The organism is Geothrix alkalitolerans (genome assembly GCF_022808885.1).
GTDB classification, from domain to species: Bacteria; Acidobacteriota; Holophagae; order Holophagales; family Holophagaceae; genus Geothrix; species Geothrix alkalitolerans.
The window spans coordinates 492,099-546,274 of the sequence record NZ_JAKZLE010000002.1 but is presented as its reverse complement, the minus strand read 5'-3'; the positions used below and the strand labels follow the sequence as shown (position 1 = coordinate 546,274).

Here is a 54,176-nt window from a genome sequence, read left to right as displayed (position 1 = left end):
CACCTTGCCGATCCGATATGCGACGTAGATCACGAACAGGAGGACCAGGCCTCCGACCACGATGATGGTGGGGCTCACAGGCGCCTCCCGTCTGGGTCCCAGATGTAGAAACCCTTCCCCGCTTTCCGTCCGGTCTCTCCTCGGGCCACCAGCTGCCGAAGCAGGGCTGGTGGTTCGAAACGGGCATCTCCAGAACCCTGGAAGAGTCCCGCCGAGATCCGCAGGCGCAGATCCAAGCCCACGCGGTCCGACAGCTCCAGGGGCCCCGTGGGGTGGCCATAGCCCAGGGTCATGAGCGCATCCAGGTCCTCCGCGGAGGCCACGCCGGCCTCCAGCAGCCGCATGGCCTCCAACCCCTGGGCCAGGGCCATGCGGGCTGCAGCGAATCCGGGTTGGTCCCTCACGACCACCACCCGCTTGCGTAGAACCAGGCCGAGGGTCTGGGCGCGGGCCAGCAGATCCGGCGTGGTCCCGGGAGGCACCGCGACTTCCACCACCGCCATGCGGGGCACGGGCACGAAGAGGTGGAAGCCCAGGAGACGCCCGGGGATTTGTGCGGCCTCTGCCAGGCCCGCGATGGGCAGAGCCGAGGTGCCACACAGCATCAGCAGGTTTGCGTCGCCCCAGCGGGCGGCCTCGGCCAGGGCCGGAGCTTTCACGGCGGGATCTTCGGGTAGGGCCTCCAGGAAGATGCTCACATCCTCCATGGCCTTCGGCCCAAAAGAGGCCATCTGGATCCTGCTCCGGACCTGCCCATGGACCTCGGGCGACAGGGTGCCACTCTCCAGGGCCAGCTTCCAGCGTCGTTCCACCTCTTGCAGCCCGCGGCGGGCATGCGCCAGATTCCGGCCCAGAAGCCGCACGTCCAGCCCGCACTCGGCCGCCCACTGGGCCGCGGACAGGCCGAGGGCCCCTGGGCCGAGGATGGCGAGGCAGCCGGTCAAAGCCCGGCCTCGGATCCCGGAATCCGGCATTCCAGGTGCCCCTGGCAGAGCCCCTCCCAGACCACGGCCCGGCCGGTATTGAAGGCTTTCACGATGGAGCCTTTCCCGCCCGCCACCAGATCGCCAGCCAGGAAGAGTCCGTGGACGGTGGAGTGGTACCGGTGGTCCACCTGGGGGTGCCTGCCGTCCAGTTCCACCCCGGCCTGGCGCAGGAATCCCTCCGGCGTGGCGCCGCCGAGGGCGTAGACCACCCGGTCGAACCGGGCCGTCCGGCCGTCCTTGAAGAAAACCTCGACCCGCGGGGTTTCGCCGGTGTCCCGGAGCGAGGCGATGTCCGCCTTGCGCCAGACCGCAGCCTGGTGCGAGGCGTCCAGTTCCTGGAGAATTCGGCGGTTCACCTCGTTGGCCTTGGTGAACTCCGCCCCGCGGTAGGCCAGGGTCACGGAACGCCCCGCATAGAGGTATTCCACGTATTCCAGCGCGGTGTTGCCGCCTCCCACCACCAGCACGCGCTCCCCCTCGGGAACCGCCTCCGTGAGGTCGAAGCGGACATGGCCCTTGAGGCTGGCCGGAATGGAATAGTCCGGCTTGTTGGGCCGGCCGAACACGCCGATGGCGATGACCACGGTCTTTGCCCGGTAGAGGGCCCCTTGCGCATCCGCGGCTTCGAACCCGCCCCCCTCCAGCGGGGTGATGCGGCTGACTTCCGTGTGGCTGCGGATCTCCAGGCCGTACTGGCGCACGAAGTCGTCCAGGGTCGCCAGCACGGTCTCCCGGGTGCCGTCGACGATGCAGATCGCGCCCTCGCAATCCACGTCCTGGCCCAGGTAGACCTTGTCCACCCGTTTCCCGGGGGTATAGAGCTTCTCGATGGAAAAGCTGTGGCTGGGCCCCTTTTCCAGCAGCAGCAGGCGCTGGATGCCTGCCCGGCGCGCCTCCACGGCGGTGGCGATGCCCGCGGGGCCGGCCCCGACGATCAACAAGTCCAGAAGATCCGTTTCCGCGGGGCCTTCAGCCATTAGATTCGCTCCTCCACCCGCTATGATGAACGGAAAGGGCCCTCCGTACCTCCCCGAACCCGCCGCTCGCCAGGGTTGTCATTCTTCATGCTCATCGATTTCGCCGCGATCACCCATCCGGGCAAAGTCCGGAGGAACAACGAAGATGCCTACCTGCTAAGCGCGCTGGATGGCGAAGAGCCCATCATCAATGCGCCCGCCAGCTCGCTGAAGGTGGGCGAGCCGGGCCTGCTGGTGGCTGTGGCGGACGGCATGGGCGGAGCCGCCGCCGGCGAGGTCGCCAGCCGGGAGGGGTTGGCGGCGATCTCCCTCTACTTGTTCGGGCATTGGGGGCGGCTTGCGCCGGGCCAGGGCCGCGAGGCTGACCTGGTCAAGGCGCTGGAAGCCGCGGTTCGGGAGGCCAGTGATGCCGTCCTGCGCTACTCCGATGACGACCGCTCGGCCCGGGGCATGGGCTCCACGCTCACGGCCGCGGTCATCTGGGGCGGTTGTGCCTACGTGGCCCAGATCGGAGATTCCAGGGCCTATCTTCTGCGCCAGGGCGCGCTTCACCAGATTACGGAGGACCAGACCCTCGTGAACGACATGGTCGCCCAGGGCACCCTCACCCGGGAGCAGGCACGCACCCATCCCCAGCGCAACATGATCACCCAGGCCCTGGGCTCGCCCCAGCCGCTGAAGGTGGCCCTCTCCCGGCTCACCCTGCGCCGGGGGGACCGCCTCCTCTGCTGCTCCGACGGGCTCCACGGCGAGGTGGGCGACGGCCACATCCGGGAGGTGCTGGATCAGAGCCTCAGCCCCCGACGCAGCCTGGAGCTGCTGGTGGAAGAGGCCATCGCACGGGGTGGGCGTGACAACGTCACCGGCGTGGTCCTGGTCCTCAACGATCCCTCCCTTCCCCTGCCCGCGAGCGGGGAGCCCCTGGACCTGCTGCGCCCGGACGCCCGGGATCATGCCAGCGGGTTCTGGGGCCGCCTGCGGGGTCTTTTCGGAGGCGGCGCCTCATGAGCATGCTTCAAGGGACCGTGTCCCTCAAACGCTTCCTGGTACTGGGCCCGGTGCCCGATCCCAAGGACCTCCAGGCGGGACTGGAGCAGGACCAGTTCCGCCCCTTCCAGGATGGCTCGGAAGAGGAGCGCATCGGCTGGTGCGACTGGCGCAACCCGCTCATCACCCCGCCCGACGAGAACTGGGTCAGCCAAGAGCGCTTCGCCGTCTTCGGCCTCCGCATCGATACGCGCCGTGTGCCGTCCACGCTGCTGAAGGCTCATGTGGAGCTCCGCCTGCAGACCATCCAGAAGGAGAAGGACCTGGCCTTCATCGGCAAGGAAGCCCGCATCTCCCTGCAGGACGAGGTGAAGGCCGAGCTGCTGCGCAAGGTCCTTCCCACGCCCAAGGTGGTGGAGGTGGCCTGGGACCTGAAGGGCGGGATCCTCTGGACCACGGCCTCCTCCAGCAAGGCCCAGGGCGCGCTCACGAGCCTCTTCATCAAGTCCTTCGGGTGCGAGGTCCATCCCCTGGCGCCCCTGGTGCTGGCCGGTCGGCTGTGCCCCGAACTGCCCGTGGAGGGCCTGATGGCCCTGGATCCGCTGGATCTCGAAGTCGAGGAGGCCTAGGTGAAGCCGCTTGAACTGATGGAGCAGGGCCGCTTTCTCGGCGAAGAGTTCCTGCTCTGGTTGTGGATGAAGAGCATGACCGAAGGCGGCGCCAGCGGAGAAGATGGCGACGGCTCCGGCTGCTTCGTGGACGATGCCATCCAGCTGGCCTCCGAGCGCGGCGAGGTGAAGGAGATCAGCCTTCGCAAGGGCAACCCCTCCGAGAGCCGCGAGGCCTTCGAAGCCCTGGGTCGGGGCATGCGCCCCGCGAAGATGAAGCTGCGCATCCTCTCCGGCGACCTGGAGTGGGTGTTCACCCTCAACGCCGCCACCCTGGACATGGGCACGCTCAAGCTGCCGCCCAGCACCGGTAAGGCCCCCCACGAGCGGCTCCACGACCGCCTCTTCCTGCTGGAGGAGGGCGCCGGCCACCTGGAGCGCCGCCTGGCGATCTTCCTCCGCGCCCGGTCCGAGGATCCCGAGGGCCTCCAGGAATCCTTCCGCGCCTGGGTGCGGGCCGGACGCTCCGGCGAGGCGCTGCCCACGGGCGAGGCCCCGTGGGAGGCCTGAGCCTCCGCATGCCGGCAGGCCTGAGGCGCGCGACGGTCCTGCTCCTGCCCGCCATGATCGCCGTGGCGCAGGAACCCGCGCCGGTGCTAGCGCAGGCCCGCACGCCCGAAGGCCGGACCATCCTCCTGCGCCTCCAGTTCCGCAAGAGCCTCAGCGTCGAAGGGAAGGCCCTGCCGAAGGCCTTCCTGGCAAAGGGCGTGGATCCCAGTGGCTGGGTGGCCTTCGAGGGGCTCAGCCCCCAGGGCAAGCGCTGGGCCCTGTCGGCGCTGTTCCCGGACGACCAGTGGCGGCAGGAGGAGGTGCGGCACACCGTCCGCCACCCCGAGGTGGAATCCGTCTGGACCATGGCGGCGCTCTTCACGGGGCACGGCCAGAACTACGATCGGCTCATGGCTGAAAATCCCGACCTGCCGGAAAAACTGCGGGAAGGCGACACCTGGCGCATCCCCCGCAACCTGCTATCGGCAGACCTCGGCGGCGCGGGCCGCGGGCCCGACCGGTCCCAGCCCGAGGACGAGCTGGACGACGAGGCCCGCGTGGCGGCCTATCGGGCCCTGCTCTCCTTCGGCGAGGACGCCCGAGGCAAGTACGCCGCCTATCGCATGCGCAAGGGCGAGGCGCTGTATTCGAGCGTGGTCATCCGCTACACGGACCGGGTGGATCCCAAGGGCGTGAACGAGCTGGCGGACCTCATCGCCCGCCGCAGCGGCATCGCCGACGTGCGCGGCATCCAGCCCGGCCAGCTCGTCAAGATCCCCGTGGCCTACTTGGCGGACCCCTTCCAGTCCGAGGGCAGTTCGGGCTTGGCGGAAGAGCGCGAGGTCCGCGCCGAGGTCCGCCGCACGGCGCGCGTGGAAGCCGGTCCCAAGCTCAAGGGCGTGCGGATCATCCTGGACGCCGGCCACGGCGGCGTGGACCCAGGCGCCCGGGCCAACGGCCTGTGGGAATCGGACTTCGTCTACGACATCACCATGCGGGTGCGCCGGCTCCTGGAGCAGGAAACCGAGGCCCAGGTGAGCAGCACCATTCGCTACCCAGGTCTGGGATTCAAGAGCCGCGAATCGATCCGCACGCCCAGTCGCGCCGCGGAGATCCTCACCAGCCCGCCCTTCGCCGTGGACGGTGAGAGCCCTTCGGCGGTGAGCGTCCACCTGCGCTGGGTGCTGGCCAACGACCTCTTCGCGGCCTTCCGGAAGACTCGGGGCGATGCCCAGAAGACGCTGTTCCTCAGCTTCCACGCCGACAGCCTGCACCCTTCGGCGCGGGGCTCGATGATCTACGTACCCGGGGCCGCCTTGGTGCCGTCGACCTTCGCGTTGGGCGGCGCCAAGACCGGCCGCGTGGTCGAGGCGCGGCGTTCGAGCCGCGTGGCCTTCACGGGCCGGGAGAAGCTTCAGGGCGAGGCCCGGTCCCGCCAGTTCTCGGAAGCGTTGCTGACGGCCCTCCAGAAGGACAGCATCCCCGTCCACGCCAACCGCCCCATCCGCAACGTCATCCACCGCGGCGGCGGCAAGTGGATCCCCGCCGTCATCCGCTACAGCACCGGTGCCACCAAGGCCCTCATCGAAGTGGCCAACCTCACCAACGAGGAGGACGCCGCCAACCTGCGCGATCCCGGCTTCCGCGAGCGCTACGCCGTGGCCGTGGTGAACGCGATCCGGGCGTACTTCCGGAAGTAGTCTAGGTAGGACCGCGCAAAGGTGCCCTTTGCGCCGGTGGGAAAAGACTCAAAATGGGGACCGGGAGAGTCGGATGCGCGTTCTCGTGGTGATGCTGCTCCTCCTGGCCGGCCTCGGTTGCCGGAAGCCAGAGGTTGTGGCGGCGCCGCGGGCGCGGCTCATCGTGCGGTTCCTGGACCGCGACGCGGTGCTGGACCTTGCCGCGGTGCCGGCCGAAGGCTCCTGGCGCGTGATGAACGCGGGGCAGTGGGAGCCCCTGGACGTGCGCTGGAAAGCCGGCGCCCAGGGCGCCGCCCCGCGCATCGGCGCCGCCGTGGTGGGCCGCACGGCCCCCGACTGGGTGCTGCTGGAGGATCCCGCTCAGGACACGCACCGCGTCGTCATGCGCGGCCCCGGTCCCGAAGAGCTTCGCGAGCGGAACCAGCGCATGGACTCCGAGGACCAGGAAGCCCTGGCCTTCCTGGGCGTCCTCTGGGCGCTGGGGTGGTCGAGGTGGTAGGACACGGTCTCAGGCTCCGCTAGAATGGCCCTTCCCAAGGCGGCCCTTCTGGCCCCTGGTGATTGAGAGGCGACCATGACGACGACTCCCCTGGCGGGCATCCTGATGGGCTCCAAGAACGACTGGGAGACCATGCAGCACACGGCGCTGACGCTCAAGGCGCTGGGGATCCCCTTCGAGGCCCATGTGGCCAGCGCGCACCGCACGCCGGAGAAGGTGGTCGAGTTCTGCAAGGGCGCCGAGGGCCGGGGCATGAAGGTGATCATCGCGGCGGCTGGCGGGGCGGCGCACCTGGCGGGCGTCTGCGCCAGCAAGACCCACCTGCCGGTGCTTGGCGTGCCCATGAAGGGCTGGGCCACGGAGGGCATGGATGCGCTGCTCTCCACAGTGCAGATGCCCTCGGGCATTCCCGTCGGCACCCTCGCCATCGGCAAGGCCGGGGCCATCAACGCCGCGCTGCTGGCCGCCTCCATCCTCTCCCTCACGGATGCCGGCATCCGCGACCGCTACCTGGCCTACCGGAAGGCGCAGACCGAAAAGGCCCTGGCCGACGACGATCTCGTGATGCCCTGACATGGACCGCGTCCACCTCATCACCCTGTCGGACCGCGCCTCGCGCGGGGAGTACCAGGACCAGTCGACGCCTCTGCTGACGTCCTGGCTCCAGGGGCAGGGGGTGAAGGCGGTGACCTCCTCGCTGATGCCGGACGATCCCGCGGCCCTGGAGACGGATCTCCGGGCCGCGGTCGCCGCCGGCACGCCTCTGGTGCTGACCTGCGGTGGGACGGGCTTCGGGCCCCGGGACACCACACCCGAGGCCACGCGTCGTGTGATGGAGCGCGAGGCACCGGGCATCTGCGAACTGATCCGCGCCAAGGGCGGGCATCCCCTGGCCTTCGCCAGCCGCGCCGTCTGCGGCATCGCGGGACGGACGGTGATCCTCAACCTCTCCGGCCGCCCCGCGGCGGCCCTGGAGCAGATCCAGCTGGCCTGGCCCCTCCTTCTGCATGCCGTCTCCGTGCTGCGGAAGGAAGGATCCGCCGGAGGGCCCTGCACGTGAAGGTCTGGGCCCGGATCAACCACGTGGGCTGGGTGCACCTCTGGCGCACCCGCGAGGCCTTCGAGGAGGCCGAGCCCTCGGCCCACTTCCTCCACGGCAGGACGGACCCACGCTGGGCGGAAGCCCCTCTCACCTCCGCGCAGCGGCGGGCCCTGGAGGCTGGCGACCTGGTCGAGATCGAGGATCCGGGCTTCTTCGACGACGAGGAATGATCAGGCCGCAGGCGTGGCCACCGCGGCTTCCAGCCGGTGGTAGAGCGCCAGCAGGGAGCAGCTGAGCCAGAGGTTCATGGCGCCGCCCAGCAGGTTGAAGATCCAGAAGGCCGGATGTTTCAGGCGAAGCAGCGCACCGGGGCCCAGGTCGGGGTCCGTGGGCGGCAGCAGGCGATCGAGGGCCCAGCCCGCGACGATCTGGTAGAGCAGGGCCACCAGGAGCAGGGCGAGCACCGCCTGAACGACCCGAGGCCAATTCCGCGCCATGGCGGCCTGGCTCCAGCGCAGGGCGGCCGCCACTGAATCCCCGCGGAGCAGCATCCGCAGGGGCGCCCAGCCGAAGAGGGTGAGGATGAGGATGCCGGGCATCAGGAAGCACAGCAGACCCAGACCGATGGCCACGCTCAAGCCGAGACGAAGCAGAAAGGTGCGCAGCCAGCGGCCTTCGAAGGCGTCGTGCCAGGCTGCGACGGGGTTGGCCGGGTGGTTGCGGAGCTCCGCATCCAGTTGCGCTGTCAGCCTGGGGATGAAGTACATCTCCAACGGCAGCAGGCCCGCCAGACCAAAGAGGGCCTGGACCGGCAGGCTGGGACCGGCTCCGGCCGCCAGTTCCAGGGCCGGCCCCAGCTGGGAGAGGCCCATGGCCAGCACCGCCAGCCCCAGGCAAAGCAGGGGATGGCGGCGCAGCAGGGAGAGGCCTTCCCCCAGGGCGCCGAGGTGGGATGGTGCAGGCATGCGCATCCCTCCAGGCTATCCGGGCGCGCCCCGTGGGCTATCATTCTCGGCATCATGACGCCTGAAGCCCCCTGCCTCCTGGTGGCCAGCCCTTCCCTCCTGGACCCCAACTTCCTGCACACGGTGGTGCTGGTGGTGGAACACGACGAGGAGGGCGCGCTGGGGATCATCCTCAACCGGCCCCTGCCCCTCGCGCTGGCCCAGGTCGGCGAGGAGGGCGGCCTGGAGTATGAAGGTTCCGAAGACGCCACTGCCTGGCGTGGCGGCCCGGTGGACCCCCAGCGGGGCATCCTTCTGGTGCAGGGCGGCCTGCCGGCGGATGAGGACACAGTGGTGGACCTCACCCATTTCGTGAGCCACCGCAAGGATCTGCTGGAATCCCTGCTGGCGGATTCATCGGCCCGCTACCGCCTCTTCCTGGGCTACGCCGGGTGGAGCCCGGGGCAGCTCGATCACGAACTGGAAGTGGGCGCGTGGACGCGACGTCCCGTGGTCTCCGAATGGCTCATGCATCCAGATCCCACGGGGCTCTGGCAGGTCGCCCTGGGCAGTGGCACCAACGGCTGAACGGGGCCGAGCGGGGGCGCTTCCGGCCGCGGCTCCCGGAGCCGGGTTATACCTGTATCAATTATTTTAATGATTGGCCATCAATCCATTAAATGGATTGATTCAAAGGTAGACTTTCCATCTTCAATTTCACCGGCAGGCCCACCCCGCTTCCCCGGAGGAACCGATGACCTGGATGCGATCCCTTCGTTTCGTCGCCATCCTGGGCCTGGGTCTGGGACTGGGCGCGGGGCTCCCCCTGGCCGCCGCCGGGGCCGCCCCGGTGAATGACACCGGAACCACGGCGTGGATGCTGACCTCCACCACCCTGGTGCTGCTGATGGTGCCGGGGCTGGCCATGTTCTACGGCGGGCTGGTCCGCACCAAGAACGTGCTGGGGACGATGATGCATTCGTTCTCGGCCATGGCCGTGGTGGGCGTGCTCTGGACGGTGGTGGGCTACGCGCTGAGCTTCGGCCCCAACGCCCTCGGCGGCCTGGTGGGCTGGAGCCGGGACCTGGTGCTCCTGCGAGGCATCGACCACACCATCCTGCCGGCCGGCGTCCCCGAGTACGCCTTCGCCATGTTCCAGGGCAAGTTCGCCATCATCACGCCGGCCCTGATCGCCGGGGCTGTGGCCGAGCGCATCTCCTTCAGGGGCTGGGTGGCCTTCATCACGCTCTGGGTGCTCCTTGTTTACTGCCCGCTCTGCCACTGGGTGTGGGCCTCCGACGGCTACTTCTTCAACCTAGGGGCCAAGGGGGCCATCGACTTCGCCGGCGGTACCGTGGTGCACATCTCCTCGGGCGTGGCGGGCCTGGCCCTGGCGCTGTTCCTGGGGGCCCGCCACGGCTATCCGAAGACCGCCATGGCGCCGAACAACTTGACCTTCACCCTCATCGGCGCGGGTTTGCTGTGGGTGGGCTGGTTCGGCTTCAACGCGGGCTCGTCCATCGCCTCGAACCTGGAGACCGCCCGGGCCCTCACGGTCACCCAGGTGGCCGCGGCCGCGGGCGCCCTCACCTGGGTACTCATCGAGATCATCCGTGAGGACAAGCTCACCAGCCTGGGCATGGCCTCGGGCATCCTGGCGGGCCTGGTGGTCATCACCCCGGCCGCGGGCGTGGTCCAGGTGGGCGGTGCCATCGCGCTCGGCGCCATCGCATCCTGCACCTGCTACGGCATGATCATGCTGAAGAACCGGCTGGGCTACGACGACTCCCTGGACGCCTTCGGCATCCACGGCACCGGCGGCATCGTCGGTGCCCTGGGCCTCACCTTCTTCATCCGGGGCTCCTGGTGGGCCGAGGCCGCGGCCAAGCACCCCGGCTGGGGCCTGCTCTCCCAGCTGAAGGTCCAGGCCTTCGCGGTGGCAACCACCATCGTGTTCTCGGTGGTGATGACGCTGCTCATCGCCTGGCTGGTGGAGAAGGTGGTCGGGTTCCGCGTGGCCGAGGGCGTGGAGAAGACTGGCCTCGACCACGAGATCCATGGCGAGCGCGCCTATGGCCTGAACAACCTCAACTAGGCTGAACCAGGAGGCTTTGATGAAGCTCATCACCGCCATCATCCCCGAGGAGAAGCTCGACGAGGTCCGCGAGGCCCTCATCGAGGCCGAGATCGAGCGCATCACCGTCTCCCGGGTCAGCGGCCATGGCCGGCAGCAGGAGATCATGGTCCAGCGCGGCAAGAAGATCGTGCCCAACCTGATCCCCAAGGTCCAGATCACCATCGCCTGCAACGACGAGTTCGAGGACATCACCGTGGACACCATCATCCGCACGGCCCGGCACGGGGCCGGCGCGGTGGGCGACGGCAAGATCTTCGTCCAGGACCTGAAGGAGTGCATCCGCATCCGCACCGGGGAGCGGGGCGGCCAGGCCATCTGATTTTCGCGTTCCGGGCTAGGCTTTCTGCATGCGCAGCATCGTCTGGTTCCGGGGCAAGGACCTCCGCGTGGCGGACCACGGGCCTCTCGTGGAGGCCGCCGCCGCGGGCGAGGTGATCCCGCTCTTCGTGCTGGATCCCTTCTTCTTCGCATCGGAGCGGGTCCGGGGCCTGCCTCACCGCATGCAGTTCCTGCTGGCGTCGCTGGTGTCCCTGGAGGCCAACCTGGCCCACCTTGGATCGCGCCTGCTGGTGGTACCGGGTCGCAGCGTGGAGGTGGTGCCCCGCCTGGCTGAGGCCTGGAAAGCCGACCGGGTGCTGGCCCACCGCTGGGTGGAGCCTTTTGCGCGGGAGCGCGACAGCCGGGTGGGCGAAGCCCTGGCCCGCGCGGACATCGCCTTCCGCCTGTTCGAGGGCGAAACGCTGCTGCCGCCGGGCTCGGTGCGGAACGGGCAGGGCGGCATGTTCCGGGTGTTCACGCCCTTCGCCCGGGCCTGCGGGGCGAAGCTGGATCTGGAGCCGGCGCTGGCCGCCCCGCGGTCGCTTCCGCCGGTTCCCGCGGACATCCGGGCCGACACGGTGCCGATTCCTTCGCCGCAGGCGCTGGGGCTTGTTCCCAATCCCCGCCTCCAGGCCGGCGGGGAGCGGGCGGCCCACCAGCGACTGAAGACCTTCGTGGAGGCGCACCTCGCCGCCTATGGGATGTCCCGGGATCGCATGGACCTGGAAGGCACGTCGCGCCTCAGCGCGGACCTGAAGTTCGGCACGTTGTCGGTGCGGTCCCTCTGGCAGGCCGTGGCGGCAGCCGAGGCGAGCGAGTCCGGGCTCTGCTACCTCAACGAGCTGCTGTGGCGTGAGTTCAGCCACCACTTGCTGTGGGAGTGGCCGGAGGTGCTGGAGCGCCCGTTCCGTCGCGGGTTCGAGGGCTTCCCCTGGCGCGAGGACCCAGCCGCCTGGGAGGCCTGGACGGAGGGCCGCACGGGCTATCCGGTGGTGGACGCCGCAGCCCGGCAGCTGATGGCCGAAGGCTTCGTCCACAACCGCGCCCGCATGGTGGCCGCCAGCTTCCTGACCAAGCACCTGCTGCTCGACTACCGGCGCGGCGAGGCCCACTACCTTCGCTGGCTCACGGATGGTGACTGGGCCGCGAACAACGCGGGCTGGCAGTGGTGCGCCGGCTGCGGCTGCGACGCCCAGCCCTGGTTCCGGATCTTCAATCCCACCTCCCAGGGGTTGAAGTTCGATCCGGAGGGCGGCTACGTCAGGCGCTGGGTGCCGGAGCTGGCCGACTGCCCCACCGCCTTCATCCACGAGCCCTGGAAGGCCCCGCAGGCGATTCGTCAGCGGCTCGCCTACCCCGAGCCCATCGTGGACCACGCCTTCGCGCGGGAGCGGTTCCTGGCCACTGCGAAAGGCCATCTGGGCCCAGGGGCGCCCTGATAAAGTGGAGGCAGCGGTTCGCCGCTATCCCTTCTGCTTTATTGACTTATGGGTATTGCATGCACACCATCCGATTCGACGGCAAGAAACCCGGCAGCGCCGAGTGCGAGCAGGAGACCGCGCTTCTCGCGGCCAGCACCCGGGCCGGCGTGCCCCTGAACCACCGCTGCGGCGGCCACGCCCGCTGCGGCACCTGCGTCGTCACTGTGGTCGAGGGCGCGGAGCACCTGAGCGAGAAGGGGAACGCCGAGACCCGCGTGCTCGAGGTGCTCAAGGCCGGCCCCGATCAGCGCCTCGCCTGCCAGACCTGGGCCCGGGGCGATGTCTCTGTGAAGTACTGACCCGGATCGTTTTCGAAAAGCAGAACGCGAAGCGCGCCAAGACGCCCTCTGGGCGCGAAGAGCGCGAATGGGGCCTCGACCCATCCCGGACATCCCTTCGAGGGTGGCGGATGTGGGCGGTTTCGAGGGCCGCCTCGATCCGCCACCCTCGAAGCAGGTCGCGCTGCACGCGACCTGAGGCCGAAGGCCTGGGTGCCCTCCGCCGAGGCGATCGGCTATCTTCGCGCCCTTTGCCAGGAGCGAAGCTCCTCTTGGCGCTCTTCGCGTTCTTCCTTCGAAGGTTCCTCCTGTCCGTCAGGAAGGGAAGGCTACCCGATGGGCCGGCGACCCTCCATGGCGCGGTCCAACGTGAGCTCGTCGGCGTATTCGAGATCGCTGCCGATGGGGAGGCCGAGGCCGATGCGGGTGGTGCGGACGCCGATGGGCTCGAGGATGCGAGCCAGCCAGCTGGCGGTGGCCTCGCCGTCCACCGTGGGGTTGGTGGCCAGGATGATCTCCTGGATGGCGCCATCCTCCAGGCGCTTGAGCAGCTCGCGCACGCGCAGCTGGTCGGGGCCCACGCCGCGCAGGGGCGAGATGAGGCCGCCCAGCACGTGGTAGCGGCCCCGGAAGTGGCCGCTGCGCTCGAAGCTGAGCACGTTGGAGGCCTCGGCCACGATGACGAGACTGGCGGGATCGCGCCGCGGGTCCAGGCAGATGGGGCAGGTGGGCTGGTCCGTGAAGGCGCCGCAGACCTGGCAGAAGCCCACCTTGTCGGCGGCCTGCTGGAGCTGGTGCGCCAGGTGGGCCATGGCCTCGGGTCCTTCCTTGAGGAGGTGCAGAGCCATGCGTTGGGCGGACTTCGCCCCCACGCCCGGCAGCTTCTGGAGGCTCTCCACCACGGCCTCGAGGGGCGGCGGCAGCTTCATAAGGAGCCTCCCCGCTTCCCGACGCCAGCCGCGGACTGACAGCTGACAGCTGAGAGCTGGCAGCCGATGGCCATCAGAGCCCCAGCCCGGGAATGCCCAGGCCCGCGCCCATGCCGCCCATCTGCTTCTTCATGGCCTCGTCCACCTTGGCGGTGGCGTCGCGGAAGGCGGCCATGAGCAGGTCCTCCAGCATGGAGGGATCCTCGGGGTCCATGGCGTCCTTGGCGATGGAGAGGCCCACCAGCTCCTTGGAGCCGTTCAGCGTGACCTTCACCAGCTCGCCGCCGGCGGTGCCCTCGATGCGCAGGTTGGCCTGGGCCTCGGCAAGCTTCGCCTGCATCTGCTGGGCCTGTTTCATCAGGAAGCGCATGTCCATGTCAGTCTCCGGAAAGAGGGGTCGGTACCGGTTTCGGGCCGCGCAGGCGGTGCGCCAGCCGCAGCATCAGAAAATATCCCACGGGGATGGCCAGCGCGCTCAACACGAAACCGCCCAGCAGATAGGGCAGAATGATGGGCTTGAGCATGGCGGCTGCCGCCTCGAAGCCCTCGCGGGTGGTGAAGCTCTGCCAGCCGAAGCTCTTCCAGTCCACGCCGCTGAGGTCGAGGTGCAGGCCGCGCCCCAGCAGCACGTTGCCGAACAGGGCCGAGCCCGTGGCCATGGGCACCATGGTCCAGGGGTTGTTGGTGAAGGCGCCCAGGAAGGCGAGGGGCCGGTGGAGTTTCTTCACCAGGGCGCAGAAGAGGACGACCAGCCCCGTGTGCGTGCCCAGCAGCGGATTCCAGGCGATGGCGAGGCCCAGAGCGAAGCTCCAGGCCAGGTGGTGCGGCTCCAGCTCGGGATCTGCCAGGAACCGCTTGGTTCGGGCCCAGATGTGCGTCTTGTCGTGGTGCGTCATGAAGGTCCGAAGTGGTCGAAGCTGAGGTCGGGCAGGGGGCAGAGTGACCCTCCATCATAGGCCAGGAGGGGCGATTTCCCCCGCGGGAGGACTTCCCCCACGGGAATCAGTGGCAGTCCGAGGCGCTTCTCCAATTCCCGCTGAGGCAGGGCGGCACCGAAGCAGCGGGCGTAGTCCTCGCCGCCGCGCAGCGCATCCTCGTCCAGGCCGGACTCCACGGCGATGCTGACTCCCGAGGCTTCCGCCAGGTTGCGGAGGTCCCGGCTGAGGCCGTCGGACAGGTCCAGGCAGGCATGGACCTGGGGAATCTCCGCCAGGAGCGGGCCCAGACCCAGATGTGGGCGGGGCGCCAGGTGGGCCTCGAGGTCCGCGTCGGGCTTCGCCGGGTTCCAGCGCTGGCCCGTGTGGAGCTTGCGGAGGCCCCGCAGGCTGGCGCCGGGGCGCTGGTCCACGAAGATCCGGTCGCCAGGCCGCAGGCCGTCCCGGCGCAACCAGCGGGTGGCGAAGCCGAAGGCTGTGAGACCCAGGCCCAGCCCCGCGGGCCGACCCACGGTGTCGCCGCCCAGCACCTGGACTTCCGCTTCGCGGGAGGCCTCGGCCAGGCCCGCCAGGAAGGTCTCCAACCAGTCCTCGTCGATCTCCTGGCCCAGGGCCAGCGTGAGGGTGTAGCCAAAGGGCCGGGCGCCAGAGGCATCCAGGTCGGAGAGATTGACCATCAACAGCTTGCGGGCCAGAAGATCCGGGGGGTGCCAGTCCAGGCGGAAGTGCTGGCCGGACTCCATGAGGTCGGTGGTGACCAGCAGGGTCTGGCCCGGCGGGGTCGGGGGCAGGGCGCCGCAGTCGTCCATGAGCGTGCCGCCGCCGGGCAGCAGCTCCCGGATACGGGCAAGAATTCCCGTTTCCTTCAGGCGCATGGGCGGACCTCCGTCACAACTCCAGTCTCCCACGCCCCTGGAGGCCAGGCGATGCTTGGTCCGAGGCCCGCGCGATGCTAGGTTGATTGGGTTCGCCCCTGCCAGGGCCCCCATTGAATCTCGAGGAGACGACCATGGCCATCACCAAAGTCTGGATCGACGAAGGCTGCATCGTGTGCAATGCCTGCGAGGCCGAGTGCCCCGACGTGTTCCACGTCACCGACACCAGCTGCAACATCAACGGCTCCGTGCGCGAGGACGGCGTCGATTCCGAGAACCGGGATGAGCAGAGCCCCCTCTCCGGCAGCTTCGGCACCGACCTGGAGGCCAGCATCGAGGCCGCCGCGGCCGGCTGCCCTGTGGAAGTCATCAAGTTCGAGAAGGCCTAGGGCTGGAACGGCTTCGCCGTTTCAGGTGAGAACGGGCGCCAATCGGCGCCCGTTCTGTACTTCGAGAGGCAACTGCGTCACCATGGAAGTCCCCGGAGGTTCCCATGCTCAACCGTCTGCAGGCCGATCTGAAAACCGCCATGCTGGCCAGGGATGCCGCCCGGACCCAGGTGCTCCGCATGGCGCTGGCTGCCTACAAGAACGAGGCGGTGGCCAAGGGGTTGGGCCCGCAGGGGACCCTGGTGGAGGCCGACGCCCTGGCCGTCCTCAAGCGCCTGGTGAAGTCGCGGGAGGACAGCATCGCCCAGTTCGAGAAGGTGGGGCAGAGCGAGCGTGCGGCCCAGGAACGGGCGGAGATCGAGCTGCTGAAGCCCTACCTGCCCGCCATGCTGGAGGGCCCGGCCCTGGAGGCCGCGGTGAAGGCTGCCATCGCCGAGACCGGCGCCAGCACGAAGAAGGACATGGGCCAGGTCATGAAGGCCCTCCAGGCCGCCCACGGCGCCGCCTTCGACGGCAAGGCCGCCAGCGCCCTGGTGCAGAGCCTTTTGAGTTGAACCCGCGAAACACGGCGAAACGGCGCGAAAGGGGGCCGGACTCTCGGCCCCGGCTCCCACTTCTGACCTCCGGAAGCGACCTGGTTCTTTTCCGCTCAGGTGCTTTCGCGCAGGCCCGCAGGGCCTTTCGCGCCTTTCGTGACCCGGCATTCCCGGCCCGGACGTGGCCGCCGCCTGGGTTAGACTTGGAGATTCGAGGCCCCCATGAAGCAGTCCAAGCTCCTGATCCAGACCCTGCGCGAGACACCGCGCGACGCCGACGTGGTGAGCCAGCAGCTCATGATGCGGGCGGGCATGATCCAGAAAGTGGCCGCCGGCATCTACAGCTACCTGCCGCTGGCCTTCCGGAGCATCCGCAAGTTCGAGGAGATCGTCCGCGAGGAGCTGGCCAAGGACGGCTGCCAGGAGCTGCTGATGCCCGCGGTGCTGCCTGCCGAGCTCTGGCAGGAGAGCGGCCGCTGGAAGTTCTACGGCGACGAGCTGCTGCGCTTCTGCGACCGCAAGGCGAAAGCGGAAGTGGCCGAGCGCCGCGCTCGCGGCGAGAAGCCCGACGAGCGTGAGTTCTACAACTTCTGCCTCGGCCCCACGCACGAAGAGGTCATCACCGACATCGTCCGGAAGAACGTGCGCAGCTACAAGCAGCTGCCCATGAACCTGTTCCAGATCCAGACCAAGTTCCGCGACGAGCGCCGGCCCCGCTTCGGCCTCATGCGGGGCCGTGAGTTCACCATGAAGGACGGCTACTCCTTCCACGTGGACGACGCCTGCGCGGACCGCGAATACTGGGCCATGTTCAATGCCTACAAGCGGATCTTCGGCCGCCTGGGTGTGAAGTTCCGCCCGGTGGAGGCCGACAGCGGGGCCATTGGCGGCAGCTTCACCCACGAGTTCCATGTGCTGGCGGGCAGCGGCGAGGACGCCATCCTCAGCTGCGATGCGTGCGATTACACGTCGAACATCGAGAAGACGGAGGCTCCGGCGCTGCGCGCCGGAGAACATGGGAAGGCCTTCGAGCTGAAGAAGGACCACTTCCGCACGCCGGGCGTGGTGGGGCAGGTGGAGCAGGCGGCGGGGATGATCGATGCGGATCACCCGAATGGCATGCCCATCACCCAGACCAGCAAGTTCTTCCTCTACCGCGCCAGCTTCGCGGACGGAGCCACGAAGCTGGTGGGCGCGGTGCTGCGGGGCGACCACGAGGTCAATCCCGTCAAGGTGAAGAACGCCATCGGGGCGGCCGAGATGGAGATGATGCCCCTGGAGGAGGCCGAGGCCTTCACCGGCGCCAAGAGCGGCTTCATGGGGCCGGTGGGCCTGAAGGATGTCCAGTTCCTGATCGACCGCAGCCTGGAAGGCGCGGTGAACCTCACCTGCGGCGCGAACCGAACGGACTACCACCACTTCGGGCTGGATCCCGTGCGCGACCTGCCGGGCTGCACCTACACGGACCTGCGCATGGCCGCCGAGGGCGACACCTGCACCCGCTGCGGGAAGGGGACGTACCAGGCCTTCCGCGGCATCGAGGTGGGCCAGGTGTTCAAGCTGGGCCTGAAGTATTCCAAGAGCATGGGCTGCACCTTCCTGGACGAGCAGGGCAAGGAGAACCCCATGGTGATGGGCTGCTACGGCATCGGCATCACGCGCACCGTGGCCGCCGCCGTCGAGCAGAACTACGATGCCGATGGCATCATCTGGCCCTGGCCCATCGCGCCCTACCAGGTTCACATCGTCTGCCTGGACCCGGCCAATCCAGAGGTGTCTGGCGTGGCTTCCCAAGTCGAAGCGGACCTGGAGAAGGCCGGCTTCGAGGTGCTCCACGACGACCGCGAGGGCATGAGCCCCGGCGCCAAGTTCAAGGATGCCGACCTGCTGGGCTTCCCCCTGCGCCTCACCGTGGGCGCCAAGGGTCTGAAGGACGGCATCGTGGAGCTGCGCGACCGCCGCACCAAGGAGGTCCTCAAACTCAAGCCTGAGGCCGCCGCGGCCGAGGTGGCCGCCGCCCGCGACCGCATCATGCAGGAACTGGAAACCGCAGGGGGCCGCTGATGGCGGAGGGCCGGGTCCATCTCACGACCTTCATCGAGGGCGTGCTGATCCATGGCCGACGGACGCCCTACGTGCTGCTGGTGCCCTCGCCCCACGCGCCGAACCGGGGCCTGCTCATGCCGGTCCAGATCCCATGGTCGCCGGGCTTCCTGCCCACAGCCCTGTTGAGCGCGCAGATCGAGGCCGGCTGGGGCATGCCCTACCGGTTCGTGGATGGCTCCAAGCTCCCGGTGGTGTTCGACGAGCGCACCAGCCGCCTGCCCACGCCCTGGCTGCTCCGCATTGAGGGCCTCGAAGGCCAGCAGCGCCTCTACCTGAGCCACCTGCTCCGCACCAAAGCGCCCGAGGATCTGGTGCCCCCGCCGCCGCCCGGTGGCCAGTGGCTCAGCGAGAAGACCCTCCAGAGCGCGGATCTGCAGACGGGCGTGAGGCGCCTCTGCCAGGCCGCCCTGCAGGCGGTGATGGAGGGGTGAGGTTCCGTCCACCCTCCGTTCATACGGAAATCGGCGCCGATCGGCGCCGATTTCCGCAGGGGGCTGCGCCCCGAAACGATCAGAACTGCTCGAAGGCGTTGAAGAAGTAGCTCACTTCGAACTTGGCGCTCTCGGGCTTGTCGCTGCCGTGGGTGGCGTTGCGGCCGATGCTGGCGCCGAAGCGCTTGCGGAGGGTGCCCTCGGCGGCATTGGCGGGGTTGGTGGCGCCCATGAGGTCGCGCCAGCGGAGGATGGCGTTCTCGCCTTCGAGCACCATGATCGCCACAGGGCCCTCGGTCATGAAGGCCTCCAGCTCAGCGTAGAAGCCCTTGCCCACGTGCTCGTGGTAGAAACCCTGGCAGATGGCGGGGGTGAGGCGGGTGAGCTTCAGGCCCACGATCTTCAGGCCGCTCTGCTCGATGGCGGTGAGAATCTCACCCATGTGGCCGTCCTTGACGGCGTCGGGCTTGACGATGGCAAAAGTGCGTTCGAGGGCCATGCTTTCTCCATTTTCCAAACGATCAGTTTGCCTGGACAGGGTAACTTCGGCAACCAAGCAGGCTTGGGATGCCGCACCTCCGCTGGGAATCAGGGACCCGTCAGGCTACAATCAATGGTTTACGCGACTGGACGGGTCCATGATCGACAATCTCCTGAAGAAACTCATCGGTTCCAAGAACGATCGGGAGCTGAAGCGGTTGTGGGCCAAGGTCCAGACCATCAACGCCCTGGAACCTGAGATTTCGGCGCTGAGTGACGAGGCCCTGAAGGCCAAGACGCCCTACCTCAAGGAGAAGCTGGCCAACGGCGCCACCCTGGAGGACATCCTGCCCGAGGCGTTCGCCGTGGCCCGCGAGGCCAGCAAGCGCGTCCTCAAGATGCGGCATTTCGACGTCCAGCTCGTGGGCGGCATGGTTCTGCACGAGGGCAAGGTGGCCGAGATGAGGACAGGCGAGGGCAAGACCCTCACCGCCACGCTCCCCCTCTACCTCAACGCCTTGGCGGGCAAGGGCGCCCACTTGGTCACGGTGAACGACTACCTGGCTCGGCGCGACGCCGAGTGGATGGGTCGCCTCTACTCCTGGCTCGGTCTCACCATCGGCATCATCCAGCATGGCCTCGACGACCAGGAGCGCCGCGACGCCTATGCCTGCGACATCACTTACGCCACCAACAATGAGCTGGGCTTCGACTACCTCCGCGACAACATGAAGTGGGACCTGGAGGAGTTCACCCAGCGCGGCTTCCACTACGCCATCGTCGACGAGGTGGACTCCATCCTCATCGACGAGGCCCGCACGCCGCTCATCATCGCCGGCAGCAGCGAGGAGGACACGTCCAAGTACTTCCGCATCGATGCCATCGTCCCCAAGCTCAAGCTCGAGGTCGACTACAAGGTGGACGAGAAGGACCGCCAGGTGATGCTCACGGATGACGGCATCCACCGCGCTGAGCAGCTGCTCGGCGTCGCCAACCTCTACGATCCGGGCAGCATCGAGACCCTGCACGGCCTCAACCAGGCCCTGCTGGCCCACAACCTCTACAAGCTGGATGTGGACTACATGGTGCGTCCCAAGGAGGACGGCAAGGGCATGGAAGTGGTCATCGTGGACGAGTTCACGGGACGTCTCATGCCGGGCCGCCGCTGGTCCAACGGCCTGCATCAGGCGATCGAGGCCAAGGAAGGCGTGGAGGTCAACGCCGAGAACCAGACCCTCGCCACCGTGACCTTCCAGAACTTCTTCCGCATGTACGGCAAGCTCGCCGGCATGACCGGCACGGCCGAGACCGAGGCCACGGAACTGCACTCCATCTACAAGCTCGACGTCATCATCGTCCCCACGAACATGCCCATGATCCGCAAGGACTTCGCGGACACGGTGTATTCGACCCGCAAGGGGAAGAAGAAGGCCATCGTCGAAGAGATCCGGGAGCTCCACACCAAGGGGCAGCCGGTCCTGGTGGGCACCGCCAGCATCGAGAGCAGCGAGGACCTCGCCGACGCTCTCAAGGCGGCCCGCATCCCCCACGTGGTGCTCAACGCCAAGCACCACGAGCGCGAGGCCGAGATCGTGGCCCAGGCCGGCCGCAAGGGCGCGGTCACCATCGCCACCAACATGGCCGGCCGCGGCACGGACATCATCCTGGGCGGCAATCCCGAGGGCATGGCCCGGATGGAAGCCAAGAAGCAGAGCATCGCCCTCTACGACGAGGAGGGGCTCGAGACCGCCGAATTCTCCGCCCTCGTGGAGCAGATGCGCCAGCAGACCGCGGCTGAGCACGAAGAGGTGGTGGGCCTCGGCGGCCTGCACATCCTCGGCACCGAGCGCCATGAGAGTCGCCGCATCGACAACCAGCTCCGCGGCCGCGCCGGCCGCCAGGGCGATCCCGGCAGCAGCCGCTTCTACCTGTCCCTCGAGGACGACCTGATGCGGATCTTCGGCGGCGACCGCATCAAGAACCTCATGGGCGCCATGGGCATGAACGATGACGAGCCCATCGAGGCCGGCATGGTCACCCGGGCCATCGAGCGGAGCCAGAAGCGGGTGGAAGCCCATCACTTCGAGATCCGAAAGCATCTGCTCGAGTACGACGACGTGATGAACAAGCAGCGCATCTTCTTCTACGGCCTGCGCACGGAGATCCTCAAGGGCAACACCAAGGACTACGTGCTGCGCGTCGCCGGGGAGATCGCCGAGGGGCTGGCCAACGACTTCCTGCAGGACAAGGGCGAGCGCGATCTCGCCGGGTTCCGCGAGCGCGTGGAGCAGCTGTTCACCCTCTCTGGCGAGGAGGTCGACGCCGTCGGCCACATGCCCCAGGCCCAGGCCTCCGAGGCGCTGATCGCGCTGGTGCAGAAGTACTACGAGGGCAAGGACGAGCGGCTGGGCGGCGAGGGCATGCGCAGCTACGAGCGCTGGTCCATCCTCCAGATCATCGACGCGGCCTGGAAGCGCCACCTGCTGGTCATGGACCACCTGAAGGAGGCCATCGGCTTCCGGGGCTACGGTCAGAAGGATCCCCTCGTGGAGTACAAGCGCGAGAGCTACGAATACTTCGAGCAGATGCGCTTCGGCTACGAGGACGAGATCATCTCCTACCTCTATCGCGTGGAGCCCCAGCCGGCCTACACGCCAGACGAGGACCTCTTCCGGGGTCCCGGCGAGACCATCGAGCTGGGCCCCGACGAACAGGGCAACGCCCCCGAGGGCATCCAGCGGGTGCTGCGCTTCACGGCGGGCGGACTGGAGGATTAGCTCTCAGCCATCAGCTGTCAGCTATCGGCGGGCCCCGGTTGGGGCCCGCTGTTTTTGCTGATGGCTGACAGCTGACAGCTGATAGCTTCTAGTCCATGGAACTCATCGTCGTCACGGGACTCTCCGGCGCCGGCCGCCACTCGGTGCTGGGCGCGCTGGAGGACAGCGGCTGCACAGCCCTGGACAACGTTCCGCCCCGTCTCCTGGAACCCTTGATCGAGCTGGAGTCGAAGCTCCGGCCCGGCCGGGAGCGGCTGGTGGTGGGGATGGACAGCCGCCAGGCGGACTTCGCGCAGGCGTTCGGTCCCCTGCTGGAGCGGCTGGCCGCCAGCCAGGTTCCGGTGCAGGTGGTCTTCGTGGAGGCGGACGACAGCGTGCTGCTGCGCCGGTACTCCGAAACCCGGCGACCCCACCACCTCGCCCTGCTGGGCTCCGCGGGCGAAGGCATCCAGCGGGAGCGGGAGCTGCTGGCCCCCATCCGCGCCCTGGCCACCACCATCCTCGACACCACGGGTCTGAGCCTGGCAGACCTGCGCCAGCGCATCGCAACCCTGGTGCCCCAGCTGCCGACCCGGGGCACGGCGGTCCGGCTCCTCAGCTTCGGGTTCAAGAAGGGCGTGCCGGCGGATGCGGACGTCGTGCTGGACGCCCGCTTCCTGCCCAACCCCTACTATGTCGAAGCCCTCAAGCCCCTTACGGGATGCGATTCCGCCGTGCAGGAATACCTGCTGGAATCACCGGACTTCCGGGAGTTTCTGGAGCGGGCCGAGTCGTGGCTGCGCTGGTCCCTGCCCCTGGTGCGGCAGGAGGGCCGCGCCTACCACACCCTGGCCATCGGCTGCACCGGCGGCCAGCACCGCTCCGTGGCCCTGGTGGAGCTGCTCGCCCACCGGCTCCGGAATGATGTGGCTGCCCTCACGGTGCGGCACCGGGAGCTGAACGGCTGATCAGGATTCAGTGAACACCACGCCGCGCTTGGCGAGTTCCCCCCGGATGAAGTCCCAGGCGCCGGGCTCCTGCCCCAGGAATTCCGGCGGGTTGACGCCCTGGTGCGAATAGCCGCCGCTGGCGAGGAGGCGGACGGCGGCGGTGCAGGTGTAGCCGGTGGTCCGGGCCATGGAGGTGGTCTTCGTGACGGGATCGTAGCGGTCGAGCAGGTTCAGCTCCCGGCGCATGCGCTGGCCGTCCTTGAGGCCGGAGACCGTGACCCGCATGATCGTGAAGTCCTCGTCGCCCTCCTCCATGAACCACATGGGGAAGAGCAGGGCGGTGGTCAGGTCGAGCGGGCTGATCTCCACGCCAGCCACCTGGAGCTTCTCCTTCCGGAAGAAACCGGATTCCCGCAGCATGCGCATCTTCTCGATGTGGCCGGGGTAGCGGAGGGTCTTCTCCTTCATGTCCGGCACCTGGGGGAAGCTCCGGATGAGGCTGCGGAGGCCGTCCGTGTTGAAGGACTCCAGGGTGCCCAGGCCCTCGAAGTCCAGCAACTCCGGCTCCGAGAGCGCCGGCAGCGTCACCGTGTGGCCGTCCTTCACGTAGCGGGCGGGCCGGGTGTACTCCTCGATGACATCGATGGGGCTGAATCCCGCTTTGTATTCATAGGGCCAGGTCCGCACGACAGGCAGGCCGCCCACCAGGCACTCGAAGGCGTCCACGTGGTCCCACTGGCGGGCGGTGTCGCCCAGGATGATGTTCCCGCAACCCGGCGCCACGCCGCAGTCCACGATGGCGGTGAGGCCCTTTGCCTTCGCCAGGGCGTCCAGCTCGAAGCAGTCCTCGTCGAAGAAGGAGATGTCCACCAGGGGCTTGCCGGCCTCCAGGACGGCTTTGGCCGTGGCGAAGCCCATGAAGCCCGGCACGGCGCCCACCACCAGGTCCGCGTCCGCCACGGCGGCCTTCACGCCGGCAGGGGTGGCCAGATCCGCGGGACGCGTGGCCAGGCCCGCGCCCCTCATGCGGGCCAGGGCGGCTTCAGAGCGGTCGGCGACGGTCACCTGGAAGTCCGGGGCCAGATCCTTTGCCATGGCGCCGCCGACGCGGCCGGCTCCGAGAACGACAATGCGGGTCACGGGGTGGGTCACGGGAGACTCCCTTCAGGGGCCGCGGCGCGGGGCTTCACGGCGAGGTAGACCGGCCAGCCCAGGGCCACCAGGGCCAGGCCAGGCCAGGAATAGCTGGGACGGTGGATGAACAGGGCGCCGATGATGGCGATGGCGCCGAACAGGTACAGCCCCGGAACGAAGGGGTAGCCCCAGACCTTCACGGGCCGCTCCAGGTCGGGCCGCCGCCAGCGCAGGAGGAAGATCCCGCCCACGGCCAGGACGTAGAAGAGGATCGTGGGCAGCATCACGAAGTCCAGCAGCTGGCCGTAGGTGCCCGTGAGGGTGAGTGCGCAGGTCCAGAGCGCCTGGATCCACAGGCCGAAGCCCGGGACTCCGTGCTCGTTGAGGCTGGCCGCCTTTGGATAGAACAGGCCGTCCTCCGCCATGCGCTGGTACACGCGCGCCCCGGAGAGGATGAGCCCGTTCAGGCAGCCGAACATCGAGATCAGGATGCTGCCGGCCATGATGAGTCCGCCGCCGCTGCCCAGCAGGGCCTGCAGGGCAGCGCTGCCCACGCGGTCCTGGGGGGCGTGGGCGATGCCCGTGGGGCCGAGCACCCGGAGGTAGGCCGCGTTGGCCAGGATGTAGAGGCCGCAGACCAGGGTCGTTCCCACGAGCAGGGCGTAGGGGATGGTCCGCCTCGGCTCCTTCACCTCTCCGGCGATGAAGGTGATGGCGTTCCAGGCGTCGGCGGAGAAGAGGCTGCCGGTCTGCACCACCAGCAGGGCCGTGAGGAAGGGCAGGGCGGCGCTGTCTCCGGCGACGAAGGGGGCCTGGGAAGGGGCCACGGCGGGCTTCAGCAGCAGGCCCAGCAGCACCAGGGCCGCGAGGCCGCCGATCTTGGCCACGGTGAAGAGATCCTGGATGCGGGAGCCCAGCTTCACCCCGTAGAGGTTCACGGCGCTCAGCAGCAGCACCACGGCGATGCCGGAGAGGCGGGAGGGCGTGAGCCCCAGGTGGTAGGGCCCCACGGCGATGGCGTGGGTGACCTTCATCAGGGGCACGTCCAGGTGGGGCCCCATCCAGGCCGAGTCGGTGACCGCCGGCAGGAAGCTGCCCAGGTACTTCCCGAAGCCCACGGCCACGGCGGCGATGGTGCCGCACTCGATGACCACGAAGAAGGTCCAGCCGTAGAGGAAGCCCACGGCGGGGCCGTAGGTCTCGCGCAGGTAGGTGTACTGGCCGCCGGCCTGGGGGAACATCCCCGCCAGCTCGCCGTAGCTGAGGGCGGCGAACAAGGTCAGAAGGGCCGTGAGCCCCCATGCCGCCAGCAGGAAGCCCCCCGAGCCCCCCGTTCGCACCATGTCGGCGGCGACGATGAACACGCCCGAGCCGATCATCGAGCCGGCGATGAGCATGGTGGCCGAGAACAATCCGACGTGGCGGCGGTAGCCGGGGGCGCTCATTGGGTTCCTTGGGTGGATGGATCCACGCTATCACGGCATTCTGGAGGCATGGCGCGATCTTCCATGTCCCTCCGGCTCTTCCTGGCCATCCTCATTCTGGCCGCGGCTCCGGTGGCGGGCGGCTGGTGGGCTTGGAAGGGCCAGGGCCCCCTCCGCCAGGAGGCCACCGTCCTGGTGAAGAAGGGCGCCAACATCAACCAGATCGCCGACCAGCTCGAGCGGGACGGGGTGATCCGGTCCGCCTCGCTCTTCAAGCTCTGGGCTCGGGCCCGGAAGCTCCAGCTCATCCGCGGCGAGTACACGTTCGAGCCCCGGGCCAGCCTGTCGGACGTCACGGGGAAGCTGCGCCGGGCGGAGATCCACTTCACCCCGGTGTCCATCCCCGAGGGGGCCCACGCCTGGGCCGTGCAAAAGCGCCTCAAGGACTTCGTGCCAGAGGAAGTCTTCTGGACCCTGTGGAAGAGCCCCCGGCTCGCCCGCACGGCCGGATTCGAGGATGCCGAAAGCCTGGAGGGCCTTGTCGCGCCGGCCACCTACAAGCTGCACCACGCCATGGAGCCGGAGGAGATCATGCTCATGCTGGTGGAGGCCTTCCGGACCCAGATCCGCCCCAGGCTTGATGGCGGGGCGCTGCCGCCCTACGAGACCCTGATTCTGGCGAGCCTGGTGGAGAAGGAGACGAAGCTGCCCGAGGAGCAGCCCCGGGTGGCGGGCGTCTACCTGAAGCGGCTGAAGATCGGCATGCGCCTCCAGTGCGATCCCACCAGCCTGTATGCCCGGTGGCTCTCCGGGGACCTGCGCTTCACGGCGCCCACGCCGGAGGACATCCGGCGGCCCAGCCGCTTCAACACCTACACCGTGAAGGGCCTGCCGCCCACGCCCATCGCCGTTCCCGGCCCCTCGGCCATCGCGGCGGCGAAGGAGCCGCTCCCCGGCAAGGACCTCTATTTCGTGGCTACGGGAAGAGGCGGCCACAGCTTCGCGGGGAACCTGCGCGACCACAACCGGAACGTGGGTACCTACCGCAAGGAACTGGCCCGGCAGAAGAAGGCGACCCGTGACTAAGGTCCGGCTGGACCAGCTCCTGGTGCAGCGCGGCCTGTGCGAGACCCGCGCCAAGGCCCAGGCCCGCATCCTCGCGGGCGACGTGCTGGTGGAGGACCGGCCCGTCACCAAGGCGGGCACGGCCGTGGACGAGGCCGCCGTCATCCGGCTGCGGGGCTACGCGCTCCCCTTCGTGAGCCGGGGCGGGCTCAAGCTGGCCGGGGCCCTGGACCGCTGGGGCATCGATCCCACGGGCCGGACTTGCTTCGATGCTGGCGCCAGCACGGGCGGCTTCACGGACTGCCTGCTCCAGCGGGGTGCGGCCAAGGTCTACGCCGTCGACGTGGGCACCAACCAGCTCCACTGGAAGCTCCGCAGCGATCCGCGGGTGGTGTCCATGGAGCAGGTGAACCTCCGCACCTGGGATCCCGCCGCCATCCCCGAGCGCTGCAGCCTCCTCGTGGCGGACCTGAGCTTCATCTCCCTGAGGCTCGCCATCCCGCCGGTGCTGCCCAGCCTGGAACCCGGCGCGGAGGCGGTGCTGCTGGTGAAGCCCCAGTTCGAGGCGGGCCGCGATGACGTGGGTGCTGGGGGCATCGTCCGCGATCCCGCCGTCCACCGTCGCGTGCTGGAGGAGACCTGGGCCTTCTTCGCCGGCACCGACCTGCGGCCGCTGGACCTGGCGGTAAGTCCCATCAAGGGAGGGGAGGGCAACACAGAGTTCCTGCTGCGGCTGGGCCTGGGCGCCGACACCCGCGACCTGGGTCGTGCCCTGGCTGCTTTGGGGCTCTGAGTCGCAGCCTGTACACTGGGGGATTGCCGGAGTCCAGGTGTTCGACAGCCTTTCCCTCCCCACCATCCTCGTCAGCTATGTGGCCCTCCTCTTCAGCCTGAGCGTGCACGAGGCCAGCCATGCCACGGCGGCCTACCTGCTGGAGGACGACACGGCCGCCCGGCTCGGCCGGATGACCCTGAACCCCCTCGCCCACATGGACCTGCTGGGCACCTTCGTGTTTCCCCTGCTGGGCATGGCCACGGGCTTCCCGTTCATCGGCTGGGCCAAGCCCGTGCCCGTGGATCCGCGCAAGCTGACCCGCCGGTTCACCCAGCGCGTGGGCTACGCCTTCGTGGCCAGCGCGGGGCCCGCTTCGAACCTGGTCCAGGCCGTGGTCTTCCTGGGGATCATGCTCATGGTGGTGAAGGGCGTGGCGCCCGTGCCTGAGATGGAGTTCCGGGTCTTCGCCCGGTCGCTCCTGGCCGGCAAGGTGGAGAGCCTCCAGATGCTTCAGCTGGGCACGACCACGACCCTCTTCCTGGCTCTGCTCGGTCGCCTGGTGCTCATCAACATCGGCCTGGCCCTCTTCAACCTGCTGCCCATGGGACCACTCGATGGCGCCGGCATCCTGCGGGGTTTCCTGCCCTGGCGCTGGCTGCCGAAGTTCGACCGGGTCCAACCCTGGATGGGCGGCATCCTCATCGTGCTGGCCCTCACGGGCCTCCTGGGCTATGTCCTGGGCCCCGTGTTCGGGCTGGTGTTCTACGGCATCGAGATCGTCGCCCGCCTCGTCCTCCACTTCTGATTCACGCGCACCCTCGGAGCTTTCATGCAACGCATCCTTTCCGGCATCCAGCCCTCGGGCTCCCAGCACATCGGCCACCTGGTGGGAGCCCTGGACAACTTCACGCGGCTCCAGGGCCAGGGCGAGGCCTTCTACATGATCGCGGACTGGCACGCGCTGACGTCGAAGTACGAGGCGGTCGAGGAGATCTGGCCCGCCACGCTGGAGCTGACGGCCACCTACCTCGCGGCGGGCCTCGATCCGCAGAAGGCCACCATCTTCGTCCAGAGCCTGGTGAAGGAGCACGCCGAACTGCACCTGCTGCTGTCCATGGTGACGCCGCTCTCCTGGCTGGAGCGGGTGCCCACCTACAAGGAGAAGCTGCAGAACGCCGTGGCGGACCTCGGCAGCTACGGCTTCCTGGGCTACCCCCTGCTCATGACCGCGGACATCATCCTCTACAAGGCCCGCAAGGTGCCCGTGGGCGAGGACCAGCTCTTCCACATCGAGCTGGCCCGCGAGGTGCTCCGCCGCTTCAACTTCCTCTACAAGGAGGAGGTCTTTCCCGAGCCTGAAGCCGTGCTCACCCCGACACCCAAGGTGCCCGGCCTCGACGGCCGCAAGATGTCCAAGAGCTACGGGAACTGCATCTACCTGAGGGATACCAACGCGACCATTCTCGAGAAGTGCACGCGCCAGATGGCCTCGGATCCCGCCCGCGTCCGCAAGACCGATCCGGGCAACCCGGACATCTGTCCCGTCTTCGACTTCCACAAGCTCTTCAGCGACGACGCCACCGTGCAGATGGTGAACACCGAGTGCCGCCGGGCGGGCATCGGCTGCTTCGACTGCAAGAAACGGGTGGCCGAGGCCATGATCCAGCGCATCGAGCCCCTGCGGGAGAAGATCGAGGCCTCTCTGGCCCGCCCGGCCGATCTGGAGGCCGTGCTGCAGGACGGCAGCGCCCGGGCCCGTGCCGTGGCCGCCGAAACGATGGTGGAGGTTCGCCAGGCCATGAAGATGCCCAGCCTCTAGGAATGGGGCGGGGAACGAGCGCTTGCGTTCCGGTTCCATCCTGGTAGACTTTCTTTTGCTCGTGGTCCCTTAGCTCAGTTGGTTAGAGCATCTGACTCTTAATCAGAGGGTCCCCGGTTCGAGTCCGGGAGGGACCACCAGACCAGAAGCCCGCGGATCCAAAGTCCGCGGGCTTTTTCGTGCTGTCTCCCCGGTCACATGTCGCGGCGCGGGGCGCCCTGCGGTGGACGGAGACCGGTATATTTATAGGGCTGTCCGGTCGTGTCGAAGGGCCGGGAAACGCAGGAATGACGGGAGGAACACCGTGGATCTGAAACGCATCGTTCTGGACCTCATGCCGGGTGGCCTGGTTCGCACCTTCGCCGCGCCGTACTGCGCGGGCAAGGGCATCGCCAGTGGCATCGCCAAGGTCGACGAGATCCACACCAAGGCCGGGCTCTACTCGACCCTCGACCTGCTGGGCGAGGAGGTGTTCAAGCGCGAGGACGTGGAAGCCACCGTCCAGGTGTACTTCCGCATGATCGAGGCGGTGAAGGATCGCCGCAACGCCAGCATCAGCCTCAAGCCCACGCAGCTCGGCATCAACGAGAGCGAGGCCTACTGCCAGGAGAACCTCCGCCGCATCGTGGCCGCGGCGGCCGTGCACGGGGTCCACATCACCCTGGACATGGAGGACCGGCACTTCACGGATGTCACCCTGCGGATGTTCAAGGCCATCCGGAACGAGTTCGACAACTTCGGAATTGTGTTGCAGAGCCGCCTCTTCCGGACCGGCGAGGACATCAAGGCGCTCCACCTCAAGCCCTGCAAGGTGCGCATCTGCATCGGCATATACAGGGAGCCCGCGGAGGTCGCACTGCAGGACAAGCGCGACATGAAGGAGAAGCTCTTCGAGTACGTGCAGCTGCTGCTGGACCACGGCCACTACCCCGAGATCGCCACCCACGACGAGCCCCTGATCCGGCGCTGCATAGACCATCTGGACAAGAAGGGCGTGGCGAAGGACGCCTACGAGTTCCAGATGCTGATGGGTGTCCCCCGCTCGGAGATCCAGCAGGAGATCGTGAAGCGCGGGCAGATCATGCGCCTTTACGTCCCCTTCGCGGAGGACTGGAAGTTCGCCATCGCCTACATGAAGCGCCGGCTGGGCGCCAACCCCGCCATGGCCGCCATGGTGCTGAAGAACCTGTTCGGGCACTGATCCCAATTCATTTGGACAATGCCCCGGGTGCGGCTATGGTGCTCCGGTGGGGCCGTGTCCCGCGATGATGGAGAATTCAATGAAGAAGATGCTGGTGCTGGCCCTGGTAAGCTCCTTCGCCCTGGCGGGCTACGCCGCCGAGGAGAAGAAGCCCGAGCCCAAGAAAGGCTGCAGGATGGCCTGCTGCGAAAAGAACAAGGCCGCTTCCTGCAAGGGCTGCCCCGACTGTGCCAAGGAGAAGGCCCCCGCGCCGAAGAAGGGCTGAGCCCTCGCTGCAGCGCCATTGCTTGGCCGAGACACCAAAAACCCCGGAGATGACCCTCCGGGGTTTTTGCGTTCCATCCCGATTCATGATTGTCTGGAGGGGATGAAACTCCGTCCATTCATCCCCGCGGCCATCCTGCTGTTCCTTTGTGGGGCGTCTGTCGCCGGCTGGATGTGGACCCGCGAACGGCCCCCGGTGGTGCAGTCCGAAGAGGGAAGCGCCGCGAAGAAGAAGGGGGCGCGCCGCGCGGCCCCCGTGCGCGAGTGGGTGGTGGACCAGAGCCCCCTGCTCACGGCGAGGCTGCTCCTGACCCTGGCCACGACGCCGGAGGAGCAGCAGCTGGCCCGGCAGGCCGAGCGGCTTGCCAATCACGAGGTGGATCTGGCCTTCGCCGCCGCACTTCGTCGGGTGGCCGGCACCCAGATGCAGCAGACGCCCGAGCTCAAGGAACTGACTGACCTCAAAGCCAAGGCCCTGGCTACCTTCGAGGCTGACAAGCAGACCATCGATCGGCTGACCAAGCAGCTTGCTGCCGCCCGGGAGTCCCAGAAAGGGCCCCTGGAGGATCAGCTGGATGTCGCCAAGGCCCAGCTGGAGCTGGACCGTGACGAGCTGGAGGCGGCTTCCGAGGACCTGGCCCGGGCCGGGGGTGATCCCCAGGCACGGATCCGCAGGCTGAAGGAAGCCTTCGAGGCCGGCGACAAGGAATCCGCCCAGATCGTCGCGGTGGGCCGTCCCGCCTCCGCCTTCCCGGCCGGGAGCCTCCTGGCCCGCCTGAGCGAATGGCGGGTGCAGCGCGGCAAGCTGGCCCGTCTGATCCAGGCCCGTCAGGCCGCCCAGGCCAAGGCCCAGGCCCTGTCGCAGCGCCGCGTCACCATCGAGGCCCAGGCCAACAAGGAGAAAGAGGATCGGGAGGCTGCCAAGTTCTGGGCGTCGAACTTGGTGAAGGGGGCGGCCGGAGGAGGGGCGGACGCCGGACGGGAACAGGCGAAGGAAGCCGTCTCCTACCTGAGGCGCTACGGCGATGTACAGCAGCGACTCGCCAGCATGAACCGGCGCATCCTCGATCAGCAGGAACTGGCGGAGGTGTACGCCAGCTGGATGAGCATTGCCGATGTCCAGCGGAATGCCGCCCTCCACACGCTGCTCTCTCGTCTCCTGTGGGTACTGGGCCTGGTGGCGACCGCCTACCTGGCGGGATTGGCCATCGACCAGCTCTTCCACCGCGCGGCCGCGGGCGACAAGAAGGGTTCTGGAACCCTGCGGACCGTGGTGAAGCTCTGCGTCCAGGTGTTGTGCACCCTGGCCATCGGTTTCGTGATCTTCGGCATGCCGGGGCAGATCACGACCGTGCTGGGCCTGGCGGGCGCGGGCCTCACGGTGGCGCTCAAGGACTTCATCGTGGCTTTCTTCGGCTGGTTCATCCTCATGGGTCGCAACGGCATCCGCGTGGGTGACTGGGTGGAGATCCGCGGCGTGGGCGGCGAGGTCGTGGAGATCGGCCTGCTGCGCACGGTGGTGCTGGAAACGGGCAGCTGGAGCGATGCCGGACACCCCACCGGGCGCCGCGTGGCCTTCGTGAACAACTTCGCCATCGAGGGGCACTTCTTCAACTTCTCCACCTCGGGCAAGTGGATGTGGGACGAACTGCGGGTTCTGATCCCGCTGGGCCAGGATCCCTATCCCGTCATCGACGGCGTCCAGAAGCTGGTGGAGCAGCAGACCGAGGCCAACGCCCGCCTGGCGGAACAGGAGTGGAAGCGTGCCACGGCCCGCTACCGTGTGCAGGCCTTCTCCGCCGCACCAGGCCTGAACGTGGTGCCAGCCCTGAACGGGGTGGAGATCCGCGCCCGCTACATCACCCGCGCCTTCGAGCGCCACGAGACCCGCCTGCGCCTGAATCAGGCCGTGGTCGAGCTCATGCACGGTCCCCGAGGGGGCGCCCCGGTCTGACCCTGGACAGGATTCGCACCCCCCCACCGTGTTCGTGCCCCTGGTTGCGGTTTCAGGCGCGGCGGGGCCCCTGTGGTACCCTGAGAAGAACCGTAGGCTTGAGGATCCTGCTTTCCGCGACCTCGATCCCCTGTCTCTGGATCTTCCGCCGCCCAGGCCTGTCGGGCGACCCATTCTGCGCATCGGATTCCCATGATTTCGTTCTCCAGCGTCAGCAAGCAGTACGGCAAGCAGGTCCTGTTCATCGAGGCGGATTTCCAGCTGAACCCCGGCGAGAAGGTGGGCCTGGTGGGGCCCAACGGGGCGGGGAAGTCCACGCTCTTCCGCATGATCATGGGCGAGGAGGCGCCGGACGATGGCACGGTGACGCTTCCCAAGAAGCTCACCCTGGGCTATTTCCGCCAGGAGGTGGACGAGATGGCGGGCCGTCCGGTGCTGGACGAGGCCATCGCCGGCAGCGGTCGCCTCGGTGACCTGCACCACGAGCTGCTGGACCTGGAACGCGCCATGTCCGATCCGGACAAGGCGGATGAGCTGGAGGCCATCCTGGAGCGCTTCGGCCACGTCCAGGAGGAGTACCAGCACCTGGGCGGCTATGAGCTGGAGGCCAAGGCCCGGGCCTGCCTGCACGGCCTCGGCTTCGAGGACGCCCAGATCGACGGCGACGTGGGGGCGCTCTCCGGCGGCTGGAAGATGCGCGTCTCCATGGCCAAGGTGCTGCTCGGCAACTTCGACGTCCTGCTCATGGACGAGCCCACCAACCACCTGGACATCGAGTCCATCCTCTGGCTGGAGGCTTTCCTCAAGTCCGTGCCCGCCACGCTCCTGATGACCAGCCACGACCGAGACTTCATGAACCGTGTGGTCACCAAGGTGCTGGAGATCGACGGCGGCGACATCGTCACCTACTCCGGCAACTACGACTTCTACGCGAAGGAGCGGGAGGCCCGTGAGGCCAACCAGGAGGCCGCCTACGCCCGGCAGCAGGCCAAGCTGGCCAAAGAGCAGCGCTTCATCGAGCGGTTCAGCGCCCACGCCGCCAAGGCCGCGCAGGTGCAGAGCCGCATCAAGGCCCTGGACAAGATCGAGCGCGTGGAGCCCCCCAAGCGGCGCCGCATCGTGAAGTGGGACTTCCGCATCCCCGGCCGCTCCGGCGACGACGTGGCCATGTTGGAGGGCGTCTGCAAGGCCTACGGTCCGAAGAAGCTCTACGACCAGTTCGCCCTCCACATCCGCCGAGGGGAGCGCTGGTGCGTCATGGGCCGGAACGGCGCCGGCAAGTCCACCCTGCTGAAGATGGTGGCCGGGACCCTCCCGCCGGACTCGGGCACCGTGAAGCTGGGGGCCAGTCTCAGCCTGGGCTACTTCTCCCAGCAGGCCCTGGACCTGCTGGATCCCGAGCTCACCGTGCTCGAGCAGATGCAGAAGGACTTCCCCATGGAAGGCCTGGGCGTTCTGCGCAACCTGCTGGGCGCCTTCCAGTTCTCCGGCGACGACGTCGACAAGCGCATCCGCGCGCTCTCCGGCGGCGAGAAGTCGCGCCTGGTCATGGCCCGCATGTTGTTCAATCCGCCCAATTTCCTGGTGCTGGACGAGCCGACCAACCACCTGGACCTGGCGACGAAGGAGATGCTCATCGAGGCCCTGAAGGACTTCGAGGGCACCATGCTCTTCGTCTCCCACGACCGCACCTTCCTGCGTGGCCTCGCCAACCGCGTGCTGGAACTGGCGGGCGAGGAGCACGAGGGCCCGATGCTCTTCCCGGGCACCTACGCCGAATACGTGGAGCGCACTGGCCGCGAGGCGCCGGGCGTGCACAACTGAGGCTTCCTAATCCTTCACGCCCGGCCTGTGAGGGATAAGGAATTCCAAAAGCGGAGGAGAGCTGAAATGCGGAGGAGAACGGAGGGACTGCGGTTCACTTCCCTTCTTTTTTCCGCTTTCCTCAGCTCCTCCGTTCTCCTCCGCTTCAAGATTTCTTTTCGCTGGAATCAAGCGCCCGCAGGGGGGGCGGCGGTTGGCATTCGAGGGTGAGCGGGGTGCCGGTGCGGGGATGGCTCAGCTCCAGCCGGTGGGCGTGCAGCAGGTAGCCCGGGTCGCCGGGCAGGGCCTCGGTGCCGGGGAGCGGGCCTCCACCGGGGCCGTAGAGCGGGTCGCCCACCAGGGGATGCCCCGTGGAGGCCAGGTGGATGCGGATCTGGTGCGGCCGGCCCGTGAGGATCTCCACGTCCAGCAGGGAGGCGTCCATCCGACGCTCCAGGACAGCGACCCGGCTGAGGGAGGGGCGTCCGTCCGGGGTGGCGGCATGGAGCGTACCCAGGGGGCCGTAGGGCACCGCCCCGATGGGCGTGGCAATCTCGAAGGTGTCCTGCGCGGGGTGGCCCAGGCAGAGGGCCCGGTAGACCTTGCGAGTCTGCCCATCCTGGAAGGCGGCCTGGAGCGGGCCTCGGGCGGAGGCAGTGCGGGCGAACAACACCAGTCCCGAGGTACCCCGGCCCAGCCGATGCATGGGGCTGGCCTCCGGGGCCCGGCGGCGCACCAGGGCCAGGAGGGTGTGCTCCAGGAATTCGCCGCCTCCGGGCAGGGTGGGCAGGCCGCTGGGTTTGGCCACGGCGAGAAGGTCTTCATCCTCGTAGAGCACCGCCGTGGCGAGGGGAACCTCAGGCTCCACCCAGGGGGGGCGGGCCCAAGTGATCCACTGGCCGGCCCGGAGGATGGCATCGGGGAGGGCGGGGGCCCCGTCGAGGCGTACCAGGCCGCCCAGGATCCTGGTCCGCCACAGGTCCGGGCCCGCCAGAGGGTACCGGGCGGCCAGGTGGGCCAGCAAGGTCCGTCCGGCTGCCGTGGCGTCCGACTGCTCTCGGTGGATGTAGCCCTGGTTGAGCCCCATGCGGTGGTTCGCCCCTCCGGATTCGGCGGATTTCCATGATGCCTTGGTATCGCTAAGCCCGGAAAAGGTGTTGGGATAGGGATCAAATATTGCAAATGGCAACACGTTTTTTTCTGACACCTTTGCTCAAGTTGCGCCACTCTAAAGCCGTAGGGTAGGAAGCGCCACGCCCAGGGGTTGGCCGCAAGGGTTCCTAGAAACTCTCCCCGGGGGGGGGGAGTGGGGGGGGTGAAAGCCCCCCTTTTTTCGTGGCCAGGGTAGGCTGTGGGTTTTCCTCCCTGGAGCGAGATCCATGACCATGCCCCCACCGGCCCCGCCGCGGCTTCCGTACCGCAAGCCCAGCGAAGGGCGGGACTACTGGGTCGTGGACGGCATCCTGCCGGATCCCATGGCCCTGGTGGAGCGCTTCCGGTCCCTGGAAGCCTGGGAGATGGGCTTCCCGTACACCCAGGAGACCTGGCCGGGCATGCGCTCGCGGGACGCCCTGGCCCCGGAGGAACTGGCCCGGGTCGAAGCCAAGGTCCGGGAGCTGACCGGCGCCCGGCGCCTGTGGTCGGAGACCGCGCCGGACGGGGCATTCCTCAACCACAACGTGGTGCAGGTGGTGGGCGCCCGGGAATCCGGGCCCCGGCCCCATACGGACTCCCGGCGGCTCTGCCGCTACGCCGCCGTGATCTACCTAACACCGAAGGCCCCGGCGGCCGCGGGCACGACCTTCTTCCGCCTGCGCTATCCCAACGGCGCCCTGGGAGGGAACCTCTGCCCGCCGCCGCACGCCAACCTGCGCGAGGCCCTGGGCGTGACCGGCCTGCCGCTGCAGGCCTGGCATCCGGATGTCTCCGTGCCGAACGCGTTCAACCGCCTGCTGCTCTACCGGGCCGACCTGGTGCACTCCGCCAGCGGCTACTTTGGCCACGATCTGGCCACCAAGCGGATGACAGCCCTGTTCTTCTGGATGGCGGACTGAACCAGAGCTATCAGCAGCCAGTAACTGAGAGCTGATGGCTGATAGCTGAGAGCTACTTCTTGGCCTTCTGCAGTCGGTCCAGCAGCTTCTGGTCCACGAAGGCCGTGACCTCGGCCAGCTGCTTCGTGGACCGTGCGAGCAGATCCGCGCACTGGGCCTGCATGTCGGACACATAGCCCGCGTCGGTGATGTCCTTGAGGTTGATCACGACATTCCAGATGCCGCCGCGCACGCCGGCGTGAGCCATCTGCGCGCCCACGGCCGCGTCCGTGATGGAGGCCACCTTGCCCAGACGGGCGGCCTCGCCGGCCAGTTCCAGGGCCTCGAGGCTGGTCTTCGCCGTATCCAGAGGCACGTCGATGGCCACCTTGAGGCCCGCCTGCATGGCCTCGTGCCGGGCGGCCTTCTGTTCGGGCGTGGCGTCGGGCAGACGGCGGGCGTCCATGAAGGCGTTGAAGGCGTTGGTGTCGGCGTCCACGGCCACCATGAGGCGGTCCTTGAGGGCCTGGGCCTTCTCGGCGAGGGCGATGAGCTTGGCGTCCTTCTCGGCATCGGGGCCGCCCTGGGCCAAGTTGGCCACCATGCTGGCCAGGGCCGCGCCCAGGCTTCCCGCCAGGGCCGCGATGGAGCCGCCGCCGGGGGCCGGGGTATCGCGGCTGACCTCGTCCGTGAAGGCGTGGACGGACATGGAGACCAGCGCGTTCGCATCGTAGGTGGGCAGACCCAGCACCTTCTTCTCGATCTCGAAGGGCGCCACGTCGCCCAGGCCCATGGAGAACACCGCCGTCTGGAGGATGTCGGAGGTGGGCACGCCCGTGGACTTGCCCATGGCCTTCAGGTAGTGGCGGCCCGAGGCCAGCAGGCACTGGAAGGGCACCAGGCCCACGATCTCGCTGCCGGTGACCACCAGTCCGCGCTCGGCGGCCAGCTGGCGTGCCGTCTCGAGGACGGTGTGGGGCGCGGTCTGCTTGTAGTCCGTGAGGTTGATGCTGATCTGGGCGCGGCGGTAGGTGTCCACATACCAGCCGATGGCCTTGCAGTGGTCGTAGAGGCCCCGGCGGCGGACCTTCTGGCCCACGGGGTTCGCGGGGTCGGCGTCATTGAGCCGCATGAGGGCCGGCAGGTCGTAGCCGTGGGCCGCGGCGCAGTGGTCCACCACCTCCTGCCAGGTGGCCCCCGTGAAGTCGCAGTTGCCGCAAGGGAAGGAACCCTCGGCATAGAAGATCAGCTCTCCGGCCTGGTAGTAGGGCTTCACGCGGCCCCTGCGGGCCACCCGGCCCTTCTCGCGCAGCTCGAAGGCGATGTCGGTGGCGTGGGCCTTGTCGTTGGAGTTCAGGGTGACGTTGTAGGCCACCAGGAACTCCCGGGCGCCGATGATGCAGGCCCCGGCCCCTGCGTTGTAGGGGGCGGCGAAATCGGGCAGCCAGGCGGGATCCTGGAGCTTCTTCTCCAGGCCCTCGTACTCGCCCCGGCGCACCTCAGCCAGGTTGTGGCGCTCGGGTCGCGAGGCGGCGGATTCGTAGAGGTAGACGGGGATGGCCAGCTCGGCCGCCACGCGCTTGCCCAGGCGCCGCGCCAGCTCCGCGCAGTCCTCCATGGTCACGCCCTCCACGGGCACGAAGGGGGTTACGTCTGTGGCGCCCATGCGGGGGTGAGCCCCGTGGTGCTGGCGCATGTCGATGATCTTGGCGGCCTCCCGGATGCAGGTGAAGGCGCCTTCCAGCACGGCTTCGGGCTCGCCCACGAAGGTGATGACCGTGCGGTTGGTGTCCGCCCCCGGATCCACATCCAGGATCTCCACGCCCGGCACGGCCGCAATGGCATCCGTCACCTGCTTGATCTTCGCGGCATCCCGACCTTCCGAGATGTTCGGCACGCACTCCACCAGCTTGCGGGACATGGATCCTCCGGATGGTCCGAGTCTAGCAGTGGCGCGGGTTTGGATCGCACCGCAGCCGGCGTATTTGACGACAAGGTGTAAAATGAAGTCAGTTTTATACCAGGAGGAGCCATGGACACGGGCATGTTCCTCAGAAGCACTGGCGCGGGGATCTGCGTGGCGATGGGCCTGGGCTGCGCCTTCACCACGGAGACCATCCACATCGCCTACCCGGGACCCGTCTCGGTCGAGAAGGTGAAGGGCGCCGAGTCCATCAAGGTCAAGGTGGAGGTCAAGGACCTGCGGCCCAACCCGACGCGGGAAGTGGCCAAGAAGATCAACGCCTTCGGCGCCGAGACCGCCCCCATCTTCAACGACGAGGACGTGCTCCCGCTGCTGAAGCGCGCGGTCGAAACGGAACTGCGGGCCCGGGGATACGACCTAGAAGGCGGGAAGGTGCCCCTTCAGATCGAGTTGCTGACCTTCATCCACCGGTACAACTCAGGGTTCTTCTCCGGCGACAGCCTGGCCGAGGTGAGCTTCCTGGTGCGCATCCGGGACGCCCAGGGACGCGAGGTTTACACCGACACCGTCATGGACTCCTTCAAGCACGCCGCCGGTGTGTTCGGGGGAGGCAACGTGAAGCAGGCCTACGAGCAGGCCCTGCCGGGCGCCGTCCGGAAACTCATGGGCAAGGCGGAGTTCCACGCCGCCCTGGCCAAGGTGGCGGAAGGTGTCTGAGGTGTCTCAACCCTTTCCAGTCTCGTTCTTCACGCCGCTCACCACATGCCCCGTGGGGCCCACCTTGGCGGCGGTGTCGCAGTAGCCCGTCTGGTCGTCGAAGAAGAAGTCGGGCTCGAACTCCCGCAGGAAGTCGGCCTTCTCCAGGCCGCCCAGGAACATGGCTTCATCCACCTGGATGTTCCAGGCCATGAGGGTGCGGATGGCGCGCTCGTGGGCCGGGGCGCTGCGGGCGGTGACGAGGGCGGTGCGGATGCGCATGGGCGCGTCCGGGGCCGCCGCCTGGAGGGGCTGCAGGGCTTCCAGGAGGGGCTTGAAGGGCCCCGGGGGCAGGGGCAGGTTGGCCCGCTCGATCTCGTGGGCCTGGAAGGCGGCCAGGCCGCCCTGGGCATACACGCGCTCCGCCTCGTCGCTGAAGAGCACCGCGTCGCCGTCGAAGGCGATGCGGATCTCGTCCGGGTGGCGGTCCGCGGCCACGGCGCTGTCGGGATAGACCCGGGCCGCGGCGAAGCCCGCGTTGAGGGCTGCGCGGACATCCTCCTCCTTGGCCGACAGGAACAGGTTCGCCCCCAGCGAGGTGAGGTAGGGATAGGGGTTCCGGCCGCGCGTGAAGACGCCGCGCTCCAGCTGGAGGTTCGACTCCTGGGCGCTGCGGAAGACCCTCAAGCCGCTCACGGGGTCGTTGCGGGAGAGGATCACCACGGCCACCCGGCCCTCGTTCCCGACATTGAAGGTCAGCAGCTTCTTCACCAGCGGGTAGGCCACGCCAGGCTTGGCGGGCACGTCCAGCCGCGAGAGCTGAAGCTCCATGTAGGCCCGGTCGTCGGATTCCTCGAAGACCCGGTTCTCCTCCTCGAAGTCGAAGAGAGCCCGGGAGGAGATGGCGACGACGAGCTTGCCTTCCAGGGATTTGGGCATGGGCCCAGGGTACATTGATGTCATGCCCAGGCTCTACTTCGACGCCAACGCCACGACTCCGCCCCATCCGGACGCGGTGGATGCGGTGCGGCGGGCCATGGTGGAGGACTGGGCCAACCCCACCAGCACCCACCGGGAGGGCCAGCGTGCGCGGTTCCGCCTCGAGGAGGCCCGCCGGGAGCTCGCGGCCTCCCTGGGCGTGGCGCCGGGGGAGCTGGTGTTCTGCGCCAGCGCCACCGAAGCCCTGCACCTGCTCATCCGGGGGCTCCACGGCGCCCTGGGCGACCGCCCTGCAGCGGTCTTTCCCGGCGAGCACAGCGCCTGCCTGAACCCCCTTCGGGACTGGTCCCGCGTGAGCTGGCTGCCGGAGGTGCCGGCGGATTGCGCCACGGTGGTGCAGATGGCCGCCAGCAACGAGACGGGGATCCTCTACCCCATGCCCTCGGTCCTGGATGCCGTCCGCATCAAGGATGGCTGCCAAGCCTGGGGCAAGGTGCCGGTGGACCTGTCTGACTGCGACGCCGCCGTGTTCAGCGGCCACAAAGTAGGCGGGCCCCGGGGCGCGGCCCTGCTTTGGATGCGGCCCGGACTGCCCTGGGAGGCCGTGATGGAAGGGCCCCAGGAGCGTCGCCGTCGCGGCGGCACCGAGGACCTGCCGGCCATCCTGGGCCTGGCGGCGGCCGTTCGGCACTTGACGGAGCGTCAAGCCATGAATGCGGCCCTGGCGCCGATCCGGGATGCCTTCGAGACCGAGATCACATCCTGGAACCGGGGCATCGAGGTCATCGGCCAGGGGCAGCCACGCCTGCCCAATACCAGCTGCGTGCTGTTCCGGGGCCGCAATGGCGAGGCCCTGCATGTGGCCCTTGACCTGGCCGGCTTCGCCGTCAGCACGGGCAGCGCCTGCCACAGCGGGGCCGTGAAGCCCAGTCACGCAATCATGACCTTGGGGTATAGTTCGGACGACGCGCGCTCGGTGCTTCGGTTCTCGATGCTCCCGGATGCGCGGCCCGGCGAGGTGGAGGCCCTGGCGGCGGCCATCCGGCGGTTGACATGAACCCCAGGTGATTCTGAGCGGGGCGGGCATGATCGAGCAGACCCTCTTCTTCTTCGCGCACAACCCGCTCCTGATGCTGTTCGCGGTGGTGGCGCTCGGGTACCCCATCAGCAAGATCCGGATCGCGGGGGCCTCCTTCGGCATCGCCAGCATCCTCTTCGCGGGCATCGCTCTGGGTGCCCTGGTGATGGCGCCGGGCCTGGATCCGGGCCTCAAGAAGGACATCTCCCGGGAGATGAAGCTGGTCTACGAGTTGGGCCTCGCCGTCTTCGTCTACGCCATGGGGCTCTCCATCTCCCACAGCTTCTGGGCTGCTTTCAGCCGCGAAGGCATGAAGAAGAACGCCGTGGTCGTCCTGGTGATGGTGGCCTCCATGGCCTTCGTGGTGCTGCTGGCCCGCCTGATGGGCTTCAACGCCCGCTACGCGGCGGGCCTGCTCACGGGCAGCTTCACCAACATGCCAGCCCTGGCGGGCGTCATCGAGCGGGTGAAGTCCATGGGTGCGGGGCCCCTGGAACTGGCCCAGCCCACGGTGGCTTCCGCCATCGCCTACCCCATCGGCGTGCTGGTGCCCATGCTGGTCATCCTCGTGAGTCCGCGGCTCTTCCGGGTGAACCTGCGGGAGGAGGCGGACGGCCTCAAGGACTACCAGGCGGGTCACCACAAGCTGGAGGTCTGGACCCTGAAGGTGACTCGACCCGGGGCAGAGTCCCTGACGAAGCGGGAGATCCGCGCCGCCGGACGGTTCCAGGTGGTCTTCGGACGGGTGCTGCGCAACGCGGAGCTGATCCTGCCGGGGCCGGACTTCCGGCTGAAGGTGGACGATCTGGTGACCGTGGTGGGTTCGCCGGACGATCTCGTCCAGGTGGCGGCCCTCATCGGCGAGCGCAGCCATGTGGAGCTGGACCGGGACCAGAGCGCGCTGGACGCGACGCGGGTCTTCGTCTCCAACCGGGACGTGGTGGGCGTACCCCTCGGCAAGCTGGACCTGGTGAACAGGCACCAGGCCATCATCACCCGCGTGCGGCGCGGGGACCTGTGGTTCGTGCCGGCGGGCGATACGGTGCTGGAGCTCGGCGACCGGGTGCGCGTGACCACCCGCCGGGACAACATCGAGGCCATCGAGACCTTCTTCGGGGACAGCTACCGTGCCCTCAGCGAGGTGAGCTTCCTCACCTTCGCCATGGGCCTGGCGGCGGGTCTGGCCCTGGGCCAGCTGCCCATCCCCCTGGGCCACGGCATCATCTTCAAGCTGGGCTTCGCGGGCGGGCCCCTGGCGGTGGCGCTCATCCTCGGCCGCTTCCACCGCATCGGGCCCCTGGTCTGGAACTTCCCCTACAGCGCCAATCACACCATCCGCCAGTTCGGGCTGGTGCTGTTCGCCGCGGGCATCGGCGTGATCTCCGGCGAGGGCTTCCGGGCCATTGTGGCCGGCAACGCCGGCGTGCTGCCCCTCTTCCTGGGCGCGGCTTTCCTGGTCTGCCTGGTGGCCGATTCGCTCACGATGCTGATCGGGCACAAGGGCTTCGGCATCCCCCTCAACGTCATGTTCGGCATCGTGGCAGGCACCCACACCCAGCCCGTGGTACTGGGCTACGCGAACCACCAGACGGGCAATGAGCTGCCCAACGTTGGCTTCGCCACGGTCTATCCGCTGGCCACCATCCTGAAGATCGTCCTGGCCCAGGTGCTGCTGGCGCTCATCCACTGATTCAGCGTTTCCGCTGGAAAAGATGAACGCGAAGGACGCGAGAACAGTCGCCGGAGGGTGCGAAAGTGCACCTCCGATCCGATCGGATTCTTTTCGCGTTTTCACATGCCCGCAGGGCGTTTTCGCGATCTTCGCGTTCCTCTGTTGCCGTTGGAGAGACCGATCAGCGGACCAGCGCCGCCACGGGCTTGCCGTCCGGGGGCTGGGCCCAGCGGAGGCCGAGCCAGGCGCCGACCGTGGGCGCGACATCCCAGGCCGGCACGTCGGCCAGCGGGCCCCGACCCGCGCCCAGGACCATGAGCCACGACTTCATGGGGGCGGATTCCGGCGTGTAGGCGTGGGCCCCGGCGCGACCGTGGCGCTCGGATTCGTCCTCGCGGCTGCTGCGGGCCTGGGAGAGCCAGGTGCCCAGGGGCGCCAGGACGACCACGTCGCCCACCCGCGGGCTGCCGCCCAGGTGGTAGCGGACGGGCACCGCTTCGCGGGGCCAGGCCTTCAGGCCGGCCTTGCGGAGGCGCGCCAGGGCGCGGGCCCGGTCGCCGGGATGCTTCAGGTAGACGTAGGCGCTGCCGCCATGGGTGATGAGGTCCACGGGGATGCCGTCGAGAATGCTCGGCAAGTGCACGCGGCGCTTCATGGGGACCATGCCGTGGTCCGCCGTGAGGATCACCCGCAGGTCCGGGTGGGCAGCCCGCATGCGCGCCAGCCAGGGGGCGAGCTCGGCGTCGATGGCTCGCAGCTTGGCCAGGGCCTCCGGGCTGTGGGGGCCTTTGAGATGGCCCTCCTCGTCGGTGCCTGAGAGGTAGGCCATCACCAGCCTGGCGCCGTCCGCCAGGGCGGCCTCGCAGAAGGCCAGGCCTTCCGCGTCCGCCACGCCGAGCTTGAAGGGCTGCATGCGCCATGGGGTCACGCCCTCCCATGGGCCCGAGGCGCCTACCCAGTGGAAGACGGCGGTGCGGACGCCGCTGCGCGTGGCGGCCACCCACAGCGGCTCCCGCAGGATGTCCTCCACCCGGTTGGCGGCAGGCACGCGCTGCCGGTCTTCGGGCCGCAAGTACCCGTTGGCCACCACGCCGTGGTGCTCGGGCCAGCAGCCCGTGGCCAGCGTGACGTGCCCGTTGAAGGTGGTGGCGGGGAAGGGCGGGCGCACTGCGGCGCGGCGACCCTGCTGGGACAGTGCCCAGAGCTGGGGCATGGTGTCGGGGCGGAACTGGTCCGCGCCCAGACCGTCCTCGCTGATGAGCAGGACGGGGCCCGCTTCGGGCGTCGGGGGCTCGGCCCTCAGGGGCAGGAGGGTGAGGAGGACGGCGAGCAGGACGAAGCGGCGCATCCCTCAAGACTATCAAGTACCCTGGAGCCATGAACGCGCCCCGCTGGCCCTACCCCCTGCTCCGCCTCAAGCCCGGCAAGGAGGGGCTGATCTCCAAGCGCCACCCCTGGGTGTTCTCCGGCGCGTTGGCGCGGCCCTCCGAATCGGCTCTGGTGCGCCTCGCCGATGATTCCGGCCAGGTGCTTGGCGTGGGCACGGCCAGCCCGGCGAACCCGCTGGCGGCGCGGATCTTCCGCTTCGACGACGCGCCCCTGGACGAGGCCTTCTTCCGGTCGAGGTTCGAGTCCGCCCTGAGGCTGCGCAAAGATCTTGGCCTGTGGGGCCCTGAAGGCGGCTGCCGCTGGGTGTTCGGCGAGGGCGACGGCCTGCCGGGCCTGGTGGTGGACCGCTATGCCCAGGCCCTGGTGCTCCAGGTGGGCACGGCGGGGCTCGAGGCCCTGCGCGACATCTGGTGGCCCGTTCTTTTCGAGCTCGGCAAACGCGAGGGCATCACCGCCTTCGTGGAGCGCAGCCAGTCCGGCCGGAAGGAGGAAGGGCTGGAGCCCGTGAACCGCCTGCTCAAGGGCAGCCTGGGCGGGCCCGTGACGGTGCATGAAGGTGCCGCGAAGCTGAGCGTGGACCTGCTGCGGGGCCAGAAGACGGGCTTTTTCCTCGACCAGCGGGTGCACCGCCTGCAGGTGGGCGCCCACGCCGAGGGCTGCCGGGTGCTCAACGCCTTCGGCTACACCGGCGGCTTCAGCATCCATGCGGGCCTGGGCGGCGCCTCGCAGGTGGCCACCCTGGACATCAGCGCCCCGGCACTGGACCAGGCTGAACGGGACTGGGCCGCCAACGGGCTGGACCCGGCGGCGCATGTCCGCATGGAGGGGGACGCCTTCGAGCTCATGCGCCAGCTGGAGCCCGGCGGATGGGACCGCGTGATCGTGGATCCGCCGGCCTTCGCCAAGCAGCGCAAGGACGTGGACAAGGCCTTCAAGGCCTACAAGGACGTCTTCCGCCTGGGCGCCCGCGCCACAGTCCCCGGGGGCTTCCTGTGGGTCTTCTCCTGCAGCCAGCACCTGGACCGCATGCGCTTTCAGGAGGCCGTCTGGACCGCGTTGCTGGAGACCGGCCGCGAGGCCCGCGTCCTGGCCCATCTGGGGCAGCCCGCGGACCATCCCTACGCGCTGAACCACCCGGAGGGGTTCTATCTCAAGGGGCTGTGGCTTAGGGTGGAGTGACACCCCCCCCCCGAGGCCTCCATGGACCACGATCACTACGCACCCCCCCAGGCGTTCCTGGAGGATGTCCCTTCCCCATCCACGGGTCCGCTCGTGCCCTTCGAAGACAAGGCTGTCTATCCGGACCTGGGGACGCGGATCCTGGAGACCTTCCGCTGGATCCTCCGCGACCGGGAGCGGGCTGGCGAGGCGTTCCGGGGGACGGATGGCCTCGGATCGCCCCTCTGGTTCATGTGCCTCCTGGGGTACCTGCCGGCCGTGATCCCGGGTCTCCTGGCCGTGTTCCTGCCCCGGACGCCGTTCTGGATGGCCTGGCTGAACCTGTCGCCCGGCCGCCCGGCCCAGGGGTTCCTGCTGGTGGTGGCCGTCGTGTCCGTCCTGGTGTTCGCGCCCGTGGGCCTGCTGATCGGGGGCCTGGTCGGGGGCCTGCTCAACCACGCGGGCCTGTGGATGGCGCGGGGCACGAGGCATGGCCACGGGCTGAGCTCGTCCCTCCGCTCTACGTTGTATACCGCCGGTGTGCTCGCCTGGATCCTCTTTCCCTTCAACCTCGGGAAGTCGCTTCCGGGCTTCGCGGGCCTGGTCTTTCAGGCGCTGGCGGGACTGCTGTTGTTCCTTCTACCCACGACCTACCAGGGGATCATGCTGGCGCGGACCCATCGGGTGGAGACCTGGCGCGGGGTGGCCGGCGCCTGGATCCCCGGCCTCATCTTCCTGTTCTGCCTCGGGTCCTGCCTCGGCCTGGCTTTCTGGTTCGCCGGAGACAGCATCATGCAGGCCATCCGGCAGGCCCGGCCCGGCATGTTCTGATCCCGTCCCCAGGCGTCTACCCCAGCCGCTGCACGGCCTCGTCCACGCCCTTGGCCGTGAGGGCCCCGAGGTTCAGGTCCAGCAGGTGGCTCAGCTTCACGTTGCCCATGGCGCCGAGCATGGAGGCCCTGAGCCGTGGAATGCTGCCTTCCATGGACGCAATGAGTTCCTTCACCTGCTTGCGGCGGCTCTCCAGGCTGGAGCAGCCGCAGAGGGGGCAGCCGCAGGGCACGATGGGGAAGCCCCGCAGCCAGGCGTAGCGCTGCAGGTCCTTCTCCTCGCAGGTGCCCAGGGGGCGGATGACGGTGTTGACGCCGTCGTCGCTCTCCAGGCGCAGGGGCATCGTGCTGAGGCGGCCCTCGAAGAAGAGGTTGATGAGCAGCGTCTCCAGCAGGTCGTCCAGGTGGTGGCCCAGGGCGATCTTGGAGAAGCCGCGCGGCTTGGCGAAGGAGTAGAGCACCCCGCGCCGGAGCCGCGAGCAGATGATGCAGGGCAGCTCCTCGGGCTTGCTCCGCACCATCTTGTCGATGGGCGCCGGAATGATGTGGTGGGGCACGCCGATCCGCTCGCACACCTCGGCGATGGGGTCAGGGTTGAACTGGGGGAAGCCCGGATCCACCGTGACGGCTTCGACCGCGAAGGTCACGGGGGCCCGCTTCCGCAGGCGCTCGAGGATGTCCAGCAGGGCCCAGGAGTCCTTGCCGCCGCTCACGGCCACGAGGATGCGGTCGCCGTCCTCGATGAGCCTGTAGGCCGCGTTCGTCTCGCCCACCCGGCGAGCGAGCTTCTTCTCCAGCCGGGGCAGGGTCTTGAGCTCAGCCTCGGTGGGTGGCAGGGCCAGGCTGGGGAGGGCGCAGGGATTGCTCATTCCGGTACATCCAAATGAAAACGATACCATTGCACCCAGGCATGATGATTGATCGCGGAAATTATGATATTGCCTTTTTCTTCCTATCTGCCTAAGTTTGGCACCGGTTCTTTTCGAGAGGTGAACCATGGGCTTCTTCCTTGGCGCGCTCTTCCTTGCCTGCACCCTGGCACCCGCCGCCCCTCCTGAATCCGGGGCGGCCCCGGCCCCCTGGCGATCCTACGACCTGGGCCGGCACCACCGGCGCATCGCCACCTCGATTCCGGACGCCCAGGCGGCCTTCGACCAGGGGCTGGTGTGGGCCTACGCTTTCAACCACGAGGCCGCCGCCCGGGCCTTCCAGGAGGCGCTACGCCTGGACCCCGGCTGCGCCATGGCCTGGTGGGGCCTTGCCCTGGTGAACGGCCCCCACATCAACAACCCCGTCATGGATGAGGCCCAGGCCAAGACCGCCTGGGACGCCCTTGGCCAGGCCCGGAAGCGCGCCGCCGCGGCGCCGCCCGTGGAGCGGGCCCTCATCGAGGCCCTCGGCACCCGCTATGCCATGCCCAACCCGGCGGACCGCAGCGCCCTGGATGCCGCCTACGCCCAGGCCATGGGGCGGGTGGCGGCACGCTTCCCCAAAGATGCCGACGTGGCGGCCCTCTACGCGGAAGCCCTCATGGACGTGCGGCCCTGGGACCAGTGGACCCGAGCGGGCGCGCCCCAGCCCGGCACCATGGAGATCCTGGCCGCCCTCCGCCATGCCCTGGCGCTGGCCCCGAGCCATCCCCTGGCCCTCCACCTCACCATCCATGCCTACGAGGGCTCCCCCCATCCAGAGCGCGCCAAGGCCGCGGCCGACCGCCTTCGGCGGCTGGTGCCCGACGCGGGACACCTGGTCCACATGCCCGGCCATATCTATGCCCGACTCGGAGACTGGAGCGGTGCGGCCGAGGCCAATGAAAGGGCCATGGAGGCCGATGCGCGCTACCGGGCCCGCCAGCCGGAGATCGGCTTCTACGGGCTCTACATGGTGCACAACGAGGACTTCCTGGCCTACACGGCCCTCATGGAAGGACGCCAGGAGGTGGCCCTGGCCCAGACCAAGGCCGTGGTCTCGGCCTTCCCCCTGGAGTGGGTGGTGGCCAACGCCACCTTCGCGGAGGCCTTCGCCACCCGGCACTGGGAGGCCCTGAAGCGGTTCGGCCTCTGGGATGACCTGCTGGCCGAACCCGCACCCGATGCCCGGCTGCCCCTCGCCACCGCCAACTGGCACGCGCTGCGGGGCACCGCCTTCGCAGCCACGGGACGGAGCGAAGAGGCCCTGAAAGAGCAGGCGGCTTTCGAGGCAGCCCTGCCGCGCATCCCGGAGACCCACCTCTGGGGCTCCAACAACGCCCGTCGAGTGATGGGTGTCTCCCGTGCCTTCCTGGCGGGCGAGATCGCCTTCGGCCAGGGCCGGGCGGACGAGGCCGTCCAGCGTCTGCAGGAAGCCGTGCGCCTGGAGGATGCCCTCAAGTACGACGAGCCACCGGCATGCGTCGTCCCCGCCCGCCATGCCCTGGGGGCCGTGCTCCTGTCCGCCGGGCGGGCCAAGGAGGCCGAGGCCGTCTACCGTGCGGATCTCCGGGCCTACCCAGCCAACTATTGGTCTCTCCTGGGGCTCCAGAAGGCGCTGGCGGCCCAGGGTCGCAAGGCCGAGGCCTCCGCCGCGGGGGAGGACCTCCGGCGCGCCCAGGTTCGGGCGCAGGTGCGGGCCGAAACCTCGTGCCTCTGCGTGAAGGAGAAAGGGTGAAGGAACCGTCCCGAGGGATGGCTCACATCACGCCGCACGCCTTGCGCTCGCCGCGGACGATCTGGCCCTGCACATCCTTCACATATTCCGGACAGGTGCAGTCGGGGCAGGTGTTGCTGGCGGTCTCGGAGCAGAGGTCCGCGAAGGTCACCTTCTCCATGAAGGCGGAGATGTGGTCGGAGAGTCGGTTCCAGAGCATGAGGCTCATACGCTCGTCGGCCATGAGCACCTGGTTGGCGGAGCGCGGATCCTCCTTGGCCACGGCATAGAAGCTGCTGTCCGTGAGGCGCAGGATCTCGCCCACGCTGACCTGGTTGCAGGGCCGCGTGAGGATGTACCCGCCCTTGGGCCCGCGCACGCTGGCGACAACACCGGCCTTCTTGAGCTTGTTGAAGATCTGCTCCAGGAAGGGCAGGGAGAGCTTCTGGCGCTCGGCGATCACATGCAGGGGCACCGGCTGGCCGTGGCTGTGGTGGGCCAGGTCGAACAGGGCCTGCATGCTGTACCTGCCTCGGGCCGAGATCTTCACGAAACCTTCTCCAGGTTCCAGGCTAGTATTCTTGAGCGATTGAGTCAAGTTTATCGCAAGGCTAGACTGGCATCCGGAGATTCCCATGAAAGCTGTCTTCCTGGCCCTCGGAACCCTGGGATTGCAGGCGGAGCCGCCTGCGGTTCCACCCCCGATCCCCGCCACCGTGCCGGGAGGCCTGCCCTGCGATGCGAAAGACCACCAGCCCCTGCTGTTGGGGCCCACGACCGCGAAGGAGATTCTGGCCCACCGGGCCGTCTTCCGGGACACGGTCGCAGGCATCCAGCTGCCGGCGGAGCTGAGGGCCCGATGGAAGGCCGTGCGCCGCCCCTTCACGCTGGTCGCCGTCTTCGGTTCCTGGTGCGGCGACAGCCAGTACCAGCTGCCGGACCTGCTGGCCCTGGAAGCAGACCCCAATTCCTTCATCGAGGTCCACTACCTGGGCGTCTATCGGGACAAGCGGCTCACGGAGGCCCAGTGGCCCAAGGGCTGCGCCCCCCAGCCGGTGGTCCGCGTACCCACCTTCTACCTGTTCGCCACCCAGCCGGGAGGCGGGCAGAAGCTGGTGGGGACCGTGGTGGAGAACCCGCCCCGGGCCGGCGAGCGCATGGCGGAGGCGCTGGTGGAGCTGGTGGAAACCGCCGCCAAGGAATAGATTTCAGACCCATCCCGATTCGACCGATGGAATGGGCACGATGCCATGGCGCTCCCTCCTCCTGACCGTCTGCCTCTTCTGGGGCGTGAGCGCCGTTGAGCCCATCCGGGTGGCGGTGGACGGCTGGACCACCCTGAACCCCCTCCTCATGACCCGGGACACAGATGGCGAGGCGGTGGACCTCGTCTTCGACCGCCTGGTGACCATGAACGCCGAGGGGGCCTTCATCCCCGGGCTGCTGCAGGGGTGGACGGTCCTCAAGGGCGGACGGGAGGTCGTCCTCGACCTGCGCCCGGGCATGACCTGGCAGGATGGGACTCCCATCGAGGCCGAGGATCTCGTCTTCACCTGGAAGGCCCTCCGCATGCCCCAGGTCCGGGCCATCGCAGACACGGCCGGGGGGGTGGCCTCCATGGACAGCTTCGTGGCTGAAGGCCCCCTGCGGGTGCGGATCCACCTGGCCCGCCCCCGCGGCACCCTCCTCTCCGATCTCTACAACTTCATCCCCGTGCCCCGGCGCCACTATCAGGTCGGCCCGAAGCCCCAATCCAACCCCGTGAACTTCCAGCCCGTGGGTTCGGGCCCGTACCGGATTGTCGGCAAAGCCACCACCACCCACCTGAGGCTGGAGCTCTGGCCGGGCTACCGCGGGGCCCATCCCGGTGCCTGGCCCGCCTTCGAGTTCATCGATTCATCGGAGGAGACGAACCTCGTCCAGGCCCTTCTGGAGCGTCGGTACCACTACGCCCTTGTGAGAGCCCTGCCGCACTATCTGGTCCGAAAGGGCGCCCAGGGCGGGGGACGCCTCCAGGCCTTCTCGGTGCCCCAGGCCGCCTTCGGCGCCTTCTTCCTCAACTGTGATCCCAAGCTGAGCCTGCTGGGCGATGTCGCGTTGCGCCAGGCTCTGGCGGAGCTGGTGCCCTGGCAGGAGCTGGCACGCGCCCGGCGCTTCTTCCCGGCCCGGCTCGCCTCTGCCTTCTGGCCCCCCGAGAACTGGGCCCACGACGATACGCCCCGGCCGCTGCCGCAGATCGGACGGGCCGAGGCGATCCTGGAGGCCGCAGGGTGGCGCATGGGTGCGGATGGAATCCGACATGACCGGCAGGGCCGGCCCCTCACCCTGGTGGCCTACGAGCAGAGCACCTCCGTCACCCGCAGCACGGCGCATCTCCTCGCAGAGGAAGCGGCGAAGGTGGGCATGCGCATCGAAGTCCGGCGGCTGTCCTTCGAGGCGCTCACGGAGAAGTCCACGAATCACGACGGGGACATCTGGTCCTATGGCTGGACGACTTCCCTGGACCCCGACGTGGATGCCCCCCTGTTCACCAGGGAGGGCTATCGCACCAAGGCGAACGTGAGCAGCTACCTCAACCCGGAGGTGGACCGGCTGTTCGAAGAGGGGCGCTACACGCTGGACCGGGTCTCCCGCCGGAAGATCTACCTGAAACTCTCCGAGATCATCTGGCGGGACAAGCCCGTGATCCCCCTCAACTACATCCTGGTGAGGGTGCTGGCGGACGCCCGGCTGCGCGGGGTGTCCTTCAATGTGCTCGGGCAGGCCTACGGCTTCTGGCCCGGCAAGCGGGGCTGGAAGCTGGAGGATGCCCAGCCCTGATTCAGAGTGCCTAACAAAACCCCGACGGGGTCGCGAGAAAGCCAGGCGGGATGCACCGTAAGGAAGGGCCCGCAGGGCAACGTGGTTCGTTGTTCAAGGGACCTGACGCCGCGGGGCGCCCGCCTGGCATTCTCCCTCCGGGCGAGGGCCGGCGGGCGTCGCGATGCCGCGTCACGCTCGTCGCGCGTAGTACCCGCTACGCGTCTCCTCGCGTTCCTCGCCTCGCTCGCCCGGCGGCCCTCGCGCGGCCCCGTGGGGGTTTTGTTAGGCACTCTCAGGTCAGAGCCGGTCGAAGTGGATGACTTCCACCTTGCCGGGCTTGCCCTTGGGTGCTTCCTCCCGCTCGCGCTCGGGGCGGGGCTCGCGATGGGGCCTGGGCTCGGGCCGTGCCTCGGACTTCGCTTCGGCGTGATGCTTGGGTTCGTGCCGGCGAGGCTCGGGCTCGGGCCGGGGAGCTGGTTTCGGTGCGGAGGGCGCGGCCTGGCGGTCCCGGCCGGCCCACACGGCGCCCACCTGCTTGATGCGGTCCACCAGGCGGGCGGGTTCCAGCACCTGGATGCCGTCGCCGAACTGCATGGCCCAGCGCGCGATGGCGCGGAGGTCGGTGGCCGTGAAGCTCACGAGGGCCTGGCCATCGCCCTGCTCCTCGATCTTGAAGCGGGGGAAGGCCGGAGGGGCCTGCTTCACGGCGAAGACCCACTGCTTGAGCAGGGTGGCCTTCACGGCGATGGGCTCGCCGCCCAGCCAGCCGCCGATCTGATTGGCGGGGGTGCCCTCGGCGTAGGGTCCCTGGGCCGCGCGGCCCACACCCTCCACCTCATTCACCTCGGCCAGGAGGTCCACCCGGTGGTGGCGCTCGGCGTTGTAGCGGCGATCCCAGCCCCACACGTACCAGGCCTGGCTGAGGGCGTCGAAGGTGAGCTGACGAGGCTCGAAGGTGCGCGGGGCGTTGGCATCCGCGTCGGCGAAGATGAACTCCACGGCGCGACCTTCGCGGATGGCGGCAAGGAGGGCGTCCACCAGCGCCGACGGCGCCGCCGCGGCCGCGGGCTTCTTCGCAGCGGGCTTCGGAGCCGGAGCGGCAGGGGCGATGGGTTCCGGCCGCGCTGGCGCGACCTCGACAGCCTTCGCGGCCTTGGCCTTCGCCGGGGTCTTGGCGGCCTTCTTGGCCTTGGGTTCGGGAGCCTCAGCCTTCTTGGCGGGGGCCTTCTTCGCTGGGGCGGCCTTCGCCTTGGGGGCGGGTTTCTCCACTCCGGCGGCTGCAGCGGTGGGCTTCTTGCGGGGGGTCTTGGTGACGGCCATGGGTTCGCGGCTCCTGGCCCATCATCGCCCATTCCGCCAGGGGCGGTCCATTCACAAATCCGCGGCGACCCTCCCGGTCATCCGCGGCCATGCTGGAGGGATGAGCCATCGCAACCTCCGATTCGCCGCTGTCATGGGGCTCCACACGGTCATCTCCGCCGGCACCTTCCTCCTCGGCAAGCCCGCTGCGGACGCGATTCCGACGCTGGCCCTGGGCCTGCTGCGGTTCCTCATCGCCGGCGCGGGGTTCCTGATCCTGGCACGTCTGCGGCGCCTGGAGCTGTGGTCCGTGGCCCGGTCGGAATGGAGAACCTACCTGGCGGCGGGGTTCCTGGGGGTGACGCTGAACCAGCTGGCCTTCCTCGGAGGATTGGCCTTCACGCTGCCTTCCCATGCGGCTCTGCTCTACGCGTTGACGCCCACCGTGGTGCTCCTGCTGGCCTGGGCCCGAGGCCAGGAGCGGCCTGGTCCGCGAAAGCTGGGCGGGCTGGCCCTGGCCTTCTCCGGCGTGCTGGTGCTCTTCTCAGGAAAGGCGGGAGGCACCCTTCCGCCCCGGTGGATCCTGGGCGACCTGCTGGTGCTGGTGGCGGTGGTCGCCTGGGCGGGCTACACCGTGATGAGCCGGCCCCTGGTGCAGAGGCATGGGGCCCAGCGAGCCACCACCCTGTCCATCCTCTTCGGCCTTGCGATCTTCGCGCCCCTCGGTGCCGCAGGCCTCCCGGGCCTGAAGGTGGCCGCCGTTCCGTCCGTGGCCTGGGTGGGCCTGGTCTACCTCGGCCTGATGACCAGCGTGGTTTCCTATCTGCTCTGGTTCCATGCCCTCTCCATCAAGGAACCGAGCCGGGTCGCCATCGCCACCAACGGCCAACCCGTGGCCACGGCCATCCTGGCCTGGATCTTCTACGGGCAGGCCATCACCCCGGCCTTCGCGGCGGGTGCCGTGCTGGTGCTGGGAGGCGTGCTGCTGACGCAGCTTTGAGGCTTCTCGTCCCCCAAACCTCGGGTACATCTGGTCATATGAGGGCGCGGTGACCTACCCAGAGCGAATGACGATCGGGGATGAAGCTGATCGTAGAGTGCTCTCAGCCTGGCCTGGTGGACATGCGTGTAGATCTGGGTCGTGCTGATGTCGGCGTGGCCCAGCATGGCCTGGACGGCCCGGAGGTCGGCGCCGTGGTCGAGGAGGTGCGTGGCAACGGGGCCCCCTCCGCGATCGCAAGCCGGAGGCGCAGCGTGAGCGGAAGGGCGCGCCTAGATGGCGCGCCCGATCGGGGGGCAGTCCTGTTCGCCCGACCCGGATCGTTCTTGGTCAGGGCGCCGACCTCGGGTGCATCTGGTCGTAGAGGGCGCGGAGCCTGGCTTGGTGGACATGCGTGTA

Annotated in this window: 56 protein-coding genes, 1 tRNA gene and 1 pseudogene (2 of these 58 cut by a window edge); 38 read left to right on the top strand and 20 right to left on the bottom strand. The window is 68.5% G+C overall.

All coding sequences use genetic code 11. The features are described 5' to 3' along the window. The 3 genes in view from MLJ35_RS06565 to MLJ35_RS06555 are tightly spaced (each overlapping or abutting the next) and all read right to left on the bottom strand, a layout consistent with a single transcriptional unit that may run on beyond the window. Positions 1 to 78, bottom strand: the 5' portion of a protein-coding gene (locus MLJ35_RS06565) for a hypothetical protein (protein ID WP_243321886.1). It extends 75 nt beyond the left edge of the window; 78 of the gene's 153 nt are visible here — the first part of the coding sequence; its start codon is at positions 76 to 78; its stop codon lies beyond the left edge, outside the window. Beyond that, positions 75 to 944, bottom strand: coding sequence for a 3-hydroxyacyl-CoA dehydrogenase family protein (locus tag MLJ35_RS06560; RefSeq protein WP_243383651.1), 870 nt, complete (start codon positions 942 to 944; stop codon positions 75 to 77). Before MLJ35_RS06560 ends, MLJ35_RS06565 begins: the two co-directional genes overlap by 4 nt. Next, positions 941 to 1,963 carry an NAD(P)-binding domain-containing protein gene (locus MLJ35_RS06555; protein WP_243383650.1) on the bottom strand — a complete coding sequence of 341 codons (1,023 nt, stop codon included), beginning with the start codon at positions 1,961 to 1,963 and terminating at the stop codon, positions 941 to 943. Before MLJ35_RS06555 ends, MLJ35_RS06560 begins: the two co-directional genes overlap by 4 nt. A gap of 87 nt (positions 1,964 to 2,050) precedes the next feature. Here MLJ35_RS06555 and MLJ35_RS06550 point away from each other — a divergent pair, with 87 nt between their 5' ends. The 8 genes from MLJ35_RS06550 to MLJ35_RS06515 all read left to right on the top strand — a co-directional run bounded on the left by MLJ35_RS06550 (position 2,051) and on the right by MLJ35_RS06515 (position 7,578). After that, positions 2,051 to 2,971, top strand: a complete 921-nt coding sequence (locus MLJ35_RS06550) for a PP2C family protein-serine/threonine phosphatase (RefSeq protein WP_243321874.1) — start codon at positions 2,051 to 2,053, stop codon at positions 2,969 to 2,971. Between the two features lie 17 nt (positions 2,972 to 2,988). After that, on the top strand, positions 2,989 to 3,579 hold the full coding sequence (gene rdgC, locus MLJ35_RS06545) for a recombination-associated protein RdgC (RefSeq protein ID WP_243383649.1): 591 nt from the start codon (positions 2,989 to 2,991) through the stop codon (positions 3,577 to 3,579). Beyond that, positions 3,580 to 4,128 (top strand): hypothetical protein, encoded by a 549-nt coding sequence (locus tag MLJ35_RS06540; protein WP_243293405.1) that lies wholly within the window; start codon positions 3,580 to 3,582, stop codon positions 4,126 to 4,128. It begins immediately after the preceding gene. Between the two features lie 8 nt (positions 4,129 to 4,136). After that, complete coding sequence (locus MLJ35_RS06535; protein ID WP_243383648.1) at positions 4,137 to 5,807, top strand: N-acetylmuramoyl-L-alanine amidase family protein; 1,671 nt, start codon at positions 4,137 to 4,139, stop codon at positions 5,805 to 5,807. A 73-nt stretch (positions 5,808 to 5,880) separates the two neighbouring features. After that, positions 5,881 to 6,306, top strand: a complete 426-nt coding sequence (locus MLJ35_RS06530; RefSeq protein WP_243383647.1) for a hypothetical protein — start codon at positions 5,881 to 5,883, stop codon at positions 6,304 to 6,306. Positions 6,307 to 6,381: 75 nt separating this feature from the next. After that, positions 6,382 to 6,879, top strand: a complete 498-nt coding sequence (gene purE, locus MLJ35_RS06525; RefSeq protein ID WP_243383646.1) for a 5-(carboxyamino)imidazole ribonucleotide mutase — start codon at positions 6,382 to 6,384, stop codon at positions 6,877 to 6,879. A gap of 1 nt (position 6,880) precedes the next feature. After that, complete coding sequence (locus tag MLJ35_RS06520) at positions 6,881 to 7,366, top strand: MogA/MoaB family molybdenum cofactor biosynthesis protein (protein ID WP_243321862.1); 486 nt, start codon at positions 6,881 to 6,883, stop codon at positions 7,364 to 7,366. Further along, the gene (locus MLJ35_RS06515; protein WP_243383645.1) at positions 7,363 to 7,578 is read left to right on the top strand and encodes a hypothetical protein; all 216 of its coding nucleotides are present in this window, start codon (positions 7,363 to 7,365) and stop codon (positions 7,576 to 7,578) included. Before MLJ35_RS06520 ends, MLJ35_RS06515 begins: the two co-directional genes overlap by 4 nt. Here MLJ35_RS06515 and MLJ35_RS06510 read toward each other — a convergent pair whose 3' ends face one another. Continuing rightward, entirely contained in the window at positions 7,579 to 8,313 is a 735-nt protein-coding gene (locus MLJ35_RS06510) for a hypothetical protein (protein ID WP_243383644.1), read from the bottom strand. Between the two features lie 54 nt (positions 8,314 to 8,367). Between MLJ35_RS06510 and MLJ35_RS06505 the strand changes: the two genes are divergently transcribed. The 5 genes from MLJ35_RS06505 (at position 8,368) to MLJ35_RS06485 (ending at position 12,527) form a co-directional block, all read left to right on the top strand. Continuing rightward, complete coding sequence (locus MLJ35_RS06505) at positions 8,368 to 8,880, top strand: YqgE/AlgH family protein (RefSeq protein ID WP_243383643.1); 513 nt, start codon at positions 8,368 to 8,370, stop codon at positions 8,878 to 8,880. A 166-nt stretch (positions 8,881 to 9,046) separates the two neighbouring features. Continuing rightward, the gene (locus MLJ35_RS06500) at positions 9,047 to 10,387 is read left to right on the top strand and encodes an ammonium transporter (RefSeq protein WP_243383642.1); all 1,341 of its coding nucleotides are present in this window, start codon (positions 9,047 to 9,049) and stop codon (positions 10,385 to 10,387) included. 19 nt (positions 10,388 to 10,406) lie between these two features. Continuing rightward, positions 10,407 to 10,748 carry a P-II family nitrogen regulator gene (locus MLJ35_RS06495; RefSeq protein ID WP_243288214.1) on the top strand — a complete coding sequence of 114 codons (342 nt, stop codon included), beginning with the start codon at positions 10,407 to 10,409 and terminating at the stop codon, positions 10,746 to 10,748. Between the two features lie 28 nt (positions 10,749 to 10,776). Then, positions 10,777 to 12,186, top strand: a complete 1,410-nt coding sequence (locus MLJ35_RS06490) for a cryptochrome/photolyase family protein (RefSeq protein WP_243383641.1) — start codon at positions 10,777 to 10,779, stop codon at positions 12,184 to 12,186. Between the two features lie 59 nt (positions 12,187 to 12,245). Then, a complete protein-coding gene (locus MLJ35_RS06485) occupies positions 12,246 to 12,527 on the top strand; it encodes a 2Fe-2S iron-sulfur cluster-binding protein (RefSeq protein WP_243383640.1) in 282 nt (93 codons plus the stop codon). Between the two features lie 308 nt (positions 12,528 to 12,835). On the opposite strand, the gene recR is transcribed toward MLJ35_RS06485, so the two are convergent. The 4 genes from recR to MLJ35_RS06465 form a co-directional block, all read right to left on the bottom strand. Then, positions 12,836 to 13,435, bottom strand: a complete 600-nt coding sequence (gene recR / locus MLJ35_RS06480) for a recombination mediator RecR (protein WP_243383639.1) — start codon at positions 13,433 to 13,435, stop codon at positions 12,836 to 12,838. 73 nt (positions 13,436 to 13,508) lie between these two features. Further along, the gene (locus MLJ35_RS06475; protein ID WP_243288218.1) at positions 13,509 to 13,811 is read right to left on the bottom strand and encodes a YbaB/EbfC family nucleoid-associated protein; all 303 of its coding nucleotides are present in this window, start codon (positions 13,809 to 13,811) and stop codon (positions 13,509 to 13,511) included. 1 nt (position 13,812) lies between these two features. After that, positions 13,813 to 14,331: a DUF2062 domain-containing protein gene (locus tag MLJ35_RS06470; protein WP_243321847.1), complete on the bottom strand. Its 519-nt coding sequence runs from the start codon at positions 14,329 to 14,331 to the stop codon at positions 13,813 to 13,815. Next, positions 14,328 to 15,245, bottom strand: a complete 918-nt coding sequence (locus tag MLJ35_RS06465; RefSeq protein WP_243383638.1) for a thiamine-phosphate kinase — start codon at positions 15,243 to 15,245, stop codon at positions 14,328 to 14,330. The genes MLJ35_RS06470 and MLJ35_RS06465 overlap by 4 nt, the downstream gene beginning before the upstream one ends. A gap of 134 nt (positions 15,246 to 15,379) precedes the next feature. Between MLJ35_RS06465 and MLJ35_RS06460 the strand changes: the two genes are divergently transcribed. The 4 genes from MLJ35_RS06460 to MLJ35_RS06445 all read left to right on the top strand — a co-directional run bounded on the left by MLJ35_RS06460 (position 15,380) and on the right by MLJ35_RS06445 (position 18,707). Next, positions 15,380 to 15,634, top strand: coding sequence for a ferredoxin (locus MLJ35_RS06460; protein ID WP_243314980.1), 255 nt, complete (start codon positions 15,380 to 15,382; stop codon positions 15,632 to 15,634). Positions 15,635 to 15,738: 104 nt separating this feature from the next. Further along, the gene (locus tag MLJ35_RS06455) at positions 15,739 to 16,188 is read left to right on the top strand and encodes a GatB/YqeY domain-containing protein (protein ID WP_243321845.1); all 450 of its coding nucleotides are present in this window, start codon (positions 15,739 to 15,741) and stop codon (positions 16,186 to 16,188) included. A 204-nt stretch (positions 16,189 to 16,392) separates the two neighbouring features. Then, positions 16,393 to 18,234 carry a proline--tRNA ligase gene (gene proS / locus MLJ35_RS06450; protein WP_243383637.1) on the top strand — a complete coding sequence of 614 codons (1,842 nt, stop codon included), beginning with the start codon at positions 16,393 to 16,395 and terminating at the stop codon, positions 18,232 to 18,234. Next, positions 18,234 to 18,707 (top strand): hypothetical protein, encoded by a 474-nt coding sequence (locus MLJ35_RS06445; RefSeq protein WP_243383636.1) that lies wholly within the window; start codon positions 18,234 to 18,236, stop codon positions 18,705 to 18,707. The genes proS and MLJ35_RS06445 overlap by 1 nt, the downstream gene beginning before the upstream one ends. 79 nt (positions 18,708 to 18,786) lie before the next feature. Here the strand turns inward: MLJ35_RS06445 and ndk are convergent, their stop codons facing one another. Beyond that, complete coding sequence (gene ndk / locus MLJ35_RS06440) at positions 18,787 to 19,206, bottom strand: nucleoside-diphosphate kinase (protein WP_026853946.1); 420 nt, start codon at positions 19,204 to 19,206, stop codon at positions 18,787 to 18,789. 139 nt (positions 19,207 to 19,345) lie between these two features. Between ndk and secA the strand changes: the two genes are divergently transcribed. Both secA and rapZ read left to right on the top strand, forming a co-directional pair. Continuing rightward, positions 19,346 to 21,964, top strand: a complete 2,619-nt coding sequence (gene secA / locus MLJ35_RS06435) for a preprotein translocase subunit SecA (RefSeq protein WP_243383635.1) — start codon at positions 19,346 to 19,348, stop codon at positions 21,962 to 21,964. A gap of 95 nt (positions 21,965 to 22,059) precedes the next feature. Continuing rightward, a complete protein-coding gene (rapZ, locus tag MLJ35_RS06430) occupies positions 22,060 to 22,911 on the top strand; it encodes an RNase adapter RapZ (RefSeq protein ID WP_243321837.1) in 852 nt (283 codons plus the stop codon). On the opposite strand, the gene MLJ35_RS06425 is transcribed toward rapZ, so the two are convergent. After that, entirely contained in the window at positions 22,912 to 24,045 is a 1,134-nt protein-coding gene (locus MLJ35_RS06425; RefSeq protein ID WP_243383634.1) for a saccharopine dehydrogenase family protein, read from the bottom strand. After that, positions 24,042 to 25,472: an APC family permease gene (locus MLJ35_RS06420; protein ID WP_243383633.1), complete on the bottom strand. Its 1,431-nt coding sequence runs from the start codon at positions 25,470 to 25,472 to the stop codon at positions 24,042 to 24,044. The genes MLJ35_RS06425 and MLJ35_RS06420 overlap by 4 nt, the downstream gene beginning before the upstream one ends. Positions 25,473 to 25,520: 48 nt before the next feature. Here MLJ35_RS06420 and mltG point away from each other — a divergent pair, with 48 nt between their 5' ends. The 9 genes from mltG (at position 25,521) to MLJ35_RS06375 (ending at position 34,353) form a co-directional block, all read left to right on the top strand. Further along, positions 25,521 to 26,537: an endolytic transglycosylase MltG gene (gene mltG, locus MLJ35_RS06415; RefSeq protein WP_243383632.1), complete on the top strand. Its 1,017-nt coding sequence runs from the start codon at positions 25,521 to 25,523 to the stop codon at positions 26,535 to 26,537. After that, positions 26,530 to 27,309, top strand: coding sequence for a TlyA family RNA methyltransferase (locus tag MLJ35_RS06410; RefSeq protein WP_243383631.1), 780 nt, complete (start codon positions 26,530 to 26,532; stop codon positions 27,307 to 27,309). The genes mltG and MLJ35_RS06410 overlap by 8 nt, the downstream gene beginning before the upstream one ends. A gap of 37 nt (positions 27,310 to 27,346) precedes the next feature. After that, on the top strand, positions 27,347 to 28,096 hold the full coding sequence (locus MLJ35_RS06405; protein ID WP_243383630.1) for a site-2 protease family protein: 750 nt from the start codon (positions 27,347 to 27,349) through the stop codon (positions 28,094 to 28,096). 24 nt (positions 28,097 to 28,120) lie between these two features. Further along, the gene (gene trpS, locus MLJ35_RS06400; protein WP_243383629.1) at positions 28,121 to 29,110 is read left to right on the top strand and encodes a tryptophan--tRNA ligase; all 990 of its coding nucleotides are present in this window, start codon (positions 28,121 to 28,123) and stop codon (positions 29,108 to 29,110) included. A 63-nt stretch (positions 29,111 to 29,173) separates the two neighbouring features. Beyond that, positions 29,174 to 29,250, top strand: a tRNA-Lys gene (locus MLJ35_RS06395). Positions 29,251 to 29,414: 164 nt separating this feature from the next. Next, entirely contained in the window at positions 29,415 to 30,311 is an 897-nt protein-coding gene (locus MLJ35_RS06390) for a proline dehydrogenase family protein (RefSeq protein ID WP_243315008.1), read from the top strand. A 79-nt stretch (positions 30,312 to 30,390) separates the two neighbouring features. Next, a complete protein-coding gene (locus tag MLJ35_RS06385; RefSeq protein WP_243321821.1) occupies positions 30,391 to 30,576 on the top strand; it encodes a hypothetical protein in 186 nt (61 codons plus the stop codon). 102 nt (positions 30,577 to 30,678) lie between these two features. After that, positions 30,679 to 32,529 (top strand): mechanosensitive ion channel domain-containing protein, encoded by a 1,851-nt coding sequence (locus tag MLJ35_RS06380; RefSeq protein ID WP_243383628.1) that lies wholly within the window; start codon positions 30,679 to 30,681, stop codon positions 32,527 to 32,529. 192 nt (positions 32,530 to 32,721) lie between these two features. Continuing rightward, positions 32,722 to 34,353: an ABC-F family ATP-binding cassette domain-containing protein gene (locus MLJ35_RS06375; RefSeq protein WP_243383627.1), complete on the top strand. Its 1,632-nt coding sequence runs from the start codon at positions 32,722 to 32,724 to the stop codon at positions 34,351 to 34,353. 145 nt (positions 34,354 to 34,498) lie between these two features. Here the strand turns inward: MLJ35_RS06375 and MLJ35_RS06370 are convergent, their stop codons facing one another. Then, the gene (locus MLJ35_RS06370) at positions 34,499 to 35,419 is read right to left on the bottom strand and encodes an RluA family pseudouridine synthase (RefSeq protein ID WP_243383626.1); all 921 of its coding nucleotides are present in this window, start codon (positions 35,417 to 35,419) and stop codon (positions 34,499 to 34,501) included. 292 nt (positions 35,420 to 35,711) lie between these two features. Here MLJ35_RS06370 and MLJ35_RS06365 point away from each other — a divergent pair, with 292 nt between their 5' ends. Next, positions 35,712 to 36,386, top strand: coding sequence for a DUF6445 family protein (locus MLJ35_RS06365; RefSeq protein ID WP_243383625.1), 675 nt, complete (start codon positions 35,712 to 35,714; stop codon positions 36,384 to 36,386). Positions 36,387 to 36,438: 52 nt separating this feature from the next. Here MLJ35_RS06365 and ftcD read toward each other — a convergent pair whose 3' ends face one another. Further along, on the bottom strand, positions 36,439 to 38,286 hold the full coding sequence (gene ftcD, locus MLJ35_RS06360) for a glutamate formimidoyltransferase (RefSeq protein ID WP_243383624.1): 1,848 nt from the start codon (positions 38,284 to 38,286) through the stop codon (positions 36,439 to 36,441). A gap of 111 nt (positions 38,287 to 38,397) precedes the next feature. Here ftcD and MLJ35_RS06355 point away from each other — a divergent pair, with 111 nt between their 5' ends. Beyond that, positions 38,398 to 39,006: a YajG family lipoprotein gene (locus tag MLJ35_RS06355; protein ID WP_243383623.1), complete on the top strand. Its 609-nt coding sequence runs from the start codon at positions 38,398 to 38,400 to the stop codon at positions 39,004 to 39,006. 6 nt (positions 39,007 to 39,012) lie between these two features. On the opposite strand, the gene MLJ35_RS06350 is transcribed toward MLJ35_RS06355, so the two are convergent. Beyond that, the gene (locus MLJ35_RS06350) at positions 39,013 to 39,924 is read right to left on the bottom strand and encodes a 5'-nucleotidase (RefSeq protein ID WP_243321807.1); all 912 of its coding nucleotides are present in this window, start codon (positions 39,922 to 39,924) and stop codon (positions 39,013 to 39,015) included. On the opposite strand from MLJ35_RS06350, the gene MLJ35_RS06345 reads away from it, so the two are divergent. Both MLJ35_RS06345 and MLJ35_RS06340 read left to right on the top strand, forming a co-directional pair. Next, entirely contained in the window at positions 39,923 to 40,981 is a 1,059-nt protein-coding gene (locus MLJ35_RS06345; protein ID WP_243383622.1) for a cysteine desulfurase family protein, read from the top strand. The two genes, MLJ35_RS06350 and MLJ35_RS06345, sit on opposite strands and share 2 nt — an antisense overlap. A gap of 28 nt (positions 40,982 to 41,009) precedes the next feature. Then, positions 41,010 to 42,692, top strand: a complete 1,683-nt coding sequence (locus tag MLJ35_RS06340) for an aspartate:alanine exchanger family transporter (protein ID WP_243383621.1) — start codon at positions 41,010 to 41,012, stop codon at positions 42,690 to 42,692. Positions 42,693 to 42,855: 163 nt separating this feature from the next. On the opposite strand, the gene MLJ35_RS06335 is transcribed toward MLJ35_RS06340, so the two are convergent. After that, on the bottom strand, positions 42,856 to 44,022 hold the full coding sequence (locus tag MLJ35_RS06335; RefSeq protein WP_243383620.1) for an alkaline phosphatase family protein: 1,167 nt from the start codon (positions 44,020 to 44,022) through the stop codon (positions 42,856 to 42,858). 29 nt (positions 44,023 to 44,051) lie between these two features. On the opposite strand from MLJ35_RS06335, the gene MLJ35_RS06330 reads away from it, so the two are divergent. Together MLJ35_RS06330 and MLJ35_RS06325 are read left to right on the top strand one after the other, a co-directional pair. Beyond that, entirely contained in the window at positions 44,052 to 45,242 is a 1,191-nt protein-coding gene (locus MLJ35_RS06330; RefSeq protein WP_243383619.1) for a class I SAM-dependent rRNA methyltransferase, read from the top strand. A 21-nt stretch (positions 45,243 to 45,263) separates the two neighbouring features. Beyond that, positions 45,264 to 46,052 (top strand): hypothetical protein, encoded by a 789-nt coding sequence (locus MLJ35_RS06325; protein WP_243383618.1) that lies wholly within the window; start codon positions 45,264 to 45,266, stop codon positions 46,050 to 46,052. Between the two features lie 16 nt (positions 46,053 to 46,068). Here the strand turns inward: MLJ35_RS06325 and ttcA are convergent, their stop codons facing one another. Then, positions 46,069 to 46,920: a tRNA 2-thiocytidine(32) synthetase TtcA gene (gene ttcA, locus MLJ35_RS06320; RefSeq protein ID WP_243383617.1), complete on the bottom strand. Its 852-nt coding sequence runs from the start codon at positions 46,918 to 46,920 to the stop codon at positions 46,069 to 46,071. Positions 46,921 to 47,047: 127 nt separating this feature from the next. Between ttcA and MLJ35_RS06315 the strand changes: the two genes are divergently transcribed. Next, on the top strand, positions 47,048 to 48,697 hold the full coding sequence (locus MLJ35_RS06315) for a tetratricopeptide repeat protein (RefSeq protein WP_243383616.1): 1,650 nt from the start codon (positions 47,048 to 47,050) through the stop codon (positions 48,695 to 48,697). Between the two features lie 22 nt (positions 48,698 to 48,719). On the opposite strand, the gene MLJ35_RS06310 is transcribed toward MLJ35_RS06315, so the two are convergent. Then, positions 48,720 to 49,226: an Rrf2 family transcriptional regulator gene (locus MLJ35_RS06310; protein ID WP_243321789.1), complete on the bottom strand. Its 507-nt coding sequence runs from the start codon at positions 49,224 to 49,226 to the stop codon at positions 48,720 to 48,722. An 85-nt stretch (positions 49,227 to 49,311) separates the two neighbouring features. Here MLJ35_RS06310 and MLJ35_RS06305 point away from each other — a divergent pair, with 85 nt between their 5' ends. Next, positions 49,312 to 49,881, top strand: coding sequence for a thioredoxin family protein (locus MLJ35_RS06305; protein ID WP_243383615.1), 570 nt, complete (start codon positions 49,312 to 49,314; stop codon positions 49,879 to 49,881). Between the two features lie 40 nt (positions 49,882 to 49,921). After that, entirely contained in the window at positions 49,922 to 51,496 is a 1,575-nt protein-coding gene (locus MLJ35_RS06300) for an ABC transporter substrate-binding protein (protein WP_243383614.1), read from the top strand. A gap of 279 nt (positions 51,497 to 51,775) precedes the next feature. On the opposite strand, the gene MLJ35_RS06295 is transcribed toward MLJ35_RS06300, so the two are convergent. Then, positions 51,776 to 52,798 (bottom strand): helix-turn-helix transcriptional regulator, encoded by a 1,023-nt coding sequence (locus MLJ35_RS06295; protein WP_243383613.1) that lies wholly within the window; start codon positions 52,796 to 52,798, stop codon positions 51,776 to 51,778. Between the two features lie 100 nt (positions 52,799 to 52,898). Between MLJ35_RS06295 and MLJ35_RS06290 the strand changes: the two genes are divergently transcribed. Continuing rightward, the gene (locus MLJ35_RS06290) at positions 52,899 to 53,777 is read left to right on the top strand and encodes a DMT family transporter (protein ID WP_243383612.1); all 879 of its coding nucleotides are present in this window, start codon (positions 52,899 to 52,901) and stop codon (positions 53,775 to 53,777) included. Between the two features lie 71 nt (positions 53,778 to 53,848). Here the strand turns inward: MLJ35_RS06290 and MLJ35_RS16205 are convergent. Together MLJ35_RS16205 and MLJ35_RS06280 are read right to left on the bottom strand one after the other, a co-directional pair. Next, positions 53,849 to 53,992 (bottom strand): annotated as a pseudogene (locus tag MLJ35_RS16205) (tyrosine-type recombinase/integrase); the annotation flags it as partial. Between the two features lie 115 nt (positions 53,993 to 54,107). Continuing rightward, positions 54,108 to 54,176: the final stretch of a site-specific tyrosine recombinase XerD gene (locus MLJ35_RS06280; RefSeq protein WP_243383611.1), read on the bottom strand. 867 nt of this gene lie beyond the right edge of the window; only the last 69 of its 936 coding nucleotides appear in the window; its start codon lies beyond the right edge, outside the window — the gene reads right to left on this strand; the stop codon is at positions 54,108 to 54,110.

Bases quoted from the DNA above. Each gene is read 5' to 3' on its own strand.
- MLJ35_RS06555 (WP_243383650.1), bottom strand. From the start codon at position 1,963: ATGGCTGAAGGCCCCGCGGAAACGGATCTTCTGGACTTGTTGATCGTC.
- MLJ35_RS06550 (WP_243321874.1), top strand. From the start codon at position 2,051: ATGCTCATCGATTTCGCCGCGATCACCCATCCGGGCAAAGTCCGGAGG.
- MLJ35_RS06535 (WP_243383648.1), top strand. From the start codon at position 4,137: ATGCCGGCAGGCCTGAGGCGCGCGACGGTCCTGCTCCTGCCCGCCATG.
- MLJ35_RS06530 (WP_243383647.1), top strand. From the start codon at position 5,881: ATGCGCGTTCTCGTGGTGATGCTGCTCCTCCTGGCCGGCCTCGGTTGC.
- purE (WP_243383646.1), top strand. From the start codon at position 6,382: ATGACGACGACTCCCCTGGCGGGCATCCTGATGGGCTCCAAGAACGAC.
- MLJ35_RS06520 (WP_243321862.1), top strand. From the start codon at position 6,881: ATGGACCGCGTCCACCTCATCACCCTGTCGGACCGCGCCTCGCGCGGG.
- MLJ35_RS06510 (WP_243383644.1), bottom strand. From the start codon at position 8,313: ATGCCTGCACCATCCCACCTCGGCGCCCTGGGGGAAGGCCTCTCCCTG.
- MLJ35_RS06505 (WP_243383643.1), top strand. From the start codon at position 8,368: ATGACGCCTGAAGCCCCCTGCCTCCTGGTGGCCAGCCCTTCCCTCCTG.
- MLJ35_RS06500 (WP_243383642.1), top strand. From the start codon at position 9,047: ATGACCTGGATGCGATCCCTTCGTTTCGTCGCCATCCTGGGCCTGGGT.
- MLJ35_RS06495 (WP_243288214.1), top strand. From the start codon at position 10,407: ATGAAGCTCATCACCGCCATCATCCCCGAGGAGAAGCTCGACGAGGTC.
- MLJ35_RS06490 (WP_243383641.1), top strand. From the start codon at position 10,777: ATGCGCAGCATCGTCTGGTTCCGGGGCAAGGACCTCCGCGTGGCGGAC.
- MLJ35_RS06485 (WP_243383640.1), top strand. From the start codon at position 12,246: ATGCACACCATCCGATTCGACGGCAAGAAACCCGGCAGCGCCGAGTGC.
- recR (WP_243383639.1), bottom strand. From the start codon at position 13,435: ATGAAGCTGCCGCCGCCCCTCGAGGCCGTGGTGGAGAGCCTCCAGAAG.
- MLJ35_RS06475 (WP_243288218.1), bottom strand. From the start codon at position 13,811: ATGGACATGCGCTTCCTGATGAAACAGGCCCAGCAGATGCAGGCGAAG.
- MLJ35_RS06470 (WP_243321847.1), bottom strand. From the start codon at position 14,331: ATGACGCACCACGACAAGACGCACATCTGGGCCCGAACCAAGCGGTTC.
- MLJ35_RS06465 (WP_243383638.1), bottom strand. From the start codon at position 15,245: ATGCGCCTGAAGGAAACGGGAATTCTTGCCCGTATCCGGGAGCTGCTG.
- MLJ35_RS06460 (WP_243314980.1), top strand. From the start codon at position 15,380: ATGGCCATCACCAAAGTCTGGATCGACGAAGGCTGCATCGTGTGCAAT.
- MLJ35_RS06455 (WP_243321845.1), top strand. From the start codon at position 15,739: ATGCTCAACCGTCTGCAGGCCGATCTGAAAACCGCCATGCTGGCCAGG.
- proS (WP_243383637.1), top strand. From the start codon at position 16,393: ATGAAGCAGTCCAAGCTCCTGATCCAGACCCTGCGCGAGACACCGCGC.
- MLJ35_RS06445 (WP_243383636.1), top strand. From the start codon at position 18,234: ATGGCGGAGGGCCGGGTCCATCTCACGACCTTCATCGAGGGCGTGCTG.
- ndk (WP_026853946.1), bottom strand. From the start codon at position 19,206: ATGGCCCTCGAACGCACTTTTGCCATCGTCAAGCCCGACGCCGTCAAG.
- secA (WP_243383635.1), top strand. From the start codon at position 19,346: ATGATCGACAATCTCCTGAAGAAACTCATCGGTTCCAAGAACGATCGG.
- rapZ (WP_243321837.1), top strand. From the start codon at position 22,060: ATGGAACTCATCGTCGTCACGGGACTCTCCGGCGCCGGCCGCCACTCG.
- MLJ35_RS06420 (WP_243383633.1), bottom strand. From the start codon at position 25,472: ATGAGCGCCCCCGGCTACCGCCGCCACGTCGGATTGTTCTCGGCCACC.
- mltG (WP_243383632.1), top strand. From the start codon at position 25,521: ATGGCGCGATCTTCCATGTCCCTCCGGCTCTTCCTGGCCATCCTCATT.
- trpS (WP_243383629.1), top strand. From the start codon at position 28,121: ATGCAACGCATCCTTTCCGGCATCCAGCCCTCGGGCTCCCAGCACATC.
- MLJ35_RS06385 (WP_243321821.1), top strand. From the start codon at position 30,391: ATGAAGAAGATGCTGGTGCTGGCCCTGGTAAGCTCCTTCGCCCTGGCG.
- MLJ35_RS06380 (WP_243383628.1), top strand. From the start codon at position 30,679: ATGAAACTCCGTCCATTCATCCCCGCGGCCATCCTGCTGTTCCTTTGT.
- MLJ35_RS06375 (WP_243383627.1), top strand. From the start codon at position 32,722: ATGATTTCGTTCTCCAGCGTCAGCAAGCAGTACGGCAAGCAGGTCCTG.
- MLJ35_RS06370 (WP_243383626.1), bottom strand. From the start codon at position 35,419: ATGGGGCTCAACCAGGGCTACATCCACCGAGAGCAGTCGGACGCCACG.
- MLJ35_RS06365 (WP_243383625.1), top strand. From the start codon at position 35,712: ATGACCATGCCCCCACCGGCCCCGCCGCGGCTTCCGTACCGCAAGCCC.
- ftcD (WP_243383624.1), bottom strand. From the start codon at position 38,286: ATGTCCCGCAAGCTGGTGGAGTGCGTGCCGAACATCTCGGAAGGTCGG.
- MLJ35_RS06355 (WP_243383623.1), top strand. From the start codon at position 38,398: ATGGACACGGGCATGTTCCTCAGAAGCACTGGCGCGGGGATCTGCGTG.
- MLJ35_RS06345 (WP_243383622.1), top strand. From the start codon at position 39,923: ATGGGCCCAGGGTACATTGATGTCATGCCCAGGCTCTACTTCGACGCC.
- MLJ35_RS06350 (WP_243321807.1), bottom strand. From the start codon at position 39,924: ATGCCCAAATCCCTGGAAGGCAAGCTCGTCGTCGCCATCTCCTCCCGG.
- MLJ35_RS06340 (WP_243383621.1), top strand. From the start codon at position 41,010: ATGATCGAGCAGACCCTCTTCTTCTTCGCGCACAACCCGCTCCTGATG.
- MLJ35_RS06335 (WP_243383620.1), bottom strand. From the start codon at position 44,022: ATGCGCCGCTTCGTCCTGCTCGCCGTCCTCCTCACCCTCCTGCCCCTG.
- MLJ35_RS06330 (WP_243383619.1), top strand. From the start codon at position 44,052: ATGAACGCGCCCCGCTGGCCCTACCCCCTGCTCCGCCTCAAGCCCGGC.
- MLJ35_RS06325 (WP_243383618.1), top strand. From the start codon at position 45,264: ATGGACCACGATCACTACGCACCCCCCCAGGCGTTCCTGGAGGATGTC.
- ttcA (WP_243383617.1), bottom strand. From the start codon at position 46,920: ATGAGCAATCCCTGCGCCCTCCCCAGCCTGGCCCTGCCACCCACCGAG.
- MLJ35_RS06315 (WP_243383616.1), top strand. From the start codon at position 47,048: ATGGGCTTCTTCCTTGGCGCGCTCTTCCTTGCCTGCACCCTGGCACCC.
- MLJ35_RS06305 (WP_243383615.1), top strand. From the start codon at position 49,312: ATGAAAGCTGTCTTCCTGGCCCTCGGAACCCTGGGATTGCAGGCGGAG.
- MLJ35_RS06300 (WP_243383614.1), top strand. From the start codon at position 49,922: ATGCCATGGCGCTCCCTCCTCCTGACCGTCTGCCTCTTCTGGGGCGTG.
- MLJ35_RS06295 (WP_243383613.1), bottom strand. From the start codon at position 52,798: ATGGCCGTCACCAAGACCCCCCGCAAGAAGCCCACCGCTGCAGCCGCC.
- MLJ35_RS06290 (WP_243383612.1), top strand. From the start codon at position 52,899: ATGAGCCATCGCAACCTCCGATTCGCCGCTGTCATGGGGCTCCACACG.